56 protein-coding genes and 4 tRNA genes (2 of these 60 running past the window's edge) are annotated in these 56,131 nt (G+C 55.1%); 38 read left to right on the top strand and 22 right to left on the bottom strand.

All coding sequences use genetic code 11. From position 1 onward, the window contains the following. From AC2T6E_RS12860 to AC2T6E_RS12785, 16 genes are all read left to right on the top strand, one after another. Window positions 1-727: the 3' end of a fimbria/pilus outer membrane usher protein gene (locus AC2T6E_RS12860; protein WP_486692050.1), read on the top strand. Its footprint begins 1,748 nt before the window's first position; the window shows 727 of its 2,475 coding nt (coding positions 1,749-2,475); its start codon lies beyond the left edge, outside the window; its stop codon occupies window positions 725-727. A 72-nt stretch (window positions 728-799) separates the two neighbouring features. Further along, entirely contained in the window at window positions 800-1,513 is a 714-nt protein-coding gene (locus AC2T6E_RS12855; protein ID WP_174339256.1) for a fimbrial biogenesis chaperone, read from the top strand. 18 nt (window positions 1,514-1,531) lie between these two features. Then, on the top strand, window positions 1,532-2,575 hold the full coding sequence (locus AC2T6E_RS12850) for a fimbrial protein (protein ID WP_108417922.1): 1,044 nt from the start codon (window positions 1,532-1,534) through the stop codon (window positions 2,573-2,575). An 18-nt stretch (window positions 2,576-2,593) separates the two neighbouring features. Then, window positions 2,594-3,133, top strand: coding sequence for a fimbrial protein (locus tag AC2T6E_RS12845; RefSeq protein WP_427353904.1), 540 nt, complete (start codon window positions 2,594-2,596; stop codon window positions 3,131-3,133). A gap of 23 nt (window positions 3,134-3,156) precedes the next feature. Beyond that, entirely contained in the window at window positions 3,157-3,816 is a 660-nt protein-coding gene (locus tag AC2T6E_RS12840; RefSeq protein WP_120159869.1) for a DNA-binding response regulator, read from the top strand. An 89-nt stretch (window positions 3,817-3,905) separates the two neighbouring features. Continuing rightward, window positions 3,906-4,106 carry a DUF4762 family protein gene (locus AC2T6E_RS12835; RefSeq protein ID WP_042714040.1) on the top strand — a complete coding sequence of 67 codons (201 nt, stop codon included), beginning with the start codon at window positions 3,906-3,908 and terminating at the stop codon, window positions 4,104-4,106. Window positions 4,107-4,162: 56 nt separating this feature from the next. Then, window positions 4,163-4,831: a DsbA family protein gene (locus AC2T6E_RS12830; protein ID WP_120159870.1), complete on the top strand. Its 669-nt coding sequence runs from the start codon at window positions 4,163-4,165 to the stop codon at window positions 4,829-4,831. Window positions 4,832-4,835: 4 nt separating this feature from the next. Next, window positions 4,836-5,792, top strand: a complete 957-nt coding sequence (locus AC2T6E_RS12825; RefSeq protein ID WP_320742936.1) for an ABC transporter — start codon at window positions 4,836-4,838, stop codon at window positions 5,790-5,792. Window positions 5,793-5,794: 2 nt separating this feature from the next. Further along, on the top strand, window positions 5,795-7,909 hold the full coding sequence (locus AC2T6E_RS12820) for a peptidase domain-containing ABC transporter (protein ID WP_486692046.1): 2,115 nt from the start codon (window positions 5,795-5,797) through the stop codon (window positions 7,907-7,909). Next, window positions 7,899-9,050, top strand: coding sequence for an efflux RND transporter periplasmic adaptor subunit (locus AC2T6E_RS12815; RefSeq protein ID WP_108417916.1), 1,152 nt, complete (start codon window positions 7,899-7,901; stop codon window positions 9,048-9,050). The genes AC2T6E_RS12820 and AC2T6E_RS12815 overlap by 11 nt, the downstream gene beginning before the upstream one ends. Window positions 9,051-9,053: 3 nt before the next feature. Beyond that, entirely contained in the window at window positions 9,054-10,985 is a 1,932-nt protein-coding gene (locus AC2T6E_RS12810) for an ABC transporter permease (RefSeq protein ID WP_486692043.1), read from the top strand. Then, entirely contained in the window at window positions 10,982-12,352 is a 1,371-nt protein-coding gene (locus AC2T6E_RS12805) for a TolC family protein (RefSeq protein ID WP_486692041.1), read from the top strand. The genes AC2T6E_RS12810 and AC2T6E_RS12805 overlap by 4 nt, the downstream gene beginning before the upstream one ends. Further along, window positions 12,342-13,595, top strand: a complete 1,254-nt coding sequence (locus AC2T6E_RS12800) for a beta-ketoacyl-[acyl-carrier-protein] synthase family protein (RefSeq protein ID WP_100165653.1) — start codon at window positions 12,342-12,344, stop codon at window positions 13,593-13,595. Before AC2T6E_RS12805 ends, AC2T6E_RS12800 begins: the two co-directional genes overlap by 11 nt. Continuing rightward, window positions 13,592-14,395, top strand: a complete 804-nt coding sequence (locus AC2T6E_RS12795) for a hotdog family protein (protein WP_416719773.1) — start codon at window positions 13,592-13,594, stop codon at window positions 14,393-14,395. The genes AC2T6E_RS12800 and AC2T6E_RS12795 overlap by 4 nt, the downstream gene beginning before the upstream one ends. Continuing rightward, the gene (locus tag AC2T6E_RS12790) at window positions 14,382-14,633 is read left to right on the top strand and encodes an acyl carrier protein (RefSeq protein WP_108417911.1); all 252 of its coding nucleotides are present in this window, start codon (window positions 14,382-14,384) and stop codon (window positions 14,631-14,633) included. Before AC2T6E_RS12795 ends, AC2T6E_RS12790 begins: the two co-directional genes overlap by 14 nt. A 1-nt stretch (window position 14,634) precedes the next feature. Beyond that, complete coding sequence (locus AC2T6E_RS12785; protein ID WP_029484976.1) at window positions 14,635-15,372, top strand: SDR family oxidoreductase; 738 nt, start codon at window positions 14,635-14,637, stop codon at window positions 15,370-15,372. Window positions 15,373-15,408: 36 nt separating this feature from the next. Here AC2T6E_RS12785 and AC2T6E_RS12780 read toward each other — a convergent pair whose 3' ends face one another. The 3 genes from AC2T6E_RS12780 to AC2T6E_RS12770 are packed head-to-tail and all read right to left on the bottom strand — an operon-like array spanning window position 15,409 to window position 17,821. Beyond that, a complete protein-coding gene (locus tag AC2T6E_RS12780) occupies window positions 15,409-16,581 on the bottom strand; it encodes an HD domain-containing protein (protein ID WP_174339250.1) in 1,173 nt (390 codons plus the stop codon). 51 nt (window positions 16,582-16,632) lie between these two features. Beyond that, entirely contained in the window at window positions 16,633-17,100 is a 468-nt protein-coding gene (locus AC2T6E_RS12775; protein ID WP_108417909.1) for a FidL-like protein, read from the bottom strand. Further along, window positions 17,093-17,821 (bottom strand): winged helix-turn-helix domain-containing protein, encoded by a 729-nt coding sequence (locus AC2T6E_RS12770; RefSeq protein ID WP_108417908.1) that lies wholly within the window; start codon window positions 17,819-17,821, stop codon window positions 17,093-17,095. Before AC2T6E_RS12770 ends, AC2T6E_RS12775 begins: the two co-directional genes overlap by 8 nt. 168 nt (window positions 17,822-17,989) lie before the next feature. Between AC2T6E_RS12770 and AC2T6E_RS12765 the strand changes: the two genes are divergently transcribed. After that, window positions 17,990-18,310, top strand: coding sequence for a FaeA/PapI family transcriptional regulator (locus AC2T6E_RS12765; protein ID WP_010427781.1), 321 nt, complete (start codon window positions 17,990-17,992; stop codon window positions 18,308-18,310). Between the two features lie 374 nt (window positions 18,311-18,684). On the opposite strand, the gene AC2T6E_RS12760 is transcribed toward AC2T6E_RS12765, so the two are convergent. The 6 genes from AC2T6E_RS12760 to aspA form a co-directional block, all read right to left on the bottom strand. After that, window positions 18,685-18,760, bottom strand: a tRNA-Phe gene (locus AC2T6E_RS12760). 117 nt (window positions 18,761-18,877) lie between these two features. Beyond that, window positions 18,878-19,453, bottom strand: coding sequence for a transcriptional regulator (locus AC2T6E_RS12755; RefSeq protein ID WP_089601520.1), 576 nt, complete (start codon window positions 19,451-19,453; stop codon window positions 18,878-18,880). 49 nt (window positions 19,454-19,502) lie between these two features. Beyond that, entirely contained in the window at window positions 19,503-21,212 is a 1,710-nt protein-coding gene (locus AC2T6E_RS12750) for a protein-disulfide reductase DsbD (protein WP_486692033.1), read from the bottom strand. Further along, window positions 21,188-21,511 (bottom strand): divalent cation tolerance protein CutA, encoded by a 324-nt coding sequence (gene cutA / locus AC2T6E_RS12745; RefSeq protein ID WP_010427778.1) that lies wholly within the window; start codon window positions 21,509-21,511, stop codon window positions 21,188-21,190. Before cutA ends, AC2T6E_RS12750 begins: the two co-directional genes overlap by 25 nt. Before the next feature lie 113 nt (window positions 21,512-21,624). Then, window positions 21,625-22,926 carry an anaerobic C4-dicarboxylate transporter gene (locus tag AC2T6E_RS12740; RefSeq protein ID WP_028016415.1) on the bottom strand — a complete coding sequence of 434 codons (1,302 nt, stop codon included), beginning with the start codon at window positions 22,924-22,926 and terminating at the stop codon, window positions 21,625-21,627. 117 nt (window positions 22,927-23,043) lie between these two features. After that, a complete protein-coding gene (aspA, locus tag AC2T6E_RS12735) occupies window positions 23,044-24,480 on the bottom strand; it encodes an aspartate ammonia-lyase (RefSeq protein ID WP_010427776.1) in 1,437 nt (478 codons plus the stop codon). 335 nt (window positions 24,481-24,815) lie between these two features. Here aspA and AC2T6E_RS12730 point away from each other — a divergent pair, with 335 nt between their 5' ends. Next, window positions 24,816-25,280 carry an FxsA family protein gene (locus AC2T6E_RS12730; protein ID WP_486692065.1) on the top strand — a complete coding sequence of 155 codons (465 nt, stop codon included), beginning with the start codon at window positions 24,816-24,818 and terminating at the stop codon, window positions 25,278-25,280. A gap of 33 nt (window positions 25,281-25,313) precedes the next feature. On the opposite strand, the gene yjeH is transcribed toward AC2T6E_RS12730, so the two are convergent. After that, window positions 25,314-26,552 carry an L-methionine/branched-chain amino acid transporter gene (gene yjeH, locus AC2T6E_RS12725; protein ID WP_253178464.1) on the bottom strand — a complete coding sequence of 413 codons (1,239 nt, stop codon included), beginning with the start codon at window positions 26,550-26,552 and terminating at the stop codon, window positions 25,314-25,316. A 178-nt stretch (window positions 26,553-26,730) separates the two neighbouring features. On the opposite strand from yjeH, the gene AC2T6E_RS12720 reads away from it, so the two are divergent. The 3 genes from AC2T6E_RS12720 (at window position 26,731) to AC2T6E_RS12710 (ending at window position 29,195) form a co-directional block, all read left to right on the top strand. After that, the gene (locus AC2T6E_RS12720; RefSeq protein ID WP_003855929.1) at window positions 26,731-27,024 is read left to right on the top strand and encodes a co-chaperone GroES; all 294 of its coding nucleotides are present in this window, start codon (window positions 26,731-26,733) and stop codon (window positions 27,022-27,024) included. A 39-nt stretch (window positions 27,025-27,063) separates the two neighbouring features. Next, window positions 27,064-28,707, top strand: coding sequence for a chaperonin GroEL (groL, locus tag AC2T6E_RS12715; RefSeq protein WP_010427772.1), 1,644 nt, complete (start codon window positions 27,064-27,066; stop codon window positions 28,705-28,707). 134 nt (window positions 28,708-28,841) lie between these two features. Then, window positions 28,842-29,195: a DUF4156 domain-containing protein gene (locus AC2T6E_RS12710; protein WP_010427771.1), complete on the top strand. Its 354-nt coding sequence runs from the start codon at window positions 28,842-28,844 to the stop codon at window positions 29,193-29,195. A gap of 66 nt (window positions 29,196-29,261) precedes the next feature. Here the strand turns inward: AC2T6E_RS12710 and epmB are convergent, their stop codons facing one another. Then, window positions 29,262-30,290 carry an EF-P beta-lysylation protein EpmB gene (epmB, locus tag AC2T6E_RS12705; protein ID WP_214595110.1) on the bottom strand — a complete coding sequence of 343 codons (1,029 nt, stop codon included), beginning with the start codon at window positions 30,288-30,290 and terminating at the stop codon, window positions 29,262-29,264. Window positions 30,291-30,330: 40 nt separating this feature from the next. On the opposite strand from epmB, the gene efp reads away from it, so the two are divergent. From efp to ecnB, 3 genes are all read left to right on the top strand, one after another. Further along, window positions 30,331-30,897, top strand: a complete 567-nt coding sequence (efp, locus tag AC2T6E_RS12700; RefSeq protein WP_010427766.1) for an elongation factor P — start codon at window positions 30,331-30,333, stop codon at window positions 30,895-30,897. A gap of 58 nt (window positions 30,898-30,955) precedes the next feature. Further along, complete coding sequence (locus AC2T6E_RS12695; protein ID WP_010427765.1) at window positions 30,956-31,087, top strand: entericidin A/B family lipoprotein; 132 nt, start codon at window positions 30,956-30,958, stop codon at window positions 31,085-31,087. A gap of 108 nt (window positions 31,088-31,195) precedes the next feature. Continuing rightward, window positions 31,196-31,342: a lipoprotein toxin entericidin B gene (gene ecnB / locus AC2T6E_RS12690; protein ID WP_003855942.1), complete on the top strand. Its 147-nt coding sequence runs from the start codon at window positions 31,196-31,198 to the stop codon at window positions 31,340-31,342. 40 nt (window positions 31,343-31,382) lie between these two features. On the opposite strand, the gene AC2T6E_RS12685 is transcribed toward ecnB, so the two are convergent. Next, window positions 31,383-31,982: a helix-turn-helix transcriptional regulator gene (locus AC2T6E_RS12685; protein ID WP_486692026.1), complete on the bottom strand. Its 600-nt coding sequence runs from the start codon at window positions 31,980-31,982 to the stop codon at window positions 31,383-31,385. Window positions 31,983-32,244: 262 nt separating this feature from the next. Here AC2T6E_RS12685 and sugE point away from each other — a divergent pair, with 262 nt between their 5' ends. Beyond that, window positions 32,245-32,562 (top strand): quaternary ammonium compound efflux SMR transporter SugE, encoded by a 318-nt coding sequence (gene sugE / locus AC2T6E_RS12680; RefSeq protein ID WP_100165646.1) that lies wholly within the window; start codon window positions 32,245-32,247, stop codon window positions 32,560-32,562. Here sugE and AC2T6E_RS12675 read toward each other — a convergent pair. Then, the gene (locus tag AC2T6E_RS12675) at window positions 32,559-33,089 is read right to left on the bottom strand and encodes a lipocalin family protein (RefSeq protein ID WP_100165645.1); all 531 of its coding nucleotides are present in this window, start codon (window positions 33,087-33,089) and stop codon (window positions 32,559-32,561) included. The two genes, sugE and AC2T6E_RS12675, sit on opposite strands and share 4 nt — an antisense overlap. Before the next feature lie 121 nt (window positions 33,090-33,210). Then, a complete protein-coding gene (gene blaACT / locus AC2T6E_RS12670; protein WP_486692019.1) occupies window positions 33,211-34,356 on the bottom strand; it encodes an ACT family cephalosporin-hydrolyzing class C beta-lactamase in 1,146 nt (381 codons plus the stop codon). Between the two features lie 132 nt (window positions 34,357-34,488). Between blaACT and ampR the strand changes: the two genes are divergently transcribed. Then, the gene (gene ampR / locus AC2T6E_RS12665) at window positions 34,489-35,364 is read left to right on the top strand and encodes a LysR family transcriptional regulator AmpR (protein ID WP_486692017.1); all 876 of its coding nucleotides are present in this window, start codon (window positions 34,489-34,491) and stop codon (window positions 35,362-35,364) included. A 29-nt stretch (window positions 35,365-35,393) separates the two neighbouring features. Here ampR and frdD read toward each other — a convergent pair whose 3' ends face one another. The 4 genes from frdD to frdA are packed head-to-tail and all read right to left on the bottom strand — an operon-like array spanning window position 35,394 to window position 38,687. Further along, window positions 35,394-35,753: a fumarate reductase subunit FrdD gene (frdD, locus tag AC2T6E_RS12660; protein WP_000609653.1), complete on the bottom strand. Its 360-nt coding sequence runs from the start codon at window positions 35,751-35,753 to the stop codon at window positions 35,394-35,396. Window positions 35,754-35,763: 10 nt separating this feature from the next. After that, window positions 35,764-36,159 (bottom strand): fumarate reductase subunit FrdC, encoded by a 396-nt coding sequence (gene frdC, locus AC2T6E_RS12655; RefSeq protein ID WP_486692062.1) that lies wholly within the window; start codon window positions 36,157-36,159, stop codon window positions 35,764-35,766. Between the two features lie 10 nt (window positions 36,160-36,169). Next, window positions 36,170-36,904, bottom strand: coding sequence for a succinate dehydrogenase/fumarate reductase iron-sulfur subunit (locus AC2T6E_RS12650; RefSeq protein ID WP_316383312.1), 735 nt, complete (start codon window positions 36,902-36,904; stop codon window positions 36,170-36,172). Next, window positions 36,897-38,687, bottom strand: coding sequence for a fumarate reductase (quinol) flavoprotein subunit (frdA, locus tag AC2T6E_RS12645; RefSeq protein WP_089600273.1), 1,791 nt, complete (start codon window positions 38,685-38,687; stop codon window positions 36,897-36,899). The genes AC2T6E_RS12650 and frdA overlap by 8 nt, the downstream gene beginning before the upstream one ends. Before the next feature lie 310 nt (window positions 38,688-38,997). On the opposite strand from frdA, the gene epmA reads away from it, so the two are divergent. Together epmA and yjeM are read left to right on the top strand one after the other, a co-directional pair. Beyond that, a complete protein-coding gene (epmA, locus tag AC2T6E_RS12640) occupies window positions 38,998-39,975 on the top strand; it encodes an elongation factor P--(R)-beta-lysine ligase (protein WP_174341219.1) in 978 nt (325 codons plus the stop codon). A gap of 195 nt (window positions 39,976-40,170) precedes the next feature. Continuing rightward, entirely contained in the window at window positions 40,171-41,670 is a 1,500-nt protein-coding gene (gene yjeM, locus AC2T6E_RS12635; RefSeq protein WP_108417901.1) for a glutamate/gamma-aminobutyrate family transporter YjeM, read from the top strand. A gap of 36 nt (window positions 41,671-41,706) precedes the next feature. Here the strand turns inward: yjeM and mscM are convergent, their stop codons facing one another. The 3 genes from mscM to rsgA all read right to left on the bottom strand — a co-directional run bounded on the left by mscM (window position 41,707) and on the right by rsgA (window position 47,169). After that, complete coding sequence (gene mscM, locus AC2T6E_RS12630) at window positions 41,707-45,030, bottom strand: miniconductance mechanosensitive channel MscM (RefSeq protein ID WP_148400396.1); 3,324 nt, start codon at window positions 45,028-45,030, stop codon at window positions 41,707-41,709. Window positions 45,031-45,049: 19 nt separating this feature from the next. Then, a complete protein-coding gene (gene asd, locus AC2T6E_RS12625; RefSeq protein ID WP_486692012.1) occupies window positions 45,050-46,018 on the bottom strand; it encodes an archaetidylserine decarboxylase in 969 nt (322 codons plus the stop codon). A 98-nt stretch (window positions 46,019-46,116) separates the two neighbouring features. Next, the gene (rsgA, locus tag AC2T6E_RS12620) at window positions 46,117-47,169 is read right to left on the bottom strand and encodes a small ribosomal subunit biogenesis GTPase RsgA (RefSeq protein ID WP_010427739.1); all 1,053 of its coding nucleotides are present in this window, start codon (window positions 47,167-47,169) and stop codon (window positions 46,117-46,119) included. Window positions 47,170-47,276: 107 nt separating this feature from the next. Between rsgA and orn the strand changes: the two genes are divergently transcribed. From orn to AC2T6E_RS12600, 4 genes are all read left to right on the top strand, one after another. Beyond that, a complete protein-coding gene (gene orn / locus AC2T6E_RS12615) occupies window positions 47,277-47,822 on the top strand; it encodes an oligoribonuclease (protein WP_089600925.1) in 546 nt (181 codons plus the stop codon). A gap of 196 nt (window positions 47,823-48,018) precedes the next feature. After that, a tRNA-Gly gene (locus AC2T6E_RS12610) sits at window positions 48,019-48,094 on the top strand. 44 nt (window positions 48,095-48,138) lie between these two features. Next, window positions 48,139-48,214, top strand: a tRNA-Gly gene (locus tag AC2T6E_RS12605). 45 nt (window positions 48,215-48,259) lie between these two features. Beyond that, window positions 48,260-48,335: transfer RNA gene (locus AC2T6E_RS12600), tRNA-Gly, on the top strand. A 270-nt stretch (window positions 48,336-48,605) separates the two neighbouring features. Here AC2T6E_RS12600 and queG read toward each other — a convergent pair. Further along, window positions 48,606-49,745, bottom strand: a complete 1,140-nt coding sequence (gene queG / locus AC2T6E_RS12595) for a tRNA epoxyqueuosine(34) reductase QueG (RefSeq protein WP_458667504.1) — start codon at window positions 49,743-49,745, stop codon at window positions 48,606-48,608. Here queG and nnr point away from each other — a divergent pair. The 6 genes from nnr to hfq all read left to right on the top strand — a co-directional run. Continuing rightward, on the top strand, window positions 49,744-51,267 hold the full coding sequence (gene nnr / locus AC2T6E_RS12590; protein ID WP_458667502.1) for a bifunctional ADP-dependent NAD(P)H-hydrate dehydratase/NAD(P)H-hydrate epimerase: 1,524 nt from the start codon (window positions 49,744-49,746) through the stop codon (window positions 51,265-51,267). The two genes, queG and nnr, sit on opposite strands and share 2 nt — an antisense overlap. Continuing rightward, window positions 51,260-51,721, top strand: a complete 462-nt coding sequence (gene tsaE, locus AC2T6E_RS12585; RefSeq protein WP_008502923.1) for a tRNA (adenosine(37)-N6)-threonylcarbamoyltransferase complex ATPase subunit type 1 TsaE — start codon at window positions 51,260-51,262, stop codon at window positions 51,719-51,721. Before nnr ends, tsaE begins: the two co-directional genes overlap by 8 nt. A gap of 16 nt (window positions 51,722-51,737) precedes the next feature. Next, the gene (gene amiB, locus AC2T6E_RS12580) at window positions 51,738-53,081 is read left to right on the top strand and encodes an N-acetylmuramoyl-L-alanine amidase AmiB (RefSeq protein ID WP_458667500.1); all 1,344 of its coding nucleotides are present in this window, start codon (window positions 51,738-51,740) and stop codon (window positions 53,079-53,081) included. Between the two features lie 9 nt (window positions 53,082-53,090). Further along, on the top strand, window positions 53,091-54,935 hold the full coding sequence (gene mutL / locus AC2T6E_RS12575) for a DNA mismatch repair endonuclease MutL (protein ID WP_108417896.1): 1,845 nt from the start codon (window positions 53,091-53,093) through the stop codon (window positions 54,933-54,935). Then, window positions 54,928-55,878 carry a tRNA (adenosine(37)-N6)-dimethylallyltransferase MiaA gene (miaA, locus tag AC2T6E_RS12570; RefSeq protein ID WP_010427503.1) on the top strand — a complete coding sequence of 317 codons (951 nt, stop codon included), beginning with the start codon at window positions 54,928-54,930 and terminating at the stop codon, window positions 55,876-55,878. Before mutL ends, miaA begins: the two co-directional genes overlap by 8 nt. Before the next feature lie 85 nt (window positions 55,879-55,963). Next, window positions 55,964-56,131, top strand: partial view of an RNA chaperone Hfq gene (hfq, locus tag AC2T6E_RS12565; RefSeq protein ID WP_008502919.1) — the 5' portion only. 144 nt of this gene lie beyond the right edge of the window; only the first 168 of its 312 coding nucleotides appear in the window; the start codon lies at window positions 55,964-55,966; its stop codon lies off the right edge, out of view.

The following is a 56,131-nucleotide window of genomic DNA, read 5'->3' as shown; positions in this document are numbered from 1 at the left end:
AACCAGCCCGATGGCGTCATACACCGACAACAGCGATTTCAACAATCTGTGGCGCGTTCGCGCGGGTGCCAGTCAGAACAGCAACGCCAGCGTGGACGGCTATTACCTGCACCGTTCGCAATTAGCGGAAATTAATACCAACGCCAGCTACCAGCAAAATGAGTTTATGGCGTTAAGTACCACCCTGCGCGGCGGTTTCACGGCGACCCGGCACGGCGCGGCGATGCATAACAGCGGCGCAACGATGAACACGGCGCGCGTCATGGTCGATACCAACGGCATTGGCGGCGTCCCTCTTAATGGCGAAAAGTCCCGGACTAACCGCTTCGGTATTGCCGTTGTACCGGATGTGGTGAGCTACAACAGCTTTGACACCCGCGTAGACGTCGATGCCATGGATGGTGATATCGAACCGGCAAAAGCCATCAGTACCAGTACCCTGACGGAAGGGGCCATCGGCTATCAGGCTTTTGGGATGGCGAAGGGGATGAAGATGATGGGCACGTTACGCCTCGCAGATAACAGCGTCCCACCTTTCGGGGCGGAAATTTACAACACCGATGGCGTAAGCGTCGCCATGGTGCTGGAGGACGGCAAGGCATGGCTTGCGGGCATAAACGCCAATGAAACTCTGAATGTCATGTGGGGGGGCAAACAGCAGTGCAAAGTGACCATCCCGCCCGGCGTGAACAACGGACGTTCGGACACGCTTCTGCCGTGCCGCTAATCCCTGTGTAAAGCGTTATCCCACTGTAATTAAAGGCTAAAAATGAGCAAGAACAGACATAGCAGATATCTTATGGCGGCGTGTGCGCTGAGCCTGTTGAACGGCTACGCGCAGGCGGGCGTCTCTCTGGATCGGACGCGCATCATCATTACGGAGAAAGAGTCTTCGTCCAGCGCCAATCTGTCTAATACCAGTCCGGATATTCCGTTCCTGGCCCAGTCGTGGGTAGAGGATGAAAAGGGCAATAAGATCGCCTCGCCGCTGATTGTGCTCCCGCCGTTGCAGCGAATTAATGGGGGTCAGAAAGGGATAGCGCGCGTCACTAAAACGGCGGGCATCGACAAACTGCCGACGGACAGAGAGAGTCTGTTCTACCTCAACGTCAGGGAAATTCCACCAAAGCCGGAAAAACCCAACACGCTGCAGCTGGCAATGCAGTCACGCATCAAGTTGTTCTATCGCCCTGAAGCGGTGATCCCGAAGACAAAGGGGGAAGTTTGGCAGGATCGCCTGGTATTCCACAAAAGCGGCAGCGAGATGACCGTGCAAAATCCCACGCCTTACTACGTGACCATCCTCAGCTTGACCAGGGCAGATGGGCAGAAAATTACCCGTTTCCCGGGGATCATGGTTGCGCCTAAATCGAGCCAGAAGTTTGAGGTGACGGATGCAGGCGTTAGCCAGTTTTCGATGAAGTTTGTGAATGATTATGGCGGGCATCCGGAGCTGAAATTCCGGTGTGAAGGCACTACCTGCAAGGCGTTACCCCCCGCCCAGCAGGGCTAATCAGGAAGGAGCCTGACAATGCAAAACCCTTTTCCTTATGCAGCCCTTCTGGCGTTGTGCACGCTCGGATTTTCCGGGGCGGCGTGGTCCGTGGTGGACGGTGAAATTAAGGCGGTAAATGGTACCTATGAATACCTGATTAACATTAGCAATCATGACATTACCAGCAACCAGGTCGGTGCCGTTGTTATTGACGAATTTGACCTGGCCGGGATGTTTCAGGGCCGTGCGTACTGCGCACAGCCGATGATAAGCCAGCCGGTATATTACATGTCGCAGGCAACGTTAACCCAATCAGGAATGACGGCGGGTTACCTCAAGCTCAATGACTACATGGACGTTAAAATCGAGATCTACATCGGCGGTAATTTACAGCAGTACAAAACCGTACCGTTCGATAACGTCTCCAACAACGTCAATCAGAACTACTGCAACCCCCCCAGCACCATACTGGACAATCAGTTTGCCTCCGGCGCGAAGGGAAAAGTGACCTTTATGATCACCAAACCCATTATCAACGGGGTGAACTTACAGGGTTCCGAAATCGCAACGCTTTATGGTCGACTGGGGCCGGGTGCCATGGGGCAAACGCCACTGTCGCGCGTCACCATCGCTTCCGGCGTCATCACCGTACCGGATAAATGCATTGTTAATCAGGGGACGCCCATCGTCGTCGACTTCGGCAACATTCCGGGAACGGGCAGCAGGCTGGATGGCATCAATTACAGTCAAAACGTACCGATTCACGTGAAATGCCAGGGCGGCAGTTTTTCTCAGGGAGAACTGAATATCAAGCTGGGGGTCCAGCAGGCTAATCCGGCATTCACTGACGGTAAATACCTGAGTACCCAGGGAACCGCCGACCGGTCTGAGCTGGGCATCGCTTTGCGTGACAGCAAGGGTAATCCCGTGGTGCCAAACACGTTCTATAACGTGCCGGGATTTTCCCACAACGAGGGTGACTGGAACCTGATCGCCGCGCCGGTGGCCAAAAATGCCACCTCGGTTATCCCTGAAGGTGAATTCCATGCATCGGCGACGGTTGTGGCTGAATTCCAGTAAGGAGGGAATATGCATCTCATGATAATTATCCTCGCCTGTTTTTTGACGGCCTTTTCTGCGACACCCGCCTGGGCGCGAGGGGAGTTGATTGGTGGCGATCTTAGCTTTAAAGGCGTCGTAATGGCTTACCCCTGCAGTATTGCGCCAGAATCGGCGCGGGTGCTGGTCGATTTCGGTGAGGTATCAACAAAGTCATTGTATATAAACGGAAAAACAACACCTGTTCCGTTCACTATTACCTTGCAGGACTGTAATCCGAATGTCTTTAACGCGGTGACGGTGACGTTCAGCGGCATCGCCAACGGCAACATGGCGGACCGGCTGGCTATTAACGCCACTGCCCCAGGCAATGCGGGCGGGGTGGGGATAGGATTGCTGGAGGAGGATGATACGCCCGTGCGTTTGAATGTCGCCACGCGTCCCACCCTCATCAACGACACCCTGTTACGGCTAAGCTTCCAGGCCTTTGTTGAAGCGGAACCCGATGCCATTGCAAACGGAACGTTAACGACAGGGCCTTTTACCGCCACCGCAAATTATACATTGAACTATCAGTAGCGGCGTTAACAGGGAACTGCAGCATGAGGTATCAGTTTTTTCTTTACGATAAAAATATTTTTTATTCGCAAGGAATTAAAATGGTTATTACCAGCTTACTTGCTGAACAGGCGGACGTTTTATATTCCTTAACGGATGACTACGATCAGCTGATTGCTCAACTACAGCATCAGGTTAACGACGAGGGTTGCATGTGGATCCTCTGTGATTTAGATAGCCTGCCGCAAGAGCGGCTCCATACGCTGCAATTAATGAAAGAGTTTTATCAGCATGAAAATAAAAGCCTGATTATGCTATTGAGTAAACACAATATGCCTCTTTTTTTTGCACTGTATTCGCTTTTGCCCACCGCGCATTGGCTGCTTAAAAATGAAAATATTGAGAGCATTATGCCGTTTTTTCAGCGTCTGTTGGATAAAAAACGTCAGGGATGTTGCTTTAGCGCATCGCTGGTCAGCTATACGCAAAAAAAAATTTACGACCGGAGCAGAGATCCCACTATTTCAGGGAGTGAGTGGTGGTTGATGGAAGAGTTATTTAAGGGGAAATCATTATCGCAAATATCAGACGAAGTAAATGTCGATATCCGTCGCTTGAGCTATATCAAGCGCCACTTAATGAAGAGGCTGAATATCAGAAGCAATATCGCTTTATTCACCGCATTTAGAGGCATTATGCCCTGAATCCGTGAGCCAACCTTTCGGTAGAACGCATTACCGATTTAACGGTGCAAATTGTTGCACGTCATTAACTCGAAGTAAGGAAAACGGAAATGAAAAAACTGACAGTGTTTGAAGCCGCTGGCGTTGTAGGGGGAACCTGCAAGACCTGTGAAATCACGTATCAGAACGTCACCGTTGGTGGTGTCACCTCCTGTAAGCAGATCACAACCTGTACGGATAAGCATGGCTGCACGACCAGCATGAGAGATGCTGATTCAAGCAAATGTGGTGGTATCCCTAACCGCTATTAAAATCGGCACTGCCTGGGGTGTGCTGCCCCAGGCTTTTCTACTGTGAGAAAACGAGAGTGAACCCATTAACGCGCAAAACAGCGATCGGTTATTCGATCTTTCTGATTATTATTTCCGTTTCGATTACGGTGCTTTTCTATCATATTTTTGTTTTTAATTCCTTTGCCAAAGATGATTCCGCGACGCAGGCTTTTCGAGAGGTCAGCGCCGAAAAGCTTGCGAAAAGTCCGATAAAAAAAGAGCACGGTATTATCGAGGTCATGTCTTACGGTTGCCATTATTGTGCGGCAAACGAAGAGAACCTTGCAGAACTTACCCGTAAACTACCGCCTGACACCACATTTACCTCTATTCATATTGCAGGCGAGGATAATGGCCTTGCCGCCTATGCGCCAATCTTTGCCACGCTGGAAGCGATGGGAATAGAAAGGGATGTTCGCGACAGTGCGTATAACGCCATTATCACGCGAAACGTCGATCTGACGGATGAGAAAAAACTGAACGGTTGGTTAGCGAAAAATAATATTGATGTCGTCAAGTTTACGACATTGAGGAAAAGTAAAAAGGTTAAAGAACGTCTCAGCGAAATGGCGGCTATTGCCGATTACTACGATATTAACGCCACGCCGATGTTTATTATTAATCAACGCTATGTTGTCGCGCAGGACCGCGAATTCCCGGCGTTTGCGCAGCGCATGCTGGAACTGCTCAAAGAGGATAAATAATTCTGTGATCAGATTATTCATTGTCTGGAGCGTGTTTAGCGTCAAAAATAGCGCGGGAAAAATTGAAGTCATTCAGCGAACGCTTTCTCAGTGCGGTATTTTTCTATTGCGAAAAATAATGCGATACGTGCCTCTCCCCGTGACGCTGGTGGTGGCGAAGGGACTCTGCGCATCGCGGCTTCTCGGACGCGCGTTTCGCTTACAAAACGCGGTGGCTAATGAAAACTATCGTTGCCTGACTGGGCAAACGTCCCGGCTGGACGTGGCCTGGATGGCAGTCCGGCGACGCCTGCTGGAAGAGGCCGCCACCTGGGGGCAAAACCCGGTGCTGCTTCAGCAAATTCGTGCTTGCGCCGCGGATCTCGATGCGGTGGTCGTACCGCTGCACCAGCAAAACGTGCCCTATATCCTGGCCCCGCTCCATACGGTATCTGACGTGCTGGCTGCCATTATCGGTGCCAGCGTCACGCCGGGCAAAGCGAGCGTGGTGGTTTCTTCCAGCGCTGAGCTTTACAACGCCCCCGCCCGGGCGCTCGGGGGCGTTGCACTCGCCTACTGTTCAATTCATCAGGAGAACAAAACGCTGGCCAGCAGCCTGATGGATCTCATCACCGATGTCGCCGTCGGGCAGCAGAACATGATTATTTTTCCCGATATCTCGCCCGACTATACCTCGCAGGCCGAAGGGGCGCGGGTGGCGAAGCTGCCATGTCGTTTATTTGGTCGCAGCGCAAAGTTGCATAGCGGTCTGGTGCGTCTTTCCGGCGCGATTGCCGCACAGGTGGTGTTTTATCACCTCAGCTATGACAACGGCCTGCGCATCCACATTCATCCGCCGGTGAGCAGTCAGAATGTCGCCGGCGTGCTGCCCGACATCATTGAATCTACCCTGCGAAAGCACCCGCAGGAGTGGCTCCTCTGGCACAGCCATTCTCTCTACTTTATTAATCACTCACTATAAAAATGAAAACCACGATCCCGAATCTGATCTTTCAGGAAGAGACTAACGAGTGCGGGCTGGCGTGCGTGGCGATGCTGGCGCAAACGCAGGGGCAGACGATCTCACTGGAAACGCTGCGCGACATTTTTCCAGCCTCCGATCACGGTACTTCGCTGGACACGCTGGTGGCCATCCTGGCGCGCTTAGGCATTGCGACGACGCCCGTGCTGTTTGAGCACCATGAGCTACGTGAACTGCCGCTGCCGGCCATTTTGCACTACGGTGCGAGCCACTATGTCCTGCTGGCCTGGCGTAAAGGCAACCACGTCTGCGTAATGAACCCGGCGATTGGCGAGCAGTGGCTGCCCTTTGCCGCGCTTAAGCAGGAGATCAGCGGTTATGCCCTGATTGTGGAACCCGACCAGGCGCTGGCCGCCGATCCCGGGCTGGCGCTGCCGACAACGGTACAGTCCATGCCAGGGGTGATGAGCATGCAGGAGACGGCGGGCGAGCCGGGCATTTATCGGCTGATGCTGTTGACCTTCCTGGTGTCGTTAACGCTGTTTCTGATGCCCACGATGGTCAGTAGCGCCATCAACCAGGCCTTCTCCAGCGTGGAGAACAGCAGCTTCCCGTACGGCTGGTTTATCCTGGCGTTTGTGCTCTCGTCGCTGATGGCTCTGGGCGTTCGGGCGATCAGCGAACGCTACATCAAACGGTTTGTGCTGATCCACAGCGGCGTCGGATTTTCCCGTCTGCTTCAAAACCCACTACGTTTTTTTGAAAAACGAGCCCCCGGGGAGATCTTCAGCCGCTTTACCGCCTGGCAGATGGGCCTGCTGCAGAAGATCGAGCTGGACAATGGTCTGCGTTCCGATTGGGTGATAGGCGCGATCGCGCTGGCGATCATGTTCTGGATCGCACCGGTCCTGGCGGCGATCTCCGCCATCGGCGTGACGGTGATGGGGATCATCAGCGTCTGGGCCGTGATCCGCGACCGCTGGTTTACCCAGCAGCTGCAGCTGAAAAGCGCCGCGCTGAATGATTTTTTTATGGAGACCCTTCAGGGCATCTTGACCGTCAAAACCGCCGGGCTGGAAGGGCAGCGTCAGGGGCAGTTTGCCGCCTTAAGCCGCGAACTGTTTACGTGCTTACAGCGCCAGAAGGTCTATCAACAGGTAAAAGAGGGTCTGTATCAGCTGAGCGGCAGCCTGGAGATGGTGGCCTTTATGCTGGTGGTGCTGCCGATGGTTCACGGCAAGCTGATCTCGCTGGGCGATTTTTTTGCCTACAGCTTCCTGCGGCAAATCTTTACCTCCTACGTCACGCGGATCTTCTACGCCATCATTCAGAAAACGCAGCTGCAAGTAATCGACACCCGCGCGCATGCCCTTTTTGCGCCACGGAAAGACGATGCGCGCGCGCCGCTGACCGCTATACCGCCGGCGGATGCAGCGCCTGATTTGGACTTTAACGCGCTGGGCTACGGGTACGATCCCGCCATGCCCGTCCTCACATCCGTCTCATTATCGCTCCGGTCAGGGGAGCAGATTGCAATTGTGGGAGAGTCGGGGGCCGGTAAAAGCACCTTACTCCGGTTGATAGCCGGGCTGTTCTCCCCACAGGCGGGAGGATGTTATGCAGGCGGGAACGCGCTGCCTGCCGCACAGCTGGCGCAGTATGTCTGCCTGCAAAGCCAGGAGGACATTCTCTTTAACGCCTCGGTGCGTGAAAACATCACCTTATTCGACGCGTACTACCGGGAACGCGACCGCGGACGGGTTGAGGCTCTGCTTGATGCTCTTGCGCTGGGTGACGTGGTGCGTGCATTGCCGGGGGGGCTGGATGCCCTGATCCGCGAGAGCCACGCGGCGCTGTCTCTCGGCCAGCGTCAGCGGCTGTTGCTGGCCCGCGCGCTGTACAGCTCACGTCCTGTTTTGCTCCTTGATGAGCCGACGGCCAATCTTGACGACGAGACCTCGGCAATCGTTATGGCAACGGTCCACGCGCACTGCCGCAGGGCTGGAAAGTCATTGATTGTGGTCACGCACAGCGAGCAGGTTTTATCGGGCTTTCAGCAGGTTTACCGCCTGGCTGGCGGCAGGCTCAGCCTGCAGGAGGGTGGCAATGAAGCTTGATTCCCGCTGGGTCATGCTGGGCTGCGGTCTGGCGCTTGCCGCCGCGATGGCGGGGTTTTGGGTGGTGATGGACTCGCCCTCACCGCATGCGCGCCTGGCCGTGGACACTATCGGCACCGGCGACATCGAAAAGATGGTGCTGGTGACGGGGATCCTGAAGCCCGCGGTCCAGGTTAACGTCGGTGCTCAGGTCAACGGGCAGTTGCGTAAATTGTATGTTCGCCAGGGAGAGCGGGTGAAAAAAGGGCAACTGCTGGCGGAAATCGACCCAACGTTGCAGGAGTCGGAACTCAGGAATACAAAGGCACAGCTCGCCAGCGCCCGAGCGCAAAAGCTCTCTGCGCAAGCAACGTTGCTGCGCTACCGCCAGGAGCTGGATCGTCAGCGCATGATGCAGCGCGACGGCTCAGGCGTGCGCAGCGAGTTCGAGCAGGCCAGATCGCAATACGCGGTGCAGATACAGCAGATTGAGGTGAGCGAGGCGCAGATCGCACAGGCTGAAATGGCGGTGAAAACGGCGCAGGCCAACCTCAGCTATACGCGCATTGTCGCGCCGGTTGACGGCGAGGTATTGGGTATTGTGACCCGTGAAGGACAGACCATCGTTTCGTCGCAAACGGCCCCGACCATCCTGGTGCTGGCGGATCTCGATACGATGCAGGTACAAACGCGTATCTCTGAGGCGGACGTCCAAAAAATTCATCCCGGCCAGCCGCTCAGTTTCTATGTCATTGCCAACCCGGATAAACGCTACGCCAGCACCATGGGCTATGTGCAGCCTGCGCCGCAGGACGCGATCGAAGCATCCGGCGAGAGAGGGATGGGCGGGAACCCGCAGGCCGCGGCGGTCTACTACACCGGCACGTTCGAGGTGCCGAACGGCGGTCGTGAACTCAAAACGTCAATGACGGCACAGGTCTTTATTCAGATCGCCAGGGCCAGTAACGTTCTGCGCGTTCCGGTTGCCGCGCTGGGCCAGGCGCAGGACGGCGATCGTTACACCATTACCACCGTTGAAGACGGGAAAACACAGTCCCGTACTATCCGCATTGGCATTAACGACCGTCAATACGCCGAAGTGCTTGAAGGGCTGCAGGCGGGTGACCAGGTGGTGCTGGCACAAGACGCGGAGGGAGGATAACGGATGGAGCCGATTATCGTTCTACGGCAGGTCTGCCGAACATTTAACGCGGGCACGCAAACGCTGGCAGTGCTGAGTGATATTTCACTGACCTTTCATCGCGGCGAAATGGTGGCGATTGTGGGGGCGTCCGGCTCGGGTAAGTCCACGCTGATGAACATCATCGGCTGCCTGGATAGGCCCTCTTCCGGAGAGGTACTGATCAATGGCACGCCGGTGCATAGCGCGGATAACCTCTACCTTGCCGATCTGCGCAGTCGTTATTTGGGGTTCATTTTCCAGCGCTATCACCTGATGCCGTATCTGACCGCAGAAGAAAACATTGCCATTCCCGCGCTGTACACCGCGATGTCGGAACGGGAGCGCACGGCGCGCGTGCGGAGACTGGCCTTTCAGCTCGGACTTGAAAACCGGCTACGGCACCGTCCAGCGGAGCTTTCTGGCGGACAACAGCAGCGCGTGAGCATTTGTCGGGCACTGATAAACGGCGCGCACGTTATCCTGGCAGACGAACCTACCGGAGCCCTGGACAGCACCAGCGGTAAGGCGCTGATGGGCGTGTTGCATCAGCTGCATGCGGACGGGCACACGGTCATTATCGTTACCCACGATCGCGACGTCGCCCGACAGGCGCAGCGCATTATTGAGATCGGTGACGGGCGAATCATCAGCGATGTTCAGCACGCCAAGGCTTGTCCCTCAAAACCGCTGCCGGAGCAGGATAACGGGCGAGCGTCACTGGCGCGGCGCCTTCGCGAATCTGTTCGTATGGCCTGGCGTGCACTGGCTGGGCACCGGCTGCGCGCGTTTCTCTCCATGCTGGGGATCATCATTGGCATCGCATCGGTGGTGTCATCTATGGCAGTAGGGGAAGGCGCGCGGCGGGCAATCATGGATGAGATTGGCAAGTTGGGAAATACGACGCTTGAGATCCGCCCGGGAACCGGATGGGGCAACGCGCGTCCGGACATGGAGCATGCGCTGTCGATGGAAGACGTGCGCAGTTTGCAGACGCTGCCGTGGGTGATGGGCGTCTCGCCGATCGTCAGCAGCACGGCGCTTGCGGTGCGCAAAGGCTTCGATTCCTCAATGATGCTGTCCGGTGTTTCGCAAGACTTCTTCTCCCTGCAGGGGCTGCGCTTTGTCCAGGGCACGGGCTTTACGGCGCGTGATGTTGCGGATGGCGAACCGGTCATCATTCTTGATGAAACCGGGCGGGATACCCTGTTCCCCGGTGGGGAAAACCCGCTCGGTGCGCTTGTGCAGATTACCGGTGCGCCGTGGCGGGTGATCGGTGTCGCCACCCGTCCGGGGCCGAAAGTGGTGGGGGGATTCATGGCAGCGTGGGTGCCTCATACCGCGTTGCAGCAGCGACTGACGGGGCAAATACCGCTGGAGTCGCTGGTTCTCCGTTTCCAGCCGCCGCTGGAGCCACAGGAGGCCGCGGAGCGCGTGGAGCGTCACCTGCTGCGGGAGCATGGGCGGAAAGATTTCTTTATTCAAACCGATGACCGGCTGGCGAATGCCATGCAAAAAACCTCTGACTCCATGTCGCTTCTGATTACCGCGATCGCGGCCATCTCGCTGCTGGTGGGCGGCGTGGGGGTGATGAACATCATGCTGGTGTCAGTGACGGAGCGGACGCATGAAATCGGCATTCGATTATCGGTAGGGGCGCGTCCCGCGGACATCATGAATCAGTTTCTCATCGAAGCGGTGATGATCTGCGCGCTCGGCGGCCTGGCTGGGGTGTTAGGGGCCTGGCTGGTGGGGCAATTTTTTGCCTTCGTGACGGATGCATTTTCAATGGTGTTTACCGTCTTCCCGGTGCTGATGGCCTGCGGCTTTTCCGCAGCGATTGGCCTGGCGTTTGGTTATTTCCCGGCGCGCAGTGCGGCACGCCTTAACCCCACAGAGGCGCTGGCTCGCGAATGACAAGACACCTCATTTTAGCCGCGCTGCTACTCCTGGCGGGGTGTAGCGCGATGACCCGCAGCGACTACCAGCGCCCAATGCTGTCATTACCGACAGGGTGGCCCACGACGTCGGAGAAGGAAACGGAAAACGGCTGGCGTTTTAACGATGCCCGCCTGTCTCGGGTCATTGAACAGGTGCTGGAAAGCAATAACGATCTCGCGGCGGCAGCCATCACGCTACAGCAGGCACGCGTTGCGGCAGGGCTAACCCGCACCAACGTGACCCCCGACGTCAGGGCGAGCGGTTCCGTCAGCAACAGTAAAACGGTGCGTCACGGGACACCTGCACAGGAGAGCTACAGCGGCGGTATTGCCATCGCCTGGGAGTTGGATCTGTGGGGGAAACTGGCGCGTACCCGTGAGCAGAGTGAATGGCAGGCCAGGGCGAGCGAGCAGGATTACCATGCGACTGTTCTTTCTACTATCGGCACCACTGCCCAGCTTTACTGGCGCATCGCCCTGTATAACCAGCAGATCCGCAACCAGCGTGACGGCCTGACGATCTCGGAACAGACCGTACAGCAGGTGGCGTCGTGGTTTAACGCCGGAAAAGTAGGGCAGCTTGATGTTCTGCAAGCACAGCAGGCGCTGCTGGAGCGGAAAAATCAGCTCAGAACCTTAGTTCAGCAGCGCCAGAACACACGCAATGCGTTAGCGCTGTTGCTCAACAGACCAGCCGAGCAACATGCGGATGAATCGATCGCGCTGGATGTCCATCAGCAGGTGCCCATCTCGCGCGCAACGCCGCTGCGGACGATCGCTCAGCGGCCTGACATTCAGGCTGCCGAGTCGCGCCTGCGCGCAGCGCTTGCGGGTTATGACGCGGCTCGCCTGCAGTTCTACCCCACGCTTTCTCTTGATGCGTCTCTGAATGCCGGAAGCCAGGTTTTCAGTCAGTGGTTCCGCGACCCAATCCTCACAACAGGAGCCGCGCTGGCCTTGCCGTTTATCCAGTGGAATACCCGCCAGCTCACCGTTGAGCAGGCGGATTTAGCGACAAAACTGGCTGCGGTCGCTTTCCGTTCTACCGCCTATACCGCACTCGCTGAAGTGGATGAGGCCATGGAAAACCGGCTAAGCGCAGATGAGCAACGCGCCAGGCTACTTCAGTCGCAGGCCCTGAGCCAGCGGCGATTGTCCCTCACGGAAAACCGTTATCGCGCAGGCGCGGTGGATTTCCAGACGCTGCTCGACGCGCAGGACGAACTGTTGACCACAGAGAACGCCCTCGCGCAAATCCAATACGACTACCTTTACGCCACGCTGCAGCTTTGGCTGGCGCAAGGGGGCGACACGCAATACAGGATAATGAAAGATGAAGCTTAAACATGGAGATAAGCGGGTTGTTGTAACCGGTTATGGCGCCGTTACACCCCTTGGCGTGACGGCTGATGAGAGCTGGCAGGCGATCGTGAACTACCAGCTTGGGTATCGTTACGTCGATTACACGGCGCAGAATATCAAAACCCATTTTCTTGGGCTGGTGGATAACGAACCCAGCCTGGTCGGGGTGCCGGCCGCCGTCAGACGCCGCCTGCCGCGGTTTGCTCGGCTCACGTTTGGCGCGGCGCGTCAGGCCATGGCGATGGCCTTTGGTGACCAGCCACCGCAGGAGTTCTACAGCCCGCTAGACTGCGGAGCGATCATGGGCACCGGCTGGGGAGGGCTGGACGAAAGTTACGATGCGCAACGTGATTTTTCGGCAACGGGTTTCGCCTCGCCTTTTAACTGTTTTTATTCGATGCCGAGCGTCACCACTGCCGCCTGCAGCCAGTTCTGGGGGCTTAACGGCTTTCAGAATACCGTTGTGGCGGCCTGTGCGACGGGAACGATCGCGATTGGCGAAGCCTACGAGGTGATCCGCACCGGAAGGGCGCAGATGATGCTGGCAGGCGCCGGGGAGTCTCTGACGAGTCCCTGTGCGATCTGGAATATCGACGTATTAGGGGCGTTGAGCAAAGAGGCGCGGGATCCGCGGCGCGCCAGCTGTCCTTTCAGCGCGCACCGTAATGGATTCGTGCTGTCAGAAGGCGCGGCGGTGCTGTGTCTGGAGGAGCGCGAGGGGGCGATCGCGCGAGGAGCAACTATTCTCGGTGAAATCACGGGTTACGCCAATTTCTCTGACGCCTGGGATTTTACTTCGCCCGCCGAAGACTGCCTTGCGCGCGTGCAAACCATCATCTCCGTGCTGCGGCAGGCGGAGCTTGAACCCGGGCACCTGGACTATATCAACGCTCACGGTACCTCGACGCCGCTGAACGACATCAACGAAACGCAGTCGCTAAAAATGGCGCTGGGGGATGCGGCCTGGTCTATCCCCATTTCCAGTACGAAATCCTACTCGGGACACTTAATTTCAGCCGCAGGCTCGTTCGAGAGCATCGTCTGCCTGCAGGCCATCGCCCACGGAATGATTCCCGCAACGGCCAATTTCCAGCAGGCCGATGAGCGCTGCGACCTTGACTATGTTGTGGAAGGGCATCGTACCGCGAATATCCGCCGTACGCTCAACCTGAGCTTTGGGTTTGGTGGCGCAAACGCGGCGTTAATTCTGGAGAAACATTCATGATGACGCTGCATTACAGCCAGCGGGACGCACGGTTGTGGGCTGCATTTTCAGGGGATTACAATCCGGTGCATTTCGATAAGGCATGGGTGAAATCGCAGGGCGGAAGCAGGCTCAGCGTTCACGGTATGCGCGCATTGCTGGATGTTAAACGTTTCATTAGCCCGGAGGTTCGCCGCTCACCCTTTCTGAAGTGTACCGTGCGGTTGCGCAGACCGCTGTGGCGGGACACCGATTATCTTCTGATGCGCGACTCGAATAAGCCCGTTTCAGCCGCCGTGCACGATCTTACCGCGCAGAAAGTCTGCCTCTCATGCACTATCGTGCCGGTGAGTCTTTTCGCTGTGGAAGAAGCAGAAAGTCAGCGAGAACTCGGCGCGTCAACGATTGCCGCGCTGCATCAGACTTTTTTGCCTCTGCTTCCCGATGCCCGGCAGTGGCATTTTCTTGATGCGCTGCTGTTTCGCCATCTTCTTCAGGATACCGCGCTGTTAGATCAGAACGTCATTGCATCGCTGGTGCCAGCTGGTCGCACGCTGGACGCCCTATTCACCCGCTATCCCGTTGTGCAAACCCATCAGGAGGTTGTTTTCGACAGCCATCTGCTCGCGCCCTGGCAGTCGGTGCTTTTACCAGAACCTCTTGAGATCGAGACATTACCCGCCATGGTGGTCGGCGATCTTTTACAGGGTGCAGTGGTGCGAATTGCTGCGCAAACCCGCTATCAACAACACTACATTAGCAGTGCCGTGACGCTGAAAGTCGGCCCGCTGACAAAAGGAAATGCAAATGAAACCGTATGAAAACATCTACAGCAAAATCAGTGAAATGATTGCCGATGCGAAAGATATGACGCTGGAGGCGCTGACGCCGGACACGACGCTGCCGCAGCTGGAGCTCGACAGCCTCGATTATGTTGAACTGATGGTGCTGGCGAAACGCGAGTTTGATGTGACCCTCACGGCTGAAATGTTTATGAAAAAGCAGCCGATGACCCTCCGCGATTTGAGTCTGTACATCGAACAGGAAATGGCCGGCTGAGATGGAAAAGAGATGGATGTTGATCACCGGTGGCAGCAGAGGAATTGGTCAGGCTTTGGTGAGCCACCTGTTGCCAGACTGGAACATTGTGTTTACCGGCCGCAGTGAGGCCGGTATTGGCCGCACGCTGGCGCAGGCGCGCAAACTGCACACGTCAACCTGGGTTAAAGGTTACCGCTGCGATGGTCGCGACGAGGGGAATGTTCAACGACTGGCGATGTCGCTGCTTGATGAGTTTGGCGCACCCGCGGCGATTATTCACAACGCCGGAATGACCCGTGACGCACTGCATATTCATCAAACGGCACGCGACTGGCAGGATGTGCTGACGAACAACCTGGTTGCGCTCGTGAACTGGAACCGAATTCTCTTGCCCGCCATGATGATGCAGGGGCGCGGAGCCATCGTGCTCATGTCGTCCGTCACGGCAATAAAGGGCAACAGCGGGCAAACGGCTTATGCGGCCAGTAAGGCGGCAATGATTGGCCTGACGCGTTCACTGGCTCAGGAGATGGGGCGGTTTGGTATTCGGGTAAACTGTCTGGCACCTGGACTCATTGAGGGAGAAATGGTGGAGGCTATCCCTGAGGCCCGCCTGAAAGCTATGCGGCAGAACATTCCCTTACGCCGTCTGGGGCAAACGCAGGACGTTGCGCACGCGGTTGCCTTTCTGGTCGGAGAAGGGAGCCGCTATCTCACGGGGCAAACGCTGGTGCTGGACGGAGGTTTGTCAGTCTGAGGTAAGGCAACCGCGAGAAGGGCTACTTCTCGCGGCTCATGACGAGCTCAGCTGATTAATTCGCTGTACCAGCGCGCGTCGTTCTTTAACAGATTCCTGGAATATCTGTAATAAAATAGCACTGTGTTGCCGCACGATCCCCGCCAGCTCGGGCGTGATTTCCGCCGTTTCAGCCACGCGAGCCTTAAATTCCGACGATAGCGTGACTCCCTGCAGTAAGGAGGCCAGCCAGATACTGGCTTTGATGATCGTCACTTCCGGGGGATAGGCTGATTTTGCATCTACCGATTTCTGAATCTGACACCACCCGGCAATGTCTCGGATTGCTTCGATAGGATAGAGTTCATCCCACACGGTATTACCCCCATCGGCATGTGCCGGTGCGGCGCACACGGCCAGCGTTGGGAGATTATGCAACAGCCCCCCGATTTCAATTTTCAGACACTGCACAGGAGGAATACCCATCTCTTTGGCAAGGTATCCCGATATTCTCCCAACCACCAAAGAATGCTGAACGCCATGTTGACTGAAGCCATCAATAATAAACGCCAGCATACCGGCGATATCACGGAAGTTATGTAAAGAGATGAAGTCGTTATGAATGCGGGGGACTTCTTTAATATAATCGTCAAATGCGGTTGATTTTATTCTTAGCCAAAAGTGTTCGCTTTTTGCGACCCTTCGAAATGCGTTGATATATTCTGGTTGAAATAATTCACTTTCACCGCTGACAATGATTTTTATAATTTCTTCTTTTGCCGTGATGATATCGCCAGCACGATAGTGTGCGATTAAAACATCCAGACGATCCGCCAGATAGATGATATGGCTTTCTTTAGGCGTTTTTACGCCATTAACACATGCGCCTCGACCATTTTTCCAATGGGTATGATGATAGCGTACTATTGCATGTAATGGATTCAGTAAAGGAACACTGGCCAGTAATTCAGCCCCCACAGCGGCGTGATTATTGAGTTCATTATCGTAATAGCTCATGGGCTGGAGACGAGACTCTTCGTTCAGTCCTCCGATATCATGAAGCAGGGCTGCCAGCAGTGTTTTCCGACATTGCGCAGGCGTAAACTGCGACTCACGTGCCAGAAGCCAGGCAATATACGCCGTTCTGACATGATGCAAGTTAAGTCGGGGGTTGATCATGTCTATTATTTTTGAAATGCAAGCCAGTGATTCTATTAAGTTTATATTCATGATATTGAAAATTTAACTTACGCTGTGCTTCGTTAAAGAAAACCACACAAATTAATTTCGCTTGCAACCATACTGCGGGAATGTGTGGTTACCAAAGAGTATTGTATTATTATTGAATTTATCGAGGTAAATTATCTTGTCATCAGACCCTTTGCCAAACAATAAGTTCAGAGCGACACTGTCGTCAATATTGTCTGTACTGTCGCGCAGGGTAAGGACGCTTGTGACTTGATATAAATGTGCGCTGGCGTTAAACGGTTTATATTTTATCTTTAGCGTGCGTGATATAAGTTGGTTTTTATTGTTATGAGAAAGTAAACCATCGATATTGATAAATATATTATCGTTCGACATGTTGAAAAAAATCAGACCTTCAGCATGGATAGTATCGTCATTGATGTTTTGTACAACAGAAAACTGCGACTCACATGAGAAAGTAGAGGGTCTGGTAAACGAAAAAATCCCCCCCGCCAGGGAGAGGCCGAGGCAGAGGAACAGGAAAAAGACGCGCTTAGACATTGGTTTTTTCTCTGTAATAAAAACTTTCGCAGTTGCCGTTATTACACTCAATCAGAAGCAAATGTATAATATTCCCCAGCGCTCCTTTTATCTGCTTTTTGTAAAGATACAATTCTTTAGGCTGTGAGCAGTCGAACGGTTGCGTTGTAAAATTAAAACTATTTTTGACATCCCATAGCGTCAGGGCGGGGGAGGTAAAGATAATGCATTGGTCGTCAACGATTTTATGTATATCCTCCCCGGAATCGACGTTATGAGGCCTAATTAACAAAAGGATTAATACAAAACCCAGCGTCATTATTCGGGCAATCCTTTCAAAAAAAGAAGGAGAAGGTGGGTTGCGGGTGGGATCGGGGGCTTTTTCTTCCAGAAAAGGGGTTCGATACTCGCGATCGTTATGGATGACGACGTCATCCGCAATCTTGAAACCAATGCGCGGAACGGTAGTAATGATCTCTTTTTCTACGCCCAGGTCGCTCAGGTTTCTGCGTAACGTAGAGATATATTGATTTAGATTACTATTTGATGCTCTGGCACCGTATTGATCAAATACCGAATGGAAAATTTCACTCCTGGAAAGGATATCGCCGCGGTGGTTGAGTAATTCTGCTAACAGACGCGTAGAAGTCTGGGATAATTCAACGCAATCTCCGGTCAGCAGATTCAGGAGAGATGCATCCTCTGTATCAAAAGTGATAAATCCCTCAATATCGTACCTCATTTCCCTCTCCTCCCTAAGCCTTACTTTTCTCTCACATACCGACTGTTTTTGATAAAACAGCATGAAAGTCAGATAAAAATCCTGTTTTTACTTTCATCTAAAGCTAATGTTGCTGGTTGACTCAAGGGATTTCATACTGCTAACGCCTTCAAAAATCAGGAGTCGACAATGAAACTCTCACAGTGTTCATACAACCCGGGTGCTGTACATCCAGGCTACAACGCCCCTCACGACAATCTGCAGATGTTAGCGGCGGAAATGGGAATAAGTGGTCTGGCGACGATCAGAGGGCCGGAACAAATGTTGATTCTCAATTTATTGAAAGATCATAGTACGCGCGGTCTTTCCACCAGGGAGCTTGCCGATCTGTGCGGTATTTCAATTTATAAAGTTAGACACTTACTTCTTCCGCTGGAAAAATATGGCCAGGTTATACGGGATAAAATGCAAAAACATCATCAGTGGTTTTTATCAAAGAAAGCGACATAAATTATGTTCGCATTCTAACAAGGGGTATTTTTATTTGCAACAATGGGGCAGGAGTCAAATAGATATGTCTAAAACTTTTGAAAAATACTAATTATAATCTCGCAGGGTGGTAAGAAAATTCCCAATAAAATTTTTAATGTTCCGGTATTAAGCATAATGTCTTTATGTTTTTTTGACTCAGAATAATATTGCTGCTTTTACGACTGAATGCCCCGCATTTCGTAAATGCGGCACGTGCATCTCTGCATCAGGGTTGCCGTGATGAGGAAGCACCGTCTGTTTGACCAAAGAAGGCATCTTAAGGGAGGTAAGCGAATGTTTTTTTCAGGTGCAGAAAAGCAAAAACCCAGCCATAGGCTGGGTTCTTTAAATAGTGGTGCCCGGACTCGGAATCGAACCAAGGACACGGGGATTTTCAATCCCCTGCTCTACCGACTGAGCTATCCGGGCAACGGAGCGCATTAAACCGCAAACCCGCCCGATCGTCAACACTATTTCGGGAAAAGCGATTCAACTGCTTAACTTTGCGGCAGTCTGTCGGTTTGTGCGTCGACGCAGAATGCTGGCTTAAGTCAGTGCCCCGCCCATACGGCACTGGGCAAAGCGCAGAATGTCCTCCGCCAGACGGTGAGCAGTATCCACATCCGCCTGACTACGGTTCACCAGCATGCGGCTCAGGCAACCTTCCAGCACCAGCTCCATCTGCTTCGCCACCATCGCCGGGTCATCCACTTCAAGGGTGGTCAGCAGTTCGTGGGTAAAATCATGCGCCGCACGTTTTTGCTGATCCGCCAGCTGATGGATGGGGTGGCCAGGATCGGGGAAGTACGTACAGGCGGCGATGAACAGACAGCCCGGATAGCGGTTGTTGCTGACGCATTCCGTCAGGGCGGTATAACGCGCCAGCAGCTTTTGCTCTGCCGTGAGCTCTTCATTAAGCATCAACTGCCTGCGCCAGATATCCACCTGCTGGCTGAGGTAGCGCAGGGCGTCATAAAGCAGCGCCTCTTTATCGGGCCAGAAGCGGGTAAGCTCGTCCAGAGGGTAATCGATACGGTCGGCGACCATCTCAAGCGTGGTGCTGGCGATCCCTTGAATCTCAAGTAATTGCAGGGCTTGTCCCAGTACGTCTTCACGTTGCACGGTTTTCTCCTCCGTTATTCCCAACGGTTTGTCCCGTCTAAAGTGTTGTTTACGGTTGGCGATTGCGCAAATGCGCACTGAACGCCGTCGCATCCATAAACCCGGTTACACGCTGCATCGGCTGCTCTTCGCCCTGCTCATTGAAGAACAGAATCGTTGGCAGCCCAAGAACGTTAAGTTGTTTTAGCAGCGCTTTATCCTGCGCATTATTGGCTGTCACATTCGCCTGGAGCAGAACCGTTTCTTTCAGGGCACGTTGTACCTGCGGATCGCTAAAGGTGTATTTTTCAAACTCTTTACAGGCGACACACCAGTCGGCATAGAGATCGAGCATCACCGGTTTGCCTTTGGCTTGCGTCAGGGCGGCGTTGAGTTCATCCACGTTATTAATTTGCGTGAAATTCAGGTGCGCCTGCGTCTCGCTAACGGGTGAGCCGAACGCCCAATCCTGTAGCGGACGCACGCTTACCAGCGCAGCGGCGAGCAGAAGAATTTGCACCAGGCGCATCCACGTTTTTTTTGCGCCCAGGCTGACGATAAATGCCCAGGCGAAGAAGGCCACGCCGAGCATTGCCCACAGGCGAATGCCCCACACATCACCGATGATGCGCTCCAGCAGGAACACAGGAAGCGCCAGAATCACAAAGCCAAACGCGGTTTTTACCGTCTCCATCCACGGGCCACTCTTTGGCAACAGACGGTTGCCGAATACCGTCACCAGAATCAGCGGCAGGCCCATGCCGAGTGCATAGAGGTACAACGTCCCGCCGCCGAGCCACATGTTGCCGCTCTGGGCGATGTACAGCAGGATGGCGCTCAGCGGCGCGGTGGTGCAAGGGGAGCAGATCAGCCCTGCTATCGCGCCCATCGCAAACACCCCGCCTGCCGATCCGCCCTGCTGACGGTTACTCATCAGCGTTAAGCGGGTTTGCACCGAGGAGGGCAGCTGCAGCGTGAACAGGCCAAACATCGACAGCGCCAGCAGAATAAACACCGCTGACAGGCCGATAAGCACGTAAGGGTGCTGAAGCGCCGCCTGGAAATGCAATCCGGCAGCGGCGACGACGAGGCCGAGCGCGGTGTAGGTCAGCGCCATACCCTGCACGTAGATGAAGGCCAGCAGCAGCGCACGTGCGGTGGAGAGGCGTTGCTTGCCGCCCAGCACGATGCCGGAAATGAGCGGGTACATTGGCAGGACGCACGGCGTAAAGGCGATGCCGATGCCGATCAGTAAGGCCCAGAGTGCTGAGAACGGAAGGTCTGCAGCGGCTTCACCTTCACCCCTCACCCCGGCCCTCTCCCCTGAGGGGAGAGGGGGAATAGCGGCGGCAGCATTCACTTCACTAAGGGGCACGACCTTCGTTTCCGGCGGATAGCAGAACCCCGCATCGGCACAGCCCTGATACGTCACCGTCAGCGTTGCACCTTTATCGGCCTGATTCACCGTAACGGGCACGCTTAAGCGCTGGCGGTAGATTTCACTCTTACCGTAGAACTCGTCCTCGTGCCACTCGCCCGCGGGCATCTGCAGTGCGCCCACCTTAGCCTGGGCGGGCGTAATGCTCACCTGCTTGCGGTAGAGGTAATAGCCCTCTTTCACCTGCCAGGTCAGATTGAGATCGTGCTGGTTTTGCTGAAAGTCGAAAACGAACGCCTGGTCGGCAGGAATAAAGTTCGAACGGCCGGGTGCGTCAAACAACCCGGCAAAAGCTGACGTGCTGCACAGCAGCAGGATCAGCGTAAGGAAGCGTTGAGCCATGAGAGATAGTCGTTATCGCCGTGGACCACTGGCAGCACCAGCAGTTCCGGAGTTTGGTAAGGATGATGAGATTTGAGGCAGTCGAGTAGCGCCTGCTGATTTGCCGGATTGGTTTTGAGCAACATCTGGACTTCGTACTCCTGCTCCAGCTTGCCTTCCCAGTAATAAAGGGAGGTGGCACCGGGGAGGAGCGTCACGCAGGCAGCCAGTTTTTCGGCCAGCACTTTGGCGGCGAGATCCTGGGCAGTGGCTTCATCAGGGGCGGTGCACAGTACGACAACAGCATCAGGCGTGTTCACAAGTCGACCTCCTCATCACGAAAGTCTTCACTATATCACGCAAGGCAGTTGGTCATTAATGAAACGGGCCGCAGAGCGGCCCGATTTTAACTATTTTTACAACGGCAATCCGTTTACAGCACAATGCCGCCGATGATAAACCCGAGGATCACGCAAAGCGTAATGGCGACGACGCCCGGGATCAGGAACGCGTGGTTAAACACGTACTTACCGATACGCGTTGAGCCGGTGTCATCCATTTCAACCGCCGCCAGCAGGGTTGGGTAGGTTGGCAATACGAACAGCGCAGAAACCGCCGCGAAAGAGGCAATTGCCGTCAGCGGCGTCACACCCAGCATCAGTGCCGCAGGCATCAGCGCTTTGGTGGTGGCGGCCTGAGAGTAGAGCAGGGTCGCAGCAAAGAACAGCACGACCGCCAGCAGCCACGGGTAATTGTGCAGCAGGTCACCGGCTACGGTCTGGATGTCGCTGATGTGCGCTTTCACGAAGGTATCACCGAGCCAGGCTACGCCCAGTACGCACACGCAGGCGCTCATACCGGACTTGAAGGTGCTGGCGTTCAGCACTTCGCTGGTGTCAATTTTACAGGTGATGCTAATCAGCGTTGCGATGGTCAGCATGAACACCACAATCGCTTCGTTACGCGGCAGGACCGGGTTCTGGATCAGGCCCACGGTGTCGCTGATGGCGGTCGCATAGAACATCACGGCGACAATACCGATCAGGAACAGCAGCACGGAGCGTTTTGCGTGTGGCTTCAGCTCGAAGACCTGGCTGCCGCGCAGCTTCACTTCACCTTTCGCCAGGCGTTCCTGGTAAACCGGATCGTCTTTCAGCTCGGCACCAAGGAAGTTACACAGCACGGCGGTGATCATGACCGCAATCAGCGTCACCGGAATACAGATCGCCAGCAGCGTCAGATAGCTCACGCCCATCGGCTCAAGGATACCGGCGAAGAAGACCACCGCAGCGGAAATCGGCGAGGCGGTAATCGCAATCTGGGACGCGACAACGGCAATAGAGAGCGGACGCGACGGGCGAATACCTTGTTCCTTCGCCACTTCAGTAATCACTGGCAGCGTAGAGAAGGCGGTGTGGCCCGTACCGGCGAGAATGGTCATAAACCAGGTCACCAGCGGGGCAAGGAAGGTAATATATTTTGGATGGCGGCGCAGCATACGCTCCGCCAGGCTCACCAGGTAGTCCATACCGCCTGCGACCTGCATGGCCGCGATAGCCGCAATAACTGCCATGATGATTTCGATAACGTCAAAAGGGATTGCGCCGGGTTTGATCTGAAAGATAAGGGTAAGAACGAGCACCCCGAGACCGCCGGCAAAACCGATGCCGATCCCCCCGAGTCGTGCGCCCAAATAAATCGCCAACAAGACGATGACGAGTTCTGCTCCAAACATAAGTGCCTTCCTTGTTTATTAACAAGTTGATATTGAAATGTTGTGTAATTGGTAATGCTTAAAAAGAAAAAAGGCACGTCACAAGTGACGTGCCTTTCGGAAGCTTAGCCTGAACTGTTACTGTTCGCTTTCATCGGTATATCGTTTCGCTTTATACGCCGGGTGCATCAGGTTCTGGGCCGAGAAGATATCGTCCAGCTCCGCTTCGGTCAACAGTCCGCGCTCAAGCACGACTTCACGCACGCTCTTACCGGTCTCGGCACAAATCTTACCGACGATATCGCCGTTGTGGTGGCCGATGAACGGGTTGAGGTAGGTGACGATCCCGATGGAGTTATAGACGTAACCTTCACACACTTCTTTATTCGCGGTGATGCCGTTGATGCATTTTTCCAGCAGGTTGTAGCAAGCGTTGGTCAGGATGTGAATGGATTCAAACATCGCCTGGCCAATCACTGGCTCCATCACGTTCAGCTGCAGCTGACCGGCTTCAGAGGCCATGGTCACGGTGGTGTCGTTACCGATGACTTTGAAGCAGACCTGATTGACTACTTCTGGCACAACCGGGTTAACTTTGGCTGGCATGATGGACGAACCCGCCTGCAGTTCTGGCAGGTTAATCTCGTTCAGACCCGCGCGCGGGCCCGAGGAGAGCAGGCGCAGGTCGTTACAGATTTTGGACAGTTTCACCGCCAGACGTTTCAGGGCGCTGTGAACCATGACGTATGCGCCGCAGTCGGACGTCGCTTCAATCAGGTCTTCCGCAGGGACAACGGCCAGGTTAGAGACTTCAGCCAGTTTCTGTACCGCCAGCTGCTGATAGCCGTCTGGTGTGTTCAGGCGTGTACCGATGGCGGTTGCGCCCAGGTTCACTTCCAGCAGCAGCTCAGAGGTGCGCAGCAGGTTTTTGGTCTCTTCATTCAGCAGCACGTTAAACGCGTGGAATTCCTGACCGAGGGTCATAGGGACTGCGTCCTGCAACTGGGTACGACCCATTTTCAGGATATCCTGGAACTCAACCGCTTTACGCTGGAAGCCATCGCCCAGCTGGTTGATCGCGTCCACCAGTTTCACTACAGAGGCATAGACCGCGATGCGGAAGCCGGTTGGGTAAGCATCGTTGGTAGACTGACACTTATTAACGTGGTCGTTCGGGTTGAGGTACTGGTATTCACCTTTCTGGTGGCCCATCAGCTCCAGGCCAATGTTTGCCAGCACTTCGTTAGTATTCATGTTGACGGAGGTGCCCGCGCCGCCCTGGTAGACGTCAACCGGGAACTGATCCATGCATTTGCCGTTGTTCAGCACTTCATCGCACGCGGCGATAATCGCATTTGCAGCGCTCTTAGGAATGGTTTGCAGCTCTTTGTTTGCCAGTGCTGCGGCTTTCTTCACCATCACCATGCCACGGACAAACTCAGGGATGTCGCTGATTTTGCTGTTGCTGATGTAGAAGTTTTCAATCGCTCTCAGAGTGTGAACACCGTAGTAGGCATCCGCTGGAACTTCCCTGGTACCCAACAAGTCTTCTTCGATACGAATGTTGTTTAACATGTGAACCTTCTTTTCAAGCTGCCGATGGATTGTACTAAACACACAGTATATATGTGGTTTTGAATATTTTCTGACCGACGATTATTCCCTCAATCGGCCTGATGTTCGAGATCATATGCTGATGATAGCGAATTGCCGTAAGCTGGATCACTTATTATCGACCCGATTCCATGATAATTATTAATCTGTGAAATGTGTCACCGCTTTAATATTTCCGAAAAAAATATCCGTGCAAACCGATTGAATTTTGGCTAACCGTCGCCATCTCTAAAAAACGCGTTTTGCGAACACATTCAGACAGGGGCCAGATGGCACCTGCCCTACAGGAGATGCCAGTGCGCTGGATACCGTTTATTGCTTTCTTTCTCTATGTTTACATTGAGATTTCGATTTTCATTCAGGTTGCCCATGTGCTGGGCGTGCTGCTGACGTTGATTCTGGTGATCTTCACCTCCGTCATCGGCATGTCGCTGGTGCGTAATCAGGGTTTCAAAAATTTCCTGTTAATGCAGCAGAAGATGGCCGCGGGTGAAAGCCCGGCAGCCGAGATGATCAAAAGCGTGTCGCTGATTATTGCGGGCCTGCTGCTGATCCTGCCAGGGTTCTTCACCGATTTCCTCGGCCTGTTGCTGCTGTTACCGCTGGTGCAGAAGCACCTGACCATGAAGCTGCTGCCGCATCTGCGTTTCAGCCGCATGCCGGGTGGCGGGTTCAGCACCGGGCCGGGTGATACGTTTGAAGGGGAGTACCAGCGTAAGGACGACCAGCGCGACCGGTTAGATCATAAAGACGATCGGTGATTTTTTTGCCCGGTGGCGCTTCGCTTACCGGGCCTACGGATTCTGCTGTTTCGGTAAAAACAGCCACAGCCCTGCCAGCATGACAATAGCGTACAGACTCTTCCATCCCACCATCGCCAGCAGCAGCAGGCAAAGCACACCCCCAACGACCGCCAGCGCTTTATAGCGACCTTTCAGCAGACGGCAACCCGCGAGCATACACAGCAGGTAGATCATGATGAAAATGCCGTTGGCGTAAACGATCAGCGCGTCCAGATTGATATCCAGCGCGTAAATACACAGCGAACTCAGGACGCAGCAGCCCAGCACGGCATTCAGGGCATTCAGCGGAAGCTGGCGTTTAGACAGGCGCGCGAGGCGATTATCAGGTTTGTCGAGCGCCTGCGACCACACCAGCCGGGCAAAGCTCTGGATATAAATATTCAGGCTGGCAAAACAGGCCAGATAGCCGATGACGCAGGCGATCCACAGCGCTTTCACACCGAACAGTTCAACCACAATGCCCGGCAGCGATGCAGCGGCAGCGAGATCCGCCCCGAACGCGTTAAAGTGTAATACCAGCACGGTACACGCCCAATAGACCGTACCCGCCAGCAGCAGGCCAATCATCAGCGCGCGGGGAAAATCACGTTCAGGCTGCTTAAATTCCGACGCCAGGTGGGCAAAGGCTTCCAGGCCCACAAAACACCAGAACATGACGGAGAGGGCGGCGAAAAGCTGTGAATGGTCGACGTCTGTTACCGCGGGAAAGGGAATTTCTTTTATTGTGATATCGCCCGCCCACCAGATAGCGGCAACGAGCGCAACAATCAGCACCGCAACCAGCGTCTGCAGATTGGCGCTGGAGCTGGCGCCGCGCGAGCCCACCCACCAGACGATAGCCAACGTGCCCAGTTCGGCCAGCAACAACTGCGCGTTATGCCAGCCAAACAGCGCCTGACCAAAGCCGGTCGCAATATGCAACGCCGCAGGAAGACCAACCGGAATGACGGAGAGAAACAGCCAGCCGGTGACGCGCTCAAGGCGCGGACCAAACGCTATGCCGACAAAATGCGCCACGCCGCCCGCGCTGGGAAAATGCCGCCCGAGGATGGCGAAGACAATTGCCACCGGGAAAACCAGCACAATCAACACAGGCCACGCCCACAGACTGTTATTCCCCGCGACCAGCGCGGCCAGGGCGGGTACGGCAAACACGCCCGTGCCTAACAAGGAGGTGGAGAGTAAGCCAACGCCCTGTGCCAGCCCCAACTCCTGCTTGAGTCCACTCATTTCCATCGTCCTGCCACCATCAAAAGAGAGGCGATGGTAACACTTTCGCAAATTTTTTTTCGATTCCCCCTTGAAGGGGGAAAAAGCTATCCCCATCTCTCAGGGCACTAGCCGGAAAACCGCGTGCGGCCCGGCGTCATCCATAACTGATAATGACTTTCTCAAAGGAGAGCTATCAATGAGTATTCGTCCGTTACATGATCGTGTGATCGTCAAACGTAAAGAAGTTGAAACCAAGTCTGCTGGCGGCATCGTTCTGACCGGTTCTGCGGCAGCCAAATCAACGCGTGGCGAAATCATCGCTGTCGGTAAGGGCCGCATCCTGGAAAACGGAACTGTGCAGCCGCTGGACGTTAAAGTTGGTGACATCGTCATTTTCAACGATGGCTACGGCGTGAAATCCGAGAAGATCGACAATGAAGAAGTGTTGATCATGTCCGAGAGCGACATTCTGGCAATTGTTGAAGCGTAATTTACGCACGAAACTGTACGAATTTGAGGAAATAAGAACATGGCAGCTAAAGACGTAAAATTCGGTAACGACGCTCGTGTAAAAATGCTCCGCGGCGTAAACGTACTGGCAGACGCAGTGAAAGTGACCCTGGGTCCGAAAGGTCGTAACGTAGTGCTGGACAAATCCTTCGGCGCGCCAACCATCACCAAAGATGGTGTTTCTGTTGCACGTGAAATCGAGCTGGAAGACAAGTTCGAAAACATGGGCGCGCAGATGGTGAAAGAAGTGGCCTCTAAAGCGAACGACGCTGCAGGCGACGGTACCACCACTGCGACCGTACTGGCACAGGCTATCATCACTGAAGGTCTGAAAGCCGTTGCTGCGGGCATGAACCCAATGGATCTGAAACGTGGTATCGACAAAGCTGTCGCATCCGCTGTTGAAGAACTGAAAGCGCTGTCCGTACCGTGCTCTGACTCTAAAGCTATTGCTCAGGTTGGTACCATCTCCGCTAACTCCGACGAAACCGTAGGTAAACTGATCGCAGAAGCGATGGATAAAGTCGGTAAAGAAGGCGTGATCACCGTTGAAGATGGTACCGGTCTGGAAGACGAACTGGACGTGGTTGAAGGTATGCAGTTCGACCGCGGTTACCTGTCCCCATACTTCATCAACAAGCCAGAGACTGGCGCTGTTGAGCTGGAAAGCCCGTTCATCCTGCTGGCTGACAAGAAAATCTCCAACATCCGCGAAATGCTGCCAGTGCTGGAAGCCGTTGCGAAAGCAGGCAAGCCGCTGGTTATCATCGCTGAAGACGTTGAAGGCGAAGCGCTGGCGACCCTGGTGGTTAACACCATGCGCGGCATCGTGAAAGTGGCTGCGGTTAAAGCACCTGGCTTCGGCGATCGCCGTAAAGCAATGCTGCAGGATATCGCTACCCTGACTGGCGGTACCGTAATCTCTGAAGAGATCGGTATGGAGCTGGAAAAAGCGACCCTGGAAGACCTCGGCCAGGCGAAACGCGTTGTGATCAACAAAGACACCACCACCATCATCGATGGCGTGGGTGAAGAAGCCGCTATTCAGGGCCGCGTTGGTCAGATCCGTAAGCAGATCGAAGAAGCAACTTCTGACTACGACCGTGAAAAACTGCAGGAGCGCGTAGCGAAACTGGCTGGCGGCGTTGCGGTAATCAAAGTCGGTGCGGCGACTGAAGTTGAAATGAAAGAGAAAAAAGCACGCGTTGACGATGCCCTGCACGCGACCCGTGCTGCGGTAGAAGAAGGCGTGGTTGCTGGTGGTGGTGTTGCGCTGGTGCGTGTTGCCGCTAAGCTGGCTGGCCTGACCGCGCAGAACGAAGATCAGAACGTGGGTATCAAAGTTGCGCTGCGCGCGATGGAAGCGCCACTGCGTCAGATCGTGTCCAATGCCGGTGAAGAGCCATCTGTTGTAACCAACAACGTGAAAGCGGGCGAAGGTAACTACGGTTACAACGCGGCAACGGAAGAATACGGCAACATGATCGACTTCGGTATCCTGGACCCAACAAAAGTAACCCGTTCTGCTCTGCAGTACGCGGCTTCTGTTGCTGGCCTGATGATCACCACCGAGTGCATGGTGACCGACCTGCCAAAAGGCGACGCGCCTGACTTAGGTGCTGCTGGCATGGGCGGCATGGGCGGTATGGGCGGCATGATGTAATCGTGCGCTTTACCTCTTAGAATGTGAAAAACCCCCGGGCAGAAATGCTCGGGGGTTTTTCTTTTGGTCATCTTTTAGGTATAAGGTTTACACACGGACAACTACTGTCCAGCTTATTGAAAACGAGGAATAACATGCGCGTAAAAGTCTGTGCAGGGATTGTAGGGGCAGCATTGCTGCTGGCGGGTTGTAGCTCCAGCAATGAGCTGTCGGCAGCGGGCCAGGGCGTTCGCTTTGTGGAAGATAAGCCGGGTAGTGAATGCCAGCTGTTAGGCACGGCAACCGGTGAGCAAAGTAACTGGATGTCAGGTCAGCATGGCGAAGAAGGTGGCTCTATGCGCGGTGCGGCGAATGCCCTGCGTAACCAGGCTGCGGCAATGGGTGGTAACGTGATTTACGGCGTGAGCAGCCCAACGCAGGGGATGCTGTCCAGCTTCGTGCCGACCGCCAGCCAGATGAATGGCCAGGTCTACAAGTGCCCGAACTGAGTTAACTTGCTGATGGCGCTGCGCCCGGAGCCCGTAGGGCAGGTAAGCGTAGCGCCACCTGCCTTTTTACTTCTGCCGCAGCTGCAAATCCAGCGGCGTCTTGCTCGGTTCACCGCCAATCTCGCGCGCCAGCTTCGGCACCATATAGCCTGAAACCAGCGTTAACAGTTCGCGCATAATCTGCCGGGCTTCTTCATCCGTCACCATGAAATGTGCCGCGCCCTGAACGCGATCCAGCACGTGCAGGTAATAGGGCATCACGCCCGCATCAAACAACGCATTGCTCAAATCTGCCAGCACGCGGGCGCTATCGTTTACGCCGCGCAGCAGCACGCTCTGGTTCAGCAGCGTCACGCCCGCTTTACGCAGCCGCGCCATCGCCGCGCGAAATTCATCGTCAATTTCGTTCGCGTGGTTGATATGATTTACCAGCAGCACCTGTAAACGAGACTGCTCAATGCGTGAGACCAGCCCATCGGTGATCCGCGCCGGAATAACAATCGGCAAACGGCTATGAATGCGCAGACGCTTGATGTGCGGAATGGCTTCCAGCTGCGTCAGCAGCCAGTCCAGCTCGTGATCTTTCGCCATCAGCGGGTCGCCGCCGGAAAAAATAATTTCATCAAGCTCGGGATGGGCGGCGATATAGTCCAGCGCAACCTGCCAGTTGCGTTTATTGCCCTGATTGTCGGCATAGGGGAAGTGCCGACGGAAGCAATAACGACAATTTACCGCGCAGCCGCCTTTTACCAGCAGCAAGGCGCGGTTGAGGTACTTGTGCAGTAAACCCGGCACCACGCTGTTCTGCTCTTCCAGCGGATCGGTGCTGTAACCCGGCGCGGTGACAAACTCATCTTTCGAAGTAAGTGTTTGTTTTAATAGCGGATCGTCGGGGTTGCCTTTCTCCATCCGCGCCACAAACGCACGGGGAACGCGCAGGGCAAAAAGGCGCTTTGCCTCGCGGCCTGCAAGCAACTCTTCGTGTTGATCGAGGTCTAAAAGACGCAGCAATTCATCAGGACTGGTGATTACATCGGCAAGTTGCGATAACCAATCTTCTCTGGACGGGGTGTTTAGGGTTACAATATGCGCCATTTTGTGGCTTAGCTACCAGTTAACAAATTTAGAGGGCCTTATGGCAACGTACTATAGCAACGATTTTCGTGCTGGTCTTAAAATCATGATGGACGGCGAACCGTACGCGGTTGAAGCCAGCGAATTCGTTAAACCAGGTAAAGGCCAGGCATTCGCACGCGTTAAGCTGCGCCGCCTGCTGACCGGCACCCGTGTTGAGAAAACCTTCAAGTCTACTGACTCCGCTGAAGGCGCTGATGTTGTTGATATGAACCTGACCTATCTGTACAACGACGGTGAGTTCTATCATTTCATGAACAACTCTACTTTCGAACAGCTGTCTGCTGATGAGAAAGCAGTAGGCGACAGCGCGAAATGGCTGCTGGATCAGGCTGAGTGCATCGTGACCCTGTGGAACGGCCAGCCTATCGCTGTGACCCCACCAAACTTCGTAGAACTGGAAATCGTTGAAACCGATCCAGGTCTGAAAGGTGACACCGCAGGTACCGGCGGTAAGCCAGCTAAACTGTCTACCGGCGCAGTGGTTAAAGTGCCACTGTTCGTCCAGACTGGCGAAGTGATCAAAGTGGATACCCGCTCCGGCGAATACGTGTCCCGCGTGAAGTAATTTACGTCATGATTGAAGGCGCAGCGCCCGCTGCGCCTGATTTTTGCAGGCAGGGATGATGAAACGTACCGTTAAAATTCTGCTTCTGTTAGCGCTGACCAGCGCAATCCTTTCTGGATGCAACACCGCGCGCGGCGTGGGTGAAGACATCAAAGATCTTGGCCACGTCATTTCTAATGCAGCCAGCTAATTTCGTCTAATTTTCTTAAAAATGCTTCCTGTGCCGTCAAATGACGGGATCTTGTCTATCCTTAAGTTGCTATACACAAAACAACTTTGGCTATAAAAGGAAGATATTATGGTTAAGAAAACAATTGCAGCGATCTTTTCTGTTCTGGTGCTCTCTTCTGTACTGACTGCATGTAATACCACCCGCGGTGTAGGGGAAGATATCTCCGATGGTGGCAATGCTATTTCTGGTGCAGCCACTAAAGCTCAGAACTAATGACGCACTGACGGTACGGCGCACCACTCTTACCGTACCGTCAATTCTCTGCTTCCTGCAGGGATAAAAACGGGGAATAGCGCGTGTCCATATGCAGCTTCATCCTGATATTACGCTTGTAGGTATAAACCGTTTTTCCGTTAATACTTAAATGGCTGGCAATCTTCTGGTTGCTCGCGCCGTCCATCCACAGCGTTAGCACTTTCTCCTCCTGACGAGTCAGCAGCGGGGCGGCAATCTGCGGCATTTCAACGCTTGCGCATGACGTCAGCGCGTCATTAATCACCATCGCCACTTCTTCTAAATCGGCATTTTTCAACAGCGAAGCCCATACCGGGAATTGTGTCAGGTAGTTTGTCATGCCTTGTTCTTCGCCCGACTGGAGTAAAATAAAGGGCTGCGTTTCGCTGGCAATCATCAGGGAAGAGAGTTGCTGAAAATGATGAAAATCGTGTCGAAAACCGTGTAAGTCAGCGATAACCAGCGTCGGTTTCCACTGCAGGATATGCTCTCTGGCGAGGAAGAGGTTATTCAACCCGGTCACGACGAAGTGACCCGGAAAAAGACCAGAATGATTGAGCCATGCTTCAAAACCCGTACGGGTGAAGTGGCAACGGTCAATCAAAAGAATTTTGAACATAGTGGATTCGCAGTCGGCTAGTGGTTTGGCTTCCTGCCATCAGAAAGCACATCATCATAGAGAAGTCGGATGAGTGATAAATGCCTGAACTGCGCGCCATACTGCGGCTATTTCTTGCCTTAACATATTCAGCACAAAGGGATTGAAAAAAAAGCGCACTCTATCCACAATATTGAGCGTAATCTCTGCCTTTCGGGACGACCCGTAAGCGCTTCTTTCACCGGGGACGGCCCCAACTTGTACTTAAGTTAAGGAGCCTGAAATGTCCTGGATTATTCTTTTCATTGCCGGTTTGCTCGAAGTGGTTTGGGCAATTGGTCTGAAATATACCCACGGTTTTACCCGCCTGACGCCCAGCGTCATTACCGTTACCGCAATGATTGTCAGTATTGTCATGCTGTCATGGGCAATGCGTACCCTGCCTGTTGGGACGGCTTATGCGGTCTGGACTGGAATTGGAGCGGTAGGCGCGGCCATCACCGGCATTCTATTGCTGGGAGAGTCAGCGAGTCTGGCGCGTATTGCCAGCCTCGCCCTGATTGTTGCCGGGATCGTTGGCCTGAAGCTCAGCACGCATTAATGCGGCTGTTCAACCCAAACTAATTTCGCTACATCAAACCCTTGCCGGGTCGCCACGTCCAGCATCTGCTGTTTCATTTCAGGTGAAATGGTCGGGGTGCGGGAGAGTATCCACAGGTAGTCGCGATCCGGCCCGCACACTAACGCGTGACGATATTCTCTGTCGAGCGCGATCACGTTATAGCCACCGTAGAACGGGCCGATGAAAGAGACTTTCAACGCAGCACGGCTCGCGTCGCCGGTGAAGTACGCCTTGCCAACCGACTGTTGCCACATCGCCCGGTCCGGGTTGTAACCACGGTTAACGACCTGAATACCGCCGTCATCCATTGAGCTGTAATGGGCTGTGACTTTTTCTAAACCGCGCTCGAACCGATGATCCATTCGGGCGATTTCATACCAGGTTCCAAGGAAGCGTTGTGAATCGAAAGGCGTGACGACGGTGACGCCGGGTGGCGGGGTAGGGGAACTGCAGGCAACGACTAAAAACGCGGCTGTCACCGCGGCGATAACAGGCAGAATGCGCATAGGTGTTTCCTTACTGTTTTCTGTTAAGTGTAGATGACAGCAAGGAAAATGTGGCTTTTGTGCGGCGTCATACCGTGGATTTTGTAGGCCGGGTAAGGCGAAGCCGCCACCCGGCAATGTTTTACTGCAGCGCGTCTAGGATACGGTATGCCGCCTCAACGCGTGCCGGGTTCGGATAGCTCTTGTTCGCCAGCATCACGATGCCAAGCTGCTTCTCCGGGATAAAGGCCACATAGCTGCCGAATCCGCCGGTGGAGCCGGTTTTGTGCACCCATGAGGCTTTTACCGGAGGCGCCGGAGGATTCACTTCTCTCGCGGGCAGGGGTGCCAGCGCGACCTTATTGTCGCTACCTTCAACCACGGTTTTGGCATCGACCGGCCAGTTAAGCATTTCCCAGCCTAATCCCTGATACATGGCCCCCACGCGCCAGTAGCGCGACTGTGCCAGCGTAATGCCTTGCTTCAGCGATGCATCCTGAACGTTATCCTGAGCCATATTGGCCACCACCCAGCTCGCCATATCCTGCACGTTGGTTTTCACGCCGTAGGCTTCGGCGTCCAGCATCCCCGGTGACACATGGACCGCTTTACCGTCACGGTATCCCCAGGCGTAATGTGCCTCTTCTGCTTTCGGAACGTTGATCCACGTATGGTCGAGCCCGAGCGGTTTAAAGACCCGCGTCGTCATGGCCTGTTCAAAGCCCATGCCGGAAGGTTTAACCGCCAGTGCGCCAAACAGACCGATGCTGGCGTTTGCATACAATCGCGTGGTGCCAGGTTTCCACCGCGGCTGCCATGTCTGGTAAAAGCGCTGCAGCGACGCGCTGTCTGTCACCTCATCCGGCACCTGGAGCGGTAACCCTCCCGCGGTATAGGTCGCCAGATCCAGCATGCGAATCCCCTGCCACTGCTTGCCCATCAGTTCAGGCCAGTACTTTGTAACCGGATCGCCCAGCGATATCTCACCGCGGGCAATGGCATCGCCGCCCAATACGCCGGTGAAAGTTTTACTGATAGAACCTAGTTCGAACAGGGTTTGTGGGGTAACAGGTTTGTTCGCTGCAACATCGGCTTTACCAAAAATAAAATAGTGCGGCTGGCCCTGGTAGATCACGGCAATCGCCATGCCCGGAATGGACTGCGCTTTCATCAGGGGGGTAATGCTTTTTTCCACCACGTCAGCCAGCTGTTTTTCTGTCATCGACGCAGCAATGCTGGAACATGACACGCCGAGCAGCAGGGCGCAGCAAAGGGATTTTTTGATCATCAGTTATCTTCCATAATCACGGTTCAGGGGAGTGTCCGGGCCCATCAGACGAGCGTAGTCTGTGGGATTTGACTGTGGCTGACAAACGGTTAAATTTAGCATTAGCTGTTAATTTTTCTAACGGAACGACAGATGACGCGAAGCTATCTTCCTCTTAACTCGCTTCGTGCTTTCGAAGCGGCCGCCAGGCATCTTAGTTTTACGCATGCCGCCATTGAGCTCAATGTGACCCATTCTGCCATTAGCCAACACGTGAAGGCGCTGGAGCAGCACCTGCACTGCCAGCTGTTCGTTCGCGTTTCCCGTGGGCTGACGTTGACCACGGAAGGCGAGAATTTACTGCCGGTGCTGAACGATTCGTTCGATCGTATCGCCGGTCTGCTCGATCGCTTTACTCACCATCTTGCCATGGAGAAGCTGAAGATCGGCGTGGTGGGTACCTTTGCGACAGGGTGGCTCTTTCCGCAGCTGGAGGATTTTCGTCGCAGCTATCCGCACATTGATCTGCAGCTTTCCACGCATAACAACCGTGTCGATCCTGCCGCCGAAGGACTGGATTACACCATCCGCTATGGTGGAGGCGCGTGGCATGGTACAGAGGCGCAGTTTCTTTGCCCTGCGCCGCTGGCTCCGCTTTGCACGCCGGATATCGCCTCTGTGCTAAAAAACCCGGCAGATGTACTGAAATTTACCCTGCTGCGCTCTTACCGACGCGACGAATGGGCTGCCTGGATGCAGGCGGCGGGTGAGCATCCTCCTTCACCGACGCACCGGGTGATGGTGTTTGATTCGTCTGTGACCATGCTTGAGGCGGCTCAGGCGGGCGTGGGAATTGCCATCGCACCTGTTGATATGTTTAGCCATTTGCTGAACAGCGAGCGCATCGTGCAGCCGTTTGCGACGCAGATTGACCTGGGCAGTTACTGGCTGACGCGACTCCAGTCGCGGGCAGAAACCCCCGCAATGCGTGAGTTTGCGCAGTGGCTGGTGGGAAAAATGCAGAAATAACAGGCCCGCCGGATGGCGGGCCTGACGCGTCAGATGGTGACTACCGCAATCAGCGTCACCACGGTCAGGATGGTTGCCAGACCGTAGAACACCCATTTACCACTCGGTACATGGATTTTCAAGTCATGCATCGCATGGTGAATACGGTGCAGACCACACCACAGCGGTAGAACGATCATCAGGAAGATGAACACGCGGCCGATAAAGCTGCTCGCGAACGCCAGTACGCGTTCGTAGCTCAGCGCATCGCCCGGGAACAGCCCCAGCGGCAGCATAATGCCGACTAGCAGGATAATGACCGGCGCGATGATGGCGCTCCACATGCCGCCTGCACCGAACAGGCCCCAGAAGACCGGCTCGTCAGAGCGTTTTGGATTTGGATTGATCACAGGTGTCTCCTTACCAGAACAGTGCGACAAACAGAATGACCACAGTGACCAGAATCGTCACTGCCCAGAGCCCTTTAATCATCGGCTCTGGCCCCATTTTTTCGCCTTTAACGATGATGTTCGCCGCTTTTGGCGCCAGTTCAAACCAGGTTTTGGTATGAAGCAGCGCGGCCGCGAGCACGATCAGGTTCAGCACAACGATGATCGGATTTTGCAGGAAACCGACAAAGCTGGCCCAGGTTTCCGGACCGTGTTTGAGGGCGAAAACCCCGTACATCAGCTCAAGGCTGAACCAGACCGCAGGTACCGCCGTGCCTTCACGCAGCATATAGAAGCGATAAAACGGCAGGTTTTTCCACCAGGTGGACGGCATTGGCCGCACATAGGCTTTGCGTTTAGTCGTCATCATGCACTCCTTAGCGTGGTTTCAGGGTAGCGATAAGAAAGTCTTTCGAGCTTTCCACTTTACCCTGCTGAATAGCGGCGGCCGGGTCGACGTGCTTCGGACAGACTTCGGAGCAGTAGCCCACAAAGGTACAGCTCCAGACGCCGTTCTGGCTGTTTAGCTGCACCATACGTTCTTTTTTGCCGTGGTCGCGGCTATCCTCGTTATAGCGGTGCGCCAGGGTAATGGCGGCCGGGCCAATGAACTCCTTGTTCAGGCCAAACTGTGGACAGGCGGCGTAGCACAGACCGCAGTTGATGCAGCCGGAGAACTGATGGTACTTCGCCATCTGGGCTGGCGTCTGGGTGTTTGGCCCCTGGTCGGGCGTGCGCGGGTTGCCAATGATATACGGCTTAATGGCTTCCAGGCTTTCGATAAAGTGGGTCATATCGACCACCAGATCGCGCTCAATCGGGAAGTTGCCCAGGGCTTCAACCTTGATGCCTTTGGTGTACTCGCGCAGGAAGGTTTTACAGGCCAGCTTCGGTACCTTGTTAACCATCATGCCGCAGGAACCGCAGATCGCCATGCGGCAGGACCAGCGATAGCTCAGGTCTGGTGCCAGGTTGTCTTTGATATAGCCGAGCGCATCCAGCAGGGAGGTTTGCTCGTCATAAGGGACTTCATAGAAAGCGCTGTGCGGTGCGGCGTCCACTTCCGGGTTGTAGCGCACCACTTCAACTTTCAGTTTTTGCATCTCAGCCATTCGCCTTCTCCTTCTTCTCGGCGTCTTCTGCTTCTGCACCGTAAACGCGCTTCGCCGGTGGCAGCGTGGTGATTTTCACGTCGCTGTAGTCCAGACGGGTAGTGCCATCCGCATCGCGCCAGGCGAGGGTATGTTTCAGGAAGTTGACGTCATCACGTTCGGTACAGCCTTCATCAAGGCGCTGGTGCGCGCCGCGCGATTCTTTACGCGCCAGCGCGGAGTGCGCCATACATTCCGCGACGTTCAGACCGTGGCCCAGTTCGATGGTATAGAGCAGATCGGTATTGAACACGCTGGAGGTATCGGTGATGCGCACGCGCTTGAAGCGTTCCTGCAGCTCTGCCAGCTTGTCGACGGTTTTCTGCATCAGCTCTGGCGTACGGTAGATACCGCAGCCTTCTTCCATCGACAGGCCCATTTCATCGCGGATCTTAGACCAGTTCTCGTTACCTTCCTGATTCACCAGATCTTTCAGACGTTTTTCAACGTCTGCGACCTGCGCATCCAGCGCGGCACCGTTGGCTTCGCCTGCTGTAGCCGCTCGCTCCATCGCGCGCTCGCCCGCCATGCGGCCAAAGACGACCAGCTCTGCCAGCGAGTTAGACCCGAGACGGTTAGCGCCGTGCAGACCGACAGAGGAACACTCGCCGACGGCGAACAGGCCTTTAATCCGGGTTTCGCACTGCTGGTCGGTTTCGATCCCGCCCATGGTGTAGTGCGCCGTTGGGCGTACCGGAATCGGCTCTTTCACCGGGTCGACGCCGACGTACGCTTTCGCCAGCTCGCAGATGAACGGCAGACGTTCCAGCAGTTTCTTCTCGCCAAGGTGACGCAGGTCGAGATAGACCACATCGCCACGCGGCGTGGAGATGGTGTTGCCTTTGCGCCACTCGTGCCAGAAGGCCTGAGAGACTTTGTCGCGCGGGCCAAGTTCCATGTATTTGTTCTTCGGCTCGCCGAGCGGGGTTTCCGGGCCCATGCCGTAATCCTGCAGATAGCGGTAGCCGTTTTTATTGACCAGAATACCGCCTTCACCGCGGCAGCCTTCCGTCATCAGAATGCCGGAGCCCGGCAGACCGGTTGGGTGATACTGCACGAACTCCATATCGCGCAGCGGCACGCCGTGGCTGAGCGCCATGCCCATGCCGTCGCCGGTGACGATGCCGCCGTTGGTGTTGTAGCGATAAACGCGACCCGCACCGCCTGTTGCCATTACCACGGCTTTCGCGCGGATCTGGACAAGGGTGCCTTCCATCATGTTCATCGCCACCAGGCCGCGCGCCTCGCCGTCATCGACCAGAATGTCGAGAACGAAATGTTCATCAAAGCGTTGAATTTGCGGGAACTGAAGGGAGGTCTGGAACAGGGTGTGTAACATATGGAAGCCGGTCTTATCGGCGGCGAACCAGGTGCGTTCAATCTTCATTCCGCCGAAGCGGCGAACGTTGACGCTGCCGTCCGGACGGCGACTCCACGGACATCCCCACTGCTCAAGCTGGGTCATTTCCGTAGGACAGTGGTGCACGAAGTAGTCAACGACATCCTGCTCGCAAAGCCAGTCGCCCCCTGCAACCGTGTCGTGGAAATGGTATTCGAAGCTGTCATGATCCTGCGCAACAGCGGCGGATCCTCCTTCTGCAGCAACCGTGTGGCTACGCATAGGATAGACTTTTGAAATCAGTGCGATTTTAGCGTTGGGATTAGCTTGTGCTGCAGCAATTGCAGCGCGTAATCCCGCTCCGCCAGCGCCTATTACGGCAAGATCGGCTTGAAAAGTTTGCACGACATTCCTCCAGATTTTTGTTTTTCCGCAACGCGTTGAACTAAAGGTAGCTCACCTGTCCGAACGGGAAATTGCGAAAGCGATTCCACTGCTCCTTTATGGGTAAAACAGTATAACCGTATGGATGTGAGGGAAATTTGACGTGTTCGATTTTTTTGCTGTTCAGTGCGGTGATTTATCATCGTTATTGATGAATTCCGTTACGTTATTTTTCTTCGTTATGAAAAAGGCGCTTTTACCGCGCAAAATTTGTCTCCGCCCCGGCTTACGAGTAGACTTCGTGCCCTTGTCTGAAATCGGAGAATGACTCATGAGCGAAACGGCCACCTGGCAGCCGAGCGCATCCATCCCAAACCTGTTAAAACGCGCAGCAGTAATGGCGGAGATCCGCCGCTTCTTTGCTGACCGCGGCGTCCTGGAGGTGGAAACGCCGTGCATGAGTCAGGCAACGGTAACGGATATTCATCTGGTGCCGTTTGAAACCCGTTTTGTTGGCCCAGGCCATTCTCAGGGTATGAATCTGTATCTGATGACCAGCCCGGAATACCACATGAAGCGCCTGCTGGCGGCGGGATGTGGTCCGGTGTATCAGCTGTGCCGCAGCTTCCGTAATGAAGAGATGGGTCGTCACCACAACCCGGAATTCACCATGCTGGAGTGGTACCGCCCGCATTATGATATGTATCGCCTGATGAATGAGGTGGACGATCTGCTGCAACAGGTTCTGGACTGTTCAGAAGCGGAGACGCTCTCCTATCAGCAGGCGTTCCAGCGTTGTCTGGAAATCGATCCTCTTTCAGCGGATAAAGCCCAGCTGCGTGAAGTGGCGGCAAAACTGGATCTGAGCAATGTGGCGGATAACGAGGAAGATCGCGATACGCTGCTGCAACTGCTTTTTACCTTTGGCGTGGAACCGCAGATTGGCAAGGATCGTCCGACGTTTGTTTATCATTTCCCCGCAAGTCAGGCTTCGCTGGCGCAGATCAGCACCGAAGACCACCGCGTGGCGGAGCGTTTTGAGGTTTATTATAAAGGTATTGAGCTGGCGAACGGTTTCCACGAGCTGACTGACGCGCGCGAACAGCAGCAGCGTTTTGAGCAGGATAACCGCAAGCGTGCAGCGCGCGGTCTGCCGCAGCAGCCGATTGATACCAACCTGCTGGAGGCGTTAAAAGCTGGCCTGCCGGATTGTTCTGGTGTGGCGCTGGGCGTTGACCGTCTGGTGATGCTGGCGCTGGGCGCAGAGCAGCTTGGCGATGTGATTGCCTTCACGGTCGATCGCGCCTGATAAAGTGCCGGGTGGCGCTGCGCTTACCCGGTCTACCATTCCTGTCAATTAACCTTTCCATTTCCGCACAACAACATTAAAAACTGCCAATTTCTCTATACACGGGTCTTTTTCTTAGTTTGCCTCGCATAGCCACAATTTCTGTCTGGTCATCTGCTACCATCCGCGCAGCTTAATTCTCCTTCGGATGGTTATATGTCTCACTCACTCAAAAAGATGACCCTCACCGGGCTCATCCTGATGATATTTACCTCGGTCTTTGGCTTTGCCAACAGCCCGTCGGCCTTCTACCTGATGGGTTACAGCGCGACGCCATTTTATATCGTCTCTGCGCTATTCTTCTTCATTCCCTTTGCGCTGATGATGGCGGAAATGGGATCGGCCTATCGCAAAGAAGAGGGCGGGATCTATTCGTGGATGAACAACAGCGTTGGCCCGCGTTATGCGTTTATCGGCACGTTTATGTGGTTCTCCTCTTACGTCGTCTGGATGGTCAGTACGGCCGCGAAAGTGTGGGTTCCGTTCTCGACGTTTGTGTTCGGTGCCGATAAAACCCAGGTCTGGTCGCTGGCGGGCCTCAGCTCTACGCAGGTGGTGGGTATTCTGGCGGTCTGCTGGATGGTTGTTGTAACGCTGGTGGCGTCTAAAGGCATCAACAAAATAGCCCGGATTACCGCTGTGGGCGGTATTTCGGTTATGGGGTTGAACCTGGTGCTGCTGGTGGTCAGTATCGCCATTCTGTGTCTGAACGGCGGCCATTTCGCGCAGGAGGTGAATTTTGTTTCATCCCCTAACCCGAGCTATCAGTCCGGACTCGCCATGCTCTCCTTCGTGGTCTTTGCCATCTTTGCTTACGGCGGTATTGAAGCCGTAGGCGGCCTGGTCGATAAGACCGAGAACCCGGAAAAGAACTTTGCCAAAGGCATTATTTTTGCCGCCATCGTCATCTCGATTGGCTATTCGCTGGCGATTTTCCTCTGGGGCGTCAGCACTAACTGGCAGCAGGTACTGAGCAACAACACCACGAACCTCGGGAACATCACCTATGTTCTGATGAAAAGTCTGGGCATGACGCTGGGGCAGGCGATGAACCTGACGCCGGACGCGGCGGCGACGATGGGCGTTTGGTTTGCGCGCATCACCGGGCTGTCGATGTTCCTGGCGTATACGGGCGCGTTCTTTACGCTGATTTACTCTCCGCTGAAAGCCATTATTCAGGGCACGCCAAAAGCGCTGTGGCCAGCGCGCATGACGCAGTTGAATACCACCGGCATGCCCGCTAACGCCATGTGGATGCAGTGTCTGCTGGTATGCGTGTTCATTCTGCTGGTGTCGTTCGGTGGTGACACGGCGTCAGCGTTTTACAACAAGCTGACTCTGATGGCGAACGTTTCAATGACGCTCCCGTATCTGTTCCTGACGCTCGCGTTCCCGTTCTTTAAGGCGAAGCAGGGGCTGGAACGTCCGTTCGTGATTTTCAAAACCCGCGCAACAACGCTGCTGGCAACCACGGTGGTCGTTTTGGTGGTGGCGTTTGCCAACATATTCACCGTGATCCAGCCCATCATTGAGGCAAATGACTGGAACAGCGCGCTGTGGATGGTTGGCGGTCCGATCTTCTTCTCGCTGCTGGCGATGGGGATTTATGAGAACTATCGTCGTCGCTCGGTGGCGTACGTAGCGGAAGTCGCGTAGGGGTGAAACGCCCCTCCCCACAGGGAGGGGCGAGTATTACAAACTTCCCGCCGGGCGTTTGCGCCCCGCAGATGACAGCGTTCTTGACGTTTTATTCCCACCGAGGCTTTCCAGACGCATCTGGAACGGTGGGAACGGCATATCAATTCCGTGCTCACGGAAGCCAGCCAGAATCAGCTGGTGGATCTCATGGCGCAACGGCATACGGTGCCCCATCTCGGCGGCGTAGATGCGCAGCTCGAAGATCTGAATACCCTGCTGTAAATCCACAAGGAATACCTCCGGTGCCGGGTTATCGATCACCAGCGAGCAGCGCTCTGCTGCGGTGTAGAGGATCTGCGTCACCTCTTCGCTGTTGGCGTCAGACGGTGCCGGTACGGTCAGCACCACTCGGGTGACGGAGTCTGACAGCGACCAGTTGATAAACTGCTCGGTGATAAACGCCTTGTTCGGGACGATGATCTCTTTTCGATCCCAGTCGCTGATCGTGGTGGCGCGCGTATTGATCTTCGTGACGCTACCGGTCAAATCGCGGATGGTCACCGTATCGCCAATACGGATCGGCTTCTCAAACAGAATGATCAGACCGGAAACGAAGTTGGCAAAAATCTCCTGCAGGCCAAAGCCCAGCCCCACGGTCAGGGCGGCGACCAGCCACTGCAGTTTTGACCACTCAATACCAATCATCGAGAAACCCACCAGCCCACCAAACAGCATGATCAGATACTTGGTGATGGTGGTAATGGCGTAGCCCGTGCCGGGGGTTAAATCCAGGTGCTGCAGCAGCGCCAGCTCCAGCAGCGCCGGGAAGTTTCGCACCAGTTGGGTGGTGATGATCAGCACCAGAATGGCAATCAGCACCGCGCCTAAGGTGATCGGCTCCAGACTTTCAACACCCTGTACCGTGGACGTCACGTCCCACAGAGAGATGTTCTCCAGGAAGCCAAACGCGGAATGAATTTCCGACCACAGGAAGATCACCGACAGAAGGGCAACCAGCATCAGGAGGGAGCGCACCAGCCGCAATGACTGGGTACTGATGGTATCCAGATCGATTTCGACATCGTCGGCATCCGTTGTCCCTTCTGTACTGTTGACGTGGTTTGGCTCTTCTTCACCGCGTGCGCGCTGGGCCAGAATTTCGGCGCGGCGATGCTTGGCACGGTCAAACGCCAGACGACGACGCTGGATCAGCATTCCGCGACGGATGACATGGTAGACCACCAGCAGCAGGAACCAGATGGCGACGGAGGTTTCAAGACGTGCCAGCAGCGCCTGCGCGGTCGCCAGATACCCCACGGCTGCGGCCAGAATGGCCACCAAAGGTGCGGAGAGCATCAGGTTCCACAGCATGCGGTTGAGCATGTTATCGCCGCTGCCCGTCTTATCGAGATACAGCGGAATGCCGGCGCGTTTAAGGCTGAGTTTCACCATTGCCAGCGCGCCGCAGATGAGGATAAAGCAGAGACGGCCCAGCGAACCGGAGAACTCCCGGTCATTGAGGTTATCGAACATGATCAGCGCCATGATTAGCGGCACGATCAGGCCGATGCTCATCAGGTAGTAACGCATGCCGCGCGCGACGCGGCTGCGCGGCCAGCCAAAGTGGGCGACAAACAGACCGTTTGGACGCGCGAAGGTGGCGCAAATCATCACTACCCACAGCAGCGGCACGGTGGCGGTGACGCCATCGCCAATCGCCACCGCAAGCGGATAGGGCCAGGCCTCGCGCAGGCCATATCCCAGCGTCATCCACAGCACCGGTAGCGGTGAAGCAACAAGAATCGACCAGAATACGGTACGCAGCGTCAGCCAGAAGTGATCCTGCGTCACTTTCCCGACGCGCGCGCTGGAACGTTCGAGGAAGCGCGTAAAGTGCCTGCGGGAGTAGATACTGAAGCCCACCAGAATCAGCGCGCCCAGCAGCGGGAAGATGGTCTCCTTACTGGTAATCATCATCACGCTGGCCTGGCCCAACTGGCTGAAGGTATCCAGCGAAATCAGGCGGCGCAGATCCTGCACAATCTCTATTGGCCACGAGAAGGTCATTGGCCGCACGTCAGATGTCCAGAAGAGATAACGGTGCGTCGCCTCGTTGACCTCTTTCAGCGCATCTTCCAGCTGGCTGTTCGACACTTTCAGCTTGGTTAACTCAAGGATCAGCGTATCGCCGCCCTGCAGCAGAGAGTTCAGCAGCTCACGCTGGGTGCGCAGCTGGGCTTCAAGGATGCGGTTCTGCTCACCGGTAAGCGGTTGCCCATCGGCCTGGCGGATCTGGCGGATTTGCGGCTGCTTATTGAGGAGGTCTTCAAAATGCAGGCGCTGGACGCGCAGTTGCGCCATCTCGGTATCAAGCTGCTGCGGCTTTGGCATTTCCGGCAGGCGGGCAACCTGGGCGCGTAAGGCTTCACCCAACAGGTTGGAGGACCCCAGCCACTGGGACTGCTCACGCAGGGTGTTAAGCGCCTGACGTACCTGTAGCGTTTGATTGGTCGCCTGTCGCTGCTGCGACGCAACCAAATCCATACGCTGCGCCTGCTGGTTCAGCGCGGCTGAAAGCTCGCGGTTAACCTTGAACTGATCGACGATGCCGACAGGCAGATTTGCGCTGTTTTCCGCGAGGAGTTCTGTACTTTCCAGCGCGCGTTCGGCTTCGCGCTGGCGCTGGCTATTTAACTGGTTGCGCAGGCTCTGCAGATACGCGTCCAGCTGTTGGCTCTGCTTCTGCGCCAGTTCAGCGCGCATGCGCGACAGTTCCTGGCGGTTGTTGGCAGAAAGCTGCGCCAGCTCCAGCTCATCAACCAGCGCTTTGAGCCTGGCGGACTCCGCCTGTAGCCCAAGATTTTGCGCCTGGCTCTGTGGCGTATTACCGGCTTGCGTGCCAACGCGACGCTCGACCTCGTTCAACTGACGGCGGGCATCGGTCTGCTGCTGCGGCAGCTGGCTGAGCGAGTCGGCGATTTCACGTGCGCGCTCTTGTTCCTGCTGCGCCTGGCGGCTCTTTTCCAGTAGTTGACTGCTAACCTGGAGGATCTCCTGGTTTAGCGCATCCGACGTTAAGCCCACAGGAACCTCGCGCGGTTCATCACGCAGGTTATTCAGCTGTGAGCGCAGCGTTTGAGAGAGTTTGGGGAAGTTGTCGATAACCTGCTGATATTGCTGAGCGCGCTCGAGGGAGCCTTTTCGCTCCTCAAGCGCGTTCAGGGCAGACTGGAGCGACTCGACGGTCTCTGGCTGAGCGGGTTTCGCCGCTTTTGCCTGCTCCAGTTCCTGGGTTATCTGTTTGGCGTCGGGGGCTGTCGCTGCGTACGCCCCCATGCTGAGGCACCAGGCCATCAGTAGAACGATAATCGGGCGCACGTCAGCGATCCTTCTGTTGTTAGCCTTCGTCTTTTTTGTCGTCAACCAGCGGGCTGGCGTCATGCTCGGCGTTGATCTCTTCTTCAGGCAGCGGCGCAGGCTCTGCGTCCGGCGTGATGAAGGTTTCGGTAGACACCGCCAGCGGTTGACCCAGTTTGGTCACCGACAGGCTTTCCAGCTGTTCAACCAGGTTCACTTTACCCGGTGCAAACAAGTTGATCACGGTAGAGCCCAGCTTAAAGCGACCCATCTCCTGACCTTTCAGCAGGGCCACAGAGCCTTCCGCTTCACCGGCAGGCCAGGTCCAGCGCTTGATCACGCCTTCGCGTGGTGGGGTAATGGTGCCCGCCCAGACGGTTTCGATACTGCCTACAATGGTAGCACCCACCAGAATCTGTGCCATTGGGCCAAATTCAGTATCAAACAGGCAGATGACGCGCTCGTTACGGGCGAACAGGTTCGGAACGTTCTGTGCGGTCAGGTGGTTCACAGAGAACAGATCCCCCGGCACGTAAATCATTTCACGCAGGATACCGTTACACGGCATGTGTACGCGGTGATAGTCGCGCGGCGACAGGTAGGTGGTCGCGAAGGAACCGTTACGGAACAGATCTGCCATCAGGTAGTTACCTGCGAGCAGCGCCTCAAGGGTGTAGTTATGGCCTTTGGCCTGCAGAATTTTGTCGTCTTCAATCTTACCGAGCTGGCTGATCACGCCGTCCGCAGGCATCACCAGCACGTTAGGGTCGGTATTTAACGGGCGCAGTTCATCGCGCAACGGGCGCACGAAGAATTCGTTAAACGTGCGGTAGCTGGCGGTGTCCGGTTTCTGCGCCTCTTTCATGTCGACCTTGTAGTATTTCACGAACAGGTCGATGACCAGTTTGGTCAGCCAGCCCGCTCGTTTGCTCGCGCCCCAGCCCGCCAGGCGAGTGAGCCACAGTTTTGGCAGAATGTATTGAAGCGAAAGTTTGAATGAGTTTAACAAGGTAGCCTCCAGGCCATTGTTTTGTCGTTCCTGATCCGGCGGAAAAGCGCCGGAACCTGAAAAAAAGGGGACGATTTTAGCGATGCTTAGCTTAGTTGTCAGTTATCAGAATCAGAAAAGTTTTTACGCGTTTTTACGTCTTCCATGCTCTCAAGAATACGGTGATAGTTTTCGAAGCGAGTTTCCGCAATCTCACCGTTCTCTACCGCCTCGCGGATAGCGCAGCCAGGGTCGTTGTCGTGCTTACAGTCGCGATATTTGCAAGCGCCTAAATAGTCATGGAATTCGACAAACCCGTTGAAGATTTGTTCCGGCTCAAGGTGCCACAGGCCAAACTCACGTACGCCCGGCGAGTCAATCACGTCGCCACCGTGCGGGAAGTGATACAGACGCGAGGCGGTGGTGGTGTGCTGGCCCAGACCCGAAACGTTGGAGACATCGTTGGTCAGAATCTCTTGCTGGAGGCCGAGAAGGTTGTTCAGCAGGCTCGATTTACCTACGCCAGATTGACCCGCAAAGATACTGATTCGGTCAGTCAGCGCTTCTTCTAACGGCTTCAGGCCATCTTTGGTGTGGCTGGAGACCATCAGCACGCGATAACCGATCTTGCGATAGATATCCATCTGCTCATTCACGAAGGCCATGCCGTCGTCATCCAGCAGATCGATCTTGTTCAGCACGATGATCGGTTCAACCTGCAGCGTTTCGCAGGCGACAAGATAACGGTCGATAATATTGAGCGAAAGCTCAGGCAAAATCGCCGAAACGATGACGATCTGGTTAATATTTGCGGCAATGGGTTTAACACCGTCGTAGAAATCAGGACGGGTCAGCACCGACGTGCGTTCATGCACGGCTTCAACGATGCCCTTAACCGTCACCCCTTCAGCGGCTTCTTTACCCGGACGCCAGACGACGCGATCGCCGGTTACCAGTGAACGGATAGTGCGACGGATATTGCAACGGTGGATATCCCCGTCGGCGGATTCGACATCAGCATGCATACCAAAACGGCTAATCACGACGCCCTCTGTCGCTTCACCAAACAGGTTGTCGTCGTAATCCGGTTTCTCCGAAGTAGTTTTAAGACGGCGCTGGTGGTTGGCGTTTACGCGGCGCTGCTGCCCTTTGGAGAGTTTATTTTTACTCAATCGCGCTGGCTCCTGGTCGCCCGTAAGGGGCAAAACCTCTATGATACACTCTAATTAATACTAGTTAACCTGCTACTGCCGGTTATGCGAGAAGGGTGGAAAATAACATGAGCGCGGATGAAAACAACCTGATTTGGATCGATCTTGAAATGACCGGGCTGGATCCCGAGCGCGATCGCATCATTGAAATTGCAACGCTGGTCACCGATGCCAACCTGAATATTCTGGCGGAAGGGCCAACCATCGCGGTACATCAGTCTGACGATCAACTCGCGCTGATGGATGAATGGAATGTGCGTACCCATACCGGCAGCGGGCTGGTCGAGCGCGTGAAGGCCAGTACCCAGGGCGACCGCGAAGCAGAGCTGGCAACCATTGAATTCCTGAAACAGTGGGTTCCGGCGGGCAAATCGCCTATCTGCGGTAACAGCATTGGTCAGGATCGTCGCTTCCTGTTTAAGTACATGCCGGAGCTGGAATCGTATTTCCACTACCGCTATCTGGATGTCAGCACCCTGAAAGAGCTGGCGCGTCGCTGGAAACCGGAAATTCTCGACGGCTTTAAAAAGCAGGGAACACACCAGGCGATGGACGACATTCGCGAGTCGGTTGCGGAGCTGGCGTACTACCGCGAAAACTTTATAAAGCTGTGATTTTGCGACCCGGCGCCTTGCGTGGCCGGGTTTTTGTCGTTAAATTGTTCAGCTTGCCGATTAATTAAGCATTTGAACGGATTTTCAAAAAAATCGCTTTAAGGGGGGTTGCAGCTAAAAGGATTTCTCGTATAATGCGCCTCCCGTAACGACAGAGAATTACACGTTACGACAGCAACAAAAGCAGTACAGATTTGCGGGAATAGCTCAGTTGGTAGAGCACGACCTTGCCAAGGTCGGGGTCGCGAGTTCGAGTCTCGTTTCCCGCTCCAAAATTTGAAAGTATCGCAAGATACGCCAGCACCAGAACACCCAAGCGGGAATAGCTCAGTTGGTAGAGCACGACCTTGCCAAGGTCGGGGTCGCGAGTTCGAGTCTCGTTTCCCGCTCCAAAATTTGAAAGTATCGCAAGATACGCACAGCACCAGAACACCCAAGCGGGAATAGCTCAGTTGGTAGAGCACGACCTTGCCAAGGTCGGGGTCGCGAGTTCGAGTCTCGTTTCCCGCTCCAAATTCTTCTTCATATTCAAATTATCCACAGCGGAATGCTTCGTTGGGGACGTTTTCTATTTCATCTGAAATACTCTTGTAAACAGAGTTATCCACAGAACCTGCCGCTGATCTGTTAGTGCCAAACGCTTCGCAGGGTGAATAGTATCTTTATAATATTCTGATTTATAAAAAGAAAATATCATTTCAAAATGTTAGTGAGATCACTTGACCTCTTAGCCAGCCCTGATGGCGCCTGAGTTTGTAATTTTATACACAGGCTGTGAATAGTTCAGGCATCCCGCTTTAGCCCTTTTTCAATCACCCTCACCAGCCGCTGTTTCTTGGGTAACTGCACTTCGACCACGCAGGCATTTCGCTTCTCAATTTGCTGTGCAACCGCCCACTCAATGTGTTCATCGAGAAGTGGGTGCTCACCTCTACGGCTTTCGAGTGCCTGAATATTCGCTTCATCCCACGAGGCATTGCCCAGCGCAACGGCAACATTTCGCAGCCAACGCAAATGACCGATACGGCGAATGGCCGAACCTTCCGTCACTTTCAGGAACCAGGCTTCTGTCCAGGCGAACAGCTCAATAAGCGGTGGTGCATGCAGCGCCTTACGCGGGCTGAAATCCTCTTCGTCCGTGAGCTGCGAATAGCGGTTCCACGGGCAGATCAACTGGCAGTCGTCACAACCGTAGATCCGGTTGCCGATAAGCGGTCGAAATTCCTCAGGAATGGCCCCTTCCAGTTCGATAGTGAGATAGGAGATGCAGCGGCGTGCGTCAACGGTATAAGGCTCGACAATAGCGCCTGTCGGGCAGATGGTCATGCAGGCTACACACCGGCCGCAGCCTTCCTCTACCGGGCCGTCTACCGGCAGCGGTAAATCTATCAGCAGTTCACCCAGGAAAAAGAACGAACCGGCGTCGCGGCTAAGGATAAGTGAGTGCTTACCTGTCCAGCCAAGCCCCGCTTTTTCAGCAATCGGACGCTCAAGAATAGGCGCGGAATCCACAAAGGGTCTAAAATTCAGCGAAACACAGTGCTGCTGAATCATTTCCCCCAGTTTTTTTAAACGGTTGCGCAGAAGCTTATGGTAGTCACGCCCCAGAGCATACCGGCTGACGTAACCCAAAGAGGGATTTTTGAGCGTGCGCGCAAAGGCCGCATTGGCGGGCAGGTAGTTCATGCGCACGCTGATGACGCGTAATGTGCCCGGCAACAGCTCGTGTGGACGAGCGCGCATCATGCCATGACGCGCCATCCACTCCATCTCGCCGTGGTACTGTTTGTCCAGCCACGCCTGCAGTTTGGGCTCGCTGGCGGAGAGGTCGGTGTCGGTGATGCCCACCTTCTGGAAGCCAAGCTCAGCACCCCACTGTTTTATATTTTGCGCTAACTGATTGAGATCGAGGGGCTGTGACATGACGGACCATACGGTGAAGAAAAACCCCGCAAGTATACCACATTCCATCTGGCATGCGGATGACCTCCGACGCGCCGAAAAAGAGGCTGCAGATAGCCTCGGCATTACCCTTTATGAACTGATGCTACGCGCGGGTGAGGCGGCGTTTAACGTTGCCCGCCGCACGTACCCGCAGGCCGCTCACTGGCTCATTTTATGTGGACACGGTAATAACGGCGGCGATGGCTATGTCGTTGCCCGTCTGGCCGTGGCGGCAGGTCTTCGCGTCACGTTACTGGCCGTTGAGAGCGAACATCCGCTGCCGGAAGAAGCCAGTGCGGCGCGAGAGGCCTGGCTGAACGCAGGCGGTGTGATTCATGCGTCAGATATCCTCTGGCCGGAAGAGGTGGATCTGGTCGTTGATGGTCTGCTGGGCACCGGTCTGATGCGCGCGCCACGCGACAACATTGCCGCGCTGATTGAGCGTGCTAACGCGCATCCCGCACCGGTGGTGGCGCTGGACATCCCCTCTGGATTGCTCGCGCAAACCGGTGCGACGCCGGGGTCGGTGATTCAGGCGTCACATACTGTCACCTTTATTGCCCTGAAACCGGGTCTGCTAACCGGAAAAGCGCGGGATGTGGTCGGGAAACTGCATCACAACGCGCTGGGGCTTGAACGCTGGCTGGCGGGACAGGATACGCAAGTTTCACGATATGACGCCTCACAGTTGACCGGATGGCTGCCGCCGCGCCGTCCAACGTCCCATAAGGGCGATCACGGCAGGCTGGTGATAGTCGGGGGCGACCACGGCACGGCGGGCGCTATCCGCATGACCGGCGAGGCGGCTCTGCGCTGCGGTGCCGGTTTAGTGCGGGTGTTAACGCGTAGTGACAATATCATCCCGATCGTTACTGCCCGACCAGAGTTAATGGTGCATGAACTCACGCCGCAGACGCTGGAAGAGAGCCTCGAATGGGCCGATGTTGTGGTGATTGGCCCCGGGCTTGGGCAGCAGGCATGGGGTAAACAAGCCCTGCAAAAGGTCGAGAATTTTCGTAAACCGATGCTGTGGGATGCCGACGCGCTTAACCTTCTGGCAATAAACCCGGATAAGCGTCACAATCGCATTCTGACGCCACACCCCGGCGAGGCCGCGCGGCTGCTTAACTGCAGCGTGGCAGAAATTGAAAGCGATCGCTTACTTTCTGCCCAGCGTCTGGTAAAACGTTACGGAGGTGTTGCTGTTTTAAAAGGGGCGGGAACCGTTATCGCCAGCGAGGATGCGTTGGGTATTATTGATGCCGGAAATGCAGGCATGGCGAGCGGGGGCATGGGTGATGTGTTGTCTGGCATCATTGGCGCATTGCTTGGACAGAAACTTCCCCTTTATGATGCAGCCTGTGCGGGCTGTGTGGCCCACGGCGCAGCGGCTGACCAGTTTGCTGCACGCTATGGTACGCGCGGTATGCTGGCCACCGATCTTTTTTGCACGCTACGGCGTGTTGTTAACCCGGATGTGATTGACGTAGAAAATGACTAATCGAGCGATTCCTTTACCTGATGAACAAGCCACTTTAGATCTCGGCAAGCGCGTGGCGCAGGCCTGTCAGGGGGCAACCGTCATTTATCTTTATGGTGATTTAGGTGCGGGTAAAACCACCTTCAGCCGGGGTTTTTTGCAGGCGTTAGGCCATAACGGGAATGTGAAAAGCCCAACCTACACGCTGGTAGAACCGTACACCCTTGAAAATCTCATGGTGTACCACTTCGATTTATACCGCCTTGCGGACCCTGAGGAGCTGGAATTTATGGGGATCCGTGATTATTTTGCCAACGACGCCATTTGCCTGGTGGAGTGGCCGCAACAAGGTGCGGGTGTGCTGCCTGACCCGGATGTCGAAATTCACTTAGATTACCAGGCACAAGGGCGTGAGGCACGCATCAGTGCTGTTTCCTCATCAGGCAGTTCCTTACTGGCGCGACTGGCCGGTTAAGCGTAGGGATGACGGGATGAAAAATCGCGTTAAAGGTTGGTTGTTGGCTGCCACGGTGCTGCTGTGCGCGCAGGCCGGGGCGGCGAGCCTCTCAGATATTCAGGTGTCGAACGGGGAAAATCAGGCCCGGATCACGTTTAGCTTTATGGGCGACCCAGAATATGCGTTTTCTCAGCCAGACAGCCACAGCGTGGCGCTGGATATCAAACAAACGGGCGTAATCCAGGGATTACCGCTGCGGTTCAGCGGTAACAACCTGGTGAAAAGTATCCGTTCGGGAACGCCGCAGGATAGCCAGTCGTTACGCCTGGTTGTGGATCTGACCGAAAAGGGCAAAACGAAGGCGGTGAAGCAGCAAAACGGGGCGAACTATACGGTGGTCTTTACCATCAATGCCGACGCACCGCCGCCACCTCCACCGCCTGCACCGGTGGTGGCGAAGCGCGTGGAAGAACCTGTGTATACCCCGCGTCCGTCTGAACCTGCCCGTAATCCGTTTAAGTCGCAAAACGATCGCATCACAGCGGCAACCAGCAGTAATACGGTGATGCGTCCGGCGGCCAGCGCACGACGCGCGGCGGTTAGCGGTGACAAAGTGATCATCGCCATCGATGCAGGTCACGGCGGGCAGGATCCTGGCGCAATTGGCCCGGGCGGTACGCGGGAGAAAAACGTGACAATCGCGGTAGCCCGCAAGCTCAGGACGCTGTTAAACGACGATCCGATGTTTAAAGGCGTGCTCACTCGCGACGGCGACTATTTTATTTCCGTAATGGGACGCTCGGACGTGGCGCGTAAGCAAAACGCAAACTTCCTGGTTTCCATTCATGCGGATGCCGCGCCGAATCGTAGCGCGACCGGCGCCTCTGTTTGGGTGCTGTCGAACCGTCGCGCCAACAGTGAAATGGCAAACTGGCTTGAAGAGCATGAGAAACAATCTGAACTGTTAGGCGGTGCGGGTGATGTGCTCGCTAATAGCCAGTCTGACCCGTATCTCAGCCAGGCGGTGCTGGATTTACAGTTCGGTCATTCCCAGCGCGTCGGGTATGATGTCGCGACTAACGTACTGAACCAGCTACAGGGCATCGGGGCATTGCACAAGCGCCGTCCGGAGCATGCGAGCCTGGGTGTTCTGCGTTCGCCGGATATTCCATCGATCCTCGTGGAAACGGGCTTTATCAGCAACAACGGTGAAGAGCGCCTGCTGGGAAGCGACAGTTACCAGCAGCAGATTGCCGAAGCGATTTATAACGGTCTGCGTAAATATTTTGAAGCCCATCCGCTTCAGTCAGCGCCGCAAAGCGGTGCAGGCCAGACGGCCAGTGCCGCGCTGCCGGGTGAGATGACCGCCACAAATTAAGGAGAATTCATGCCGATTCAGGTTCTACCGCCGCAGCTCGCGAACCAAATCGCCGCCGGTGAGGTGGTGGAGCGCCCTGCGTCGGTGGTGAAGGAACTGGTGGAAAACAGCCTCGATGCGGGGGCAACCCGCATTGATATTGATATCGAACGCGGCGGCGCAAAGCTTATTCGTATTCGTGACAACGGCTGTGGCATCAAAAAAGACGAGCTGGCGCTGGCGCTGGCGCGTCACGCCACCAGTAAAATTGCCTCTTTGGACGATCTGGAAGCCATTATCAGCCTTGGTTTTCGCGGCGAAGCGCTGGCGAGCATCAGTTCCGTATCCCGCTTAACCCTGACCTCCCGTACCGCGGAACAGCAGGAGGCCTGGCAGGCCTACGCTGAAGGACGCGATATGGACGTCACGGTCAAACCTGCGGCGCACCCTGTCGGCACCACGCTTGAAGTGCTGGACCTGTTCTATAACACCCCCGCCCGACGCAAGTTCATGCGTACCGAGAAGACCGAATTCGGACACATCGATGAGATCATTCGCCGCATCGCGCTGGCGCGATTCGATGTCACCATCAACCTCAGCCATAACGGTAAGGTGATGCGTCAGTATCGTGCGGTGGCGGAAGGTGGGCAGAAGGAACGCCGGTTAGGGGCTATCTGCGGCACGCCGTTCCTTGAAAAAGCGCTGGCGATAGAGTGGCAGCATGGCGATCTGGCGCTGCGCGGTTGGGTGGCAGACCCGAACGCGAGCAGCGCCGCCTTTGCTGAGATCCAATACTGCTACGTGAATGGCCGCATGATGCGCGACCGCCTGATCAACCACGCCATTCGTCAGGCCTGTGAAGACAAACTCGGCGCGGATCAACAGCCCGCGTTTGTGCTTTATCTGGAGATCGACCCCCATCAGGTGGATGTGAACGTCCATCCTGCGAAGCATGAGGTGCGCTTCCACCAGTCACGTCTGGTTCATGACTTTATTTATCAGGGTGTTGTCACGGTATTGCAGCAGCAGGCGGAGCCAACGCTGCCGCTGGAAAACGACGCCCCGGCACCGCGTCAGCTGCCGGAAAACCGGGTGGCGGCTGGCCGCAACCACTTTGCTGAACCCGCCGCTGCCCGCGAACCCTCGGCTCCGCGTTTCTCCGCGGCGGGCAGCGCGCCTCGCCCTACGGGGGCGAACTACCCCAACGCTCAGTCGGGTTATCAGAAGCAGCAGGGGGCGCTGTACCGCAAACTGCTTGATACGCCCGCCGTGGAACGTAAAGAGCATATCGAGGTGTCGCAACCTTCACTGGACGGGCATAGCCAGAGCTTTGGTCGTGTACTGACGATTGTTGCTCCGGATATGGCATTGCTCGAACGCGAGGGGAAACTGATGCTACTGGCGTTGCCGGTGGCGGAACGCTGGCTTAAACAGGCGCAGCTGACGCCGGGGGAAAACGCCGCCTGCGCACAGCCGTTGCTGATCCCGGTCCGGTTAAAGATAACCCCTGAAGAAACAGGGGTTTTGCAGCGTGCACAGGCGCTTCTTGCCGAAATGGGCATAGAAATCGTGCTGGAAGCGCAGCATGTGACAATTCGCGCAGTGCCTTTACCCTTACGCCAACAAAATTTACAAAACTTGATTCCTGAACTGATAGGCTACCTGGCGCAGCAAACGTCGTTTGATGCCGCCAACACCGCGCAGTGGATCGCTCGCCATCTGGCCAGTGAACACTCTCCGTGGAGTATGGCGCAGGCGATTACCGTGTTGGCAGAGGTTGAACGCCTTTGCCCACATCTGGTGAAAACGCCGCCGGGTGGATTATTACAACCTGTTGATTTAAAAACGGCGATGACCGCCCTGAGACATGATTGACGTAAGTAAGGCGAGCCTGCCTAAGGCGATTTTTTTAATGGGCCCTACGGCCTCCGGTAAAACAGCGTTAGCCATTGAGTTACGTAAAGTTTTGCCTGTAGAGTTGATTAGCGTCGATTCCGCCCTCATTTATCGAGGAATGGACATCGGCACGGCGAAGCCAGACGCAGACGAACTGCGCGCGGCACCGCACCGTTTGCTGGATATTCTCGACCCGGCTCAGGCGTACTCCGCAGCAGACTTTCGCCGCGATGCCTTAGCCGAGATGGCCGACATTACCGCTGCGGGACGAATACCGCTACTGGTTGGCGGAACCATGCTCTACTTCAAGGCGCTGCTGGAGGGGTTATCGCCTCTGCCATCGGCAGATCCGGACGTACGAGCCAGGATTGAACAGCAGGCGGCAGAGCAGGGATGGGACGTTTTGCACCAGCAACTGGCGGAGATTGACCCGGTTGCTGCAGCGCGAATCCATCCGAATGATCCGCAAAGGCTTTCCCGGGCACTGGAAGTTTTTTTCATTTCGGGTAAAACTTTAACGGAACTGACGCAAACGTCAGGAGACGCTCTGCCGTATCAGGTGCATCAGTTCGCCATCGCCCCGGCGAGCCGTGAACTGCTCCATCAACGAATTGAGCAGCGTTTTCATCAGATGTTGGCTTCAGATTTTGAAGCAGAAGTGCGGGCGCTATTTGCCCGTGGAGATTTGCATACGGATATGCCTTCCGTTCGTTGTGTGGGATACCGCCAGATGTGGTCGTATCTTGAAGGTGAGATTTCATACGATGAAATGGTTTATCGAGGTGTTTGCGCCACGAGGCAGTTAGCGAAGCGCCAGATCACCTGGTTGCGCGGTTGGGAGGGCGTTCACTGGTTAGACAGTGAAAAGCCGCAACAGGCGTTAAACGAAGTGATTGAGGTTGTTGGTGATATCGCTGACTGAATGTGTACAATTGAGACGTATCGTGCGCAATTTTTCAGAATCGCAAGGTTCTAAGTACAAAACAAGCATATAAGGAAAAGATAGAATGGCTAAGGGGCAATCTTTACAAGATCCGTTCCTGAACGCATTGCGTCGGGAACGTGTTCCAGTTTCTATTTATTTGGTGAATGGTATTAAGCTGCAAGGTCAGATTGAGTCTTTCGATCAGTTCGTGATTCTGTTGAAAAACACGGTCAGTCAGATGGTCTACAAG

The organism is Enterobacter sp. B79-1 (assembly GCF_057444735.1).
This window is presented reverse-complemented; position numbering and strand designations above follow the sequence as displayed.

What these genes read in the sequence shown, in the direction of transcription:
- AC2T6E_RS12795 (WP_416719773.1), top strand. Translation starts at nt 13,592, where the DNA reads ATGATGACGCTGCATTACAGCCAGCGGGACGCACGGTTGTGGGCTGCA.
- miaA (WP_010427503.1), top strand. Translation starts at nt 54,928, where the DNA reads ATGATTGACGTAAGTAAGGCGAGCCTGCCTAAGGCGATTTTTTTAATG.
- sugE (WP_100165646.1), top strand. Translation starts at nt 32,245, where the DNA reads ATGTCCTGGATTATTCTTTTCATTGCCGGTTTGCTCGAAGTGGTTTGG.
- AC2T6E_RS12850 (WP_108417922.1), top strand. Translation starts at nt 1,532, where the DNA reads ATGCAAAACCCTTTTCCTTATGCAGCCCTTCTGGCGTTGTGCACGCTC.
- AC2T6E_RS12685 (WP_486692026.1), bottom strand. Translation starts at nt 31,982, where the DNA reads ATGTTCAAAATTCTTTTGATTGACCGTTGCCACTTCACCCGTACGGGT.
- ecnB (WP_003855942.1), top strand. Translation starts at nt 31,196, where the DNA reads ATGGTTAAGAAAACAATTGCAGCGATCTTTTCTGTTCTGGTGCTCTCT.
- AC2T6E_RS12835 (WP_042714040.1), top strand. Translation starts at nt 3,906, where the DNA reads ATGAAAAAACTGACAGTGTTTGAAGCCGCTGGCGTTGTAGGGGGAACC.
- AC2T6E_RS12695 (WP_010427765.1), top strand. Translation starts at nt 30,956, where the DNA reads ATGAAACGTACCGTTAAAATTCTGCTTCTGTTAGCGCTGACCAGCGCA.
- AC2T6E_RS12800 (WP_100165653.1), top strand. Translation starts at nt 12,342, where the DNA reads ATGAAGCTTAAACATGGAGATAAGCGGGTTGTTGTAACCGGTTATGGC.
- AC2T6E_RS12845 (WP_427353904.1), top strand. Translation starts at nt 2,594, where the DNA reads ATGATAATTATCCTCGCCTGTTTTTTGACGGCCTTTTCTGCGACACCC.
- AC2T6E_RS12780 (WP_174339250.1), bottom strand. Translation starts at nt 16,581, where the DNA reads ATGAATATAAACTTAATAGAATCACTGGCTTGCATTTCAAAAATAATA.
- AC2T6E_RS12820 (WP_486692046.1), top strand. Translation starts at nt 5,795, where the DNA reads ATGAAAACCACGATCCCGAATCTGATCTTTCAGGAAGAGACTAACGAG.
- groL (WP_010427772.1), top strand. Translation starts at nt 27,064, where the DNA reads ATGGCAGCTAAAGACGTAAAATTCGGTAACGACGCTCGTGTAAAAATG.
- AC2T6E_RS12770 (WP_108417908.1), bottom strand. Translation starts at nt 17,821, where the DNA reads ATGAGGTACGATATTGAGGGATTTATCACTTTTGATACAGAGGATGCA.
- AC2T6E_RS12720 (WP_003855929.1), top strand. Translation starts at nt 26,731, where the DNA reads ATGAGTATTCGTCCGTTACATGATCGTGTGATCGTCAAACGTAAAGAA.
- queG (WP_458667504.1), bottom strand. Translation starts at nt 49,745, where the DNA reads ATGTCACAGCCCCTCGATCTCAATCAGTTAGCGCAAAATATAAAACAG.
- yjeM (WP_108417901.1), top strand. Translation starts at nt 40,171, where the DNA reads ATGTCTCACTCACTCAAAAAGATGACCCTCACCGGGCTCATCCTGATG.
- AC2T6E_RS12855 (WP_174339256.1), top strand. Translation starts at nt 800, where the DNA reads ATGGCGGCGTGTGCGCTGAGCCTGTTGAACGGCTACGCGCAGGCGGGC.
- AC2T6E_RS12815 (WP_108417916.1), top strand. Translation starts at nt 7,899, where the DNA reads ATGAAGCTTGATTCCCGCTGGGTCATGCTGGGCTGCGGTCTGGCGCTT.
- efp (WP_010427766.1), top strand. Translation starts at nt 30,331, where the DNA reads ATGGCAACGTACTATAGCAACGATTTTCGTGCTGGTCTTAAAATCATG.
- AC2T6E_RS12775 (WP_108417909.1), bottom strand. Translation starts at nt 17,100, where the DNA reads ATGTCTAAGCGCGTCTTTTTCCTGTTCCTCTGCCTCGGCCTCTCCCTG.
- orn (WP_089600925.1), top strand. Translation starts at nt 47,277, where the DNA reads ATGAGCGCGGATGAAAACAACCTGATTTGGATCGATCTTGAAATGACC.
- AC2T6E_RS12790 (WP_108417911.1), top strand. Translation starts at nt 14,382, where the DNA reads ATGAAACCGTATGAAAACATCTACAGCAAAATCAGTGAAATGATTGCC.
- epmA (WP_174341219.1), top strand. Translation starts at nt 38,998, where the DNA reads ATGAGCGAAACGGCCACCTGGCAGCCGAGCGCATCCATCCCAAACCTG.
- AC2T6E_RS12750 (WP_486692033.1), bottom strand. Translation starts at nt 21,212, where the DNA reads ATGGCTCAACGCTTCCTTACGCTGATCCTGCTGCTGTGCAGCACGTCA.
- epmB (WP_214595110.1), bottom strand. Translation starts at nt 30,290, where the DNA reads ATGGCGCATATTGTAACCCTAAACACCCCGTCCAGAGAAGATTGGTTA.
- AC2T6E_RS12740 (WP_028016415.1), bottom strand. Translation starts at nt 22,926, where the DNA reads ATGTTTGGAGCAGAACTCGTCATCGTCTTGTTGGCGATTTATTTGGGC.
- AC2T6E_RS12710 (WP_010427771.1), top strand. Translation starts at nt 28,842, where the DNA reads ATGCGCGTAAAAGTCTGTGCAGGGATTGTAGGGGCAGCATTGCTGCTG.
- ampR (WP_486692017.1), top strand. Translation starts at nt 34,489, where the DNA reads ATGACGCGAAGCTATCTTCCTCTTAACTCGCTTCGTGCTTTCGAAGCG.
- AC2T6E_RS12805 (WP_486692041.1), top strand. Translation starts at nt 10,982, where the DNA reads ATGACAAGACACCTCATTTTAGCCGCGCTGCTACTCCTGGCGGGGTGT.
- amiB (WP_458667500.1), top strand. Translation starts at nt 51,738, where the DNA reads ATGAAAAATCGCGTTAAAGGTTGGTTGTTGGCTGCCACGGTGCTGCTG.
- AC2T6E_RS12765 (WP_010427781.1), top strand. Translation starts at nt 17,990, where the DNA reads ATGAAACTCTCACAGTGTTCATACAACCCGGGTGCTGTACATCCAGGC.
- yjeH (WP_253178464.1), bottom strand. Translation starts at nt 26,552, where the DNA reads ATGAGTGGACTCAAGCAGGAGTTGGGGCTGGCACAGGGCGTTGGCTTA.
- AC2T6E_RS12675 (WP_100165645.1), bottom strand. Translation starts at nt 33,089, where the DNA reads ATGCGCATTCTGCCTGTTATCGCCGCGGTGACAGCCGCGTTTTTAGTC.
- mutL (WP_108417896.1), top strand. Translation starts at nt 53,091, where the DNA reads ATGCCGATTCAGGTTCTACCGCCGCAGCTCGCGAACCAAATCGCCGCC.
- AC2T6E_RS12785 (WP_029484976.1), top strand. Translation starts at nt 14,635, where the DNA reads ATGGAAAAGAGATGGATGTTGATCACCGGTGGCAGCAGAGGAATTGGT.
- AC2T6E_RS12840 (WP_120159869.1), top strand. Translation starts at nt 3,157, where the DNA reads ATGAGGTATCAGTTTTTTCTTTACGATAAAAATATTTTTTATTCGCAA.
- AC2T6E_RS12650 (WP_316383312.1), bottom strand. Translation starts at nt 36,904, where the DNA reads ATGGCTGAGATGCAAAAACTGAAAGTTGAAGTGGTGCGCTACAACCCG.
- frdC (WP_486692062.1), bottom strand. Translation starts at nt 36,159, where the DNA reads ATGACGACTAAACGCAAAGCCTATGTGCGGCCAATGCCGTCCACCTGG.
- AC2T6E_RS12810 (WP_486692043.1), top strand. Translation starts at nt 9,054, where the DNA reads ATGGAGCCGATTATCGTTCTACGGCAGGTCTGCCGAACATTTAACGCG.
- aspA (WP_010427776.1), bottom strand. Translation starts at nt 24,480, where the DNA reads ATGTTAAACAACATTCGTATCGAAGAAGACTTGTTGGGTACCAGGGAA.
- nnr (WP_458667502.1), top strand. Translation starts at nt 49,744, where the DNA reads ATGACGGACCATACGGTGAAGAAAAACCCCGCAAGTATACCACATTCC.
- blaACT (WP_486692019.1), bottom strand. Translation starts at nt 34,356, where the DNA reads ATGATCAAAAAATCCCTTTGCTGCGCCCTGCTGCTCGGCGTGTCATGT.
- tsaE (WP_008502923.1), top strand. Translation starts at nt 51,260, where the DNA reads ATGACTAATCGAGCGATTCCTTTACCTGATGAACAAGCCACTTTAGAT.